This is a genomic window from Nocardia sp. NPDC049707 (assembly GCF_040674855.1).
Taxonomy (GTDB): Bacteria; Actinomycetota; Actinomycetes; order Mycobacteriales; family Mycobacteriaceae; genus Nocardia.
Genome location: NZ_JBFANN010000030.1, coordinates 56,460 through 99,345, shown reverse-complemented (window position 1 = coordinate 99,345; position 42,886 = coordinate 56,460). Strand labels below are relative to the sequence as shown.

Here is a 42,886-nt window from a genome sequence, read left to right as displayed (position 1 = left end):
ACAGCCTTGGCCTTGGTCACTTCGTCGTACTTCGATGGCATGGTCTACCCATCCTCCTCAAGAAAGAAGGTGAGCACCAAACCCGGGGTGATTCATGGTGTGGTCTGGGGTTGGGGTGTGTTGCTTTGTGCTGCGTGTGGTGTGGTCTGGGGTTGGGGTGTGTTGCTTTGTGCTGCGTGTGGTGTGGTCTGGGGTTGGGGTGTGTTGCCTTGCCCGGCTTGCGGCGTGGTCTGGGGTTGGGGTGCGTTGGCTTGTCCGGACTGCGGGCTGGCGTGGGGTGTGTTGGCCCCAGGTGGGGGAGCGGGTGTCGTCGGTGCGCCGCCGGGGCCAGGTGTCGCACCCGCATGCGCGGTTGAGCTCTTCGCCTCCGTCGGGGTGGGTGACGGCGGCGAGCCAGACCCGCTGCCGGGCCCGGGTTCGACCGATGTGGTGCCAGCAACGTGTGGCGTCGCCGTGGGGGAGTTACCGCCCGGTGTGACCGGTTCGTTGGGAACCAGCTCGTAGTCGAAGAAGTCGAGGTCGAGGAGGATGGCCTCGTCGGAGTCGGGCGGCAGTTCGCCCGGCCCGTGCCCGGACTTGGACGAACCTGGGCCCGCACCGCCTCCGGTCGGCGAATCCCCATGTGCGACAGGTGATCCCGCCATGACACCTGGCCCATTGCCGCCTCCGGTGCCGCCCAGATCTTTGGCGGAAGCGACGTGGGTGTTGGTTTCCACATGGCTGTTCGCGCTCATGGTCAGCACCGATCCAGGCGTGGCGTTGGGCTGGCCCTCGGCGGTGAGGACGGTTCCGGCCAGACCCATCTGCGGAGACTCGGGTCGGCCGCTGTGGAATTGGGCGGTGCCCGGACCTCCGGTCGACGACGAGCTTCTCGGCGTGGCCACGGACTCCGTCGGCGCGGTTCCGTAGCCTCCCTCGACGAGTAGTTCCAGGCCGCGATTCCAATCCCAGGAAGGCAAGCCGTGGCCGGATTCGGATTTGCTTCCGGGGGAGGTTGGCGACGCGGGTGGAGGCTGCTTCGTGCCCGGTGGTGGTGGGTCGGTGTCCGAGTGCGGTGAGGTACCGCCCTCGTCGAGCTTGCGGAATTGCTCCTCGTATAGCTTGCCGATCTCGTCGATGGTCTCCTTGTGGTGCCGAGTTGCGCTACCGTCAGTGGTTTCACGGACCGGCAGGCCGTCGCGGGAGCCGTCGTCCCGGGATCCGCCGATCTCGGGAATGGTCTCCTCATGTGGTGGCCGAGGTGGGTCGGCGCTGCCGTGCGGCATGGCCGAGTCGGACGTGGATCGGACCGGCGGGCCGTCGTGCCGGCCGTTGTCCTGGGATCCGACGGTCTCGGGGATGGTCTCCTCATGTGGTGGCCGAGGTGTGTCGGCGCTGCCGTGCGGCCTGGCCGAGTCGGGCGTGGATCGGACCGGCGGGCCGTCGTTGTGACTGCCTCGCGTTCCGCCGATCTCGGGGACGGTCGCCTCTGGGGGCCGGGCGGCGCTCATGCCCCGGGTGGCGCGTACCGCCGCGCCGAAACCGCTGACCGCACCACTGGTGGCGCCCATCAGCATCATCTGGGCGAGTTTCAGTTTGGTGTGGGTGAGTGCGGACATGATCACCGCACCGGCGGCCCCACCCGCGGCTCCGCCGGTGGCGCTGGCGAGCACGACGGCCACGGCGCGTCCCGTCCTGCGTCCCACCTGTGTCGCGGCGTTGGCCCCGGTGCGGGTGAATGCGCGCAGCACCGCACGGGTGGCAAGCGAGCCTGCCAGGCCACCGCCGCCGCCCGCGACCGCCGCCACCCACACCTGGCCCCGATCCATGCTGGTGCGGCGGCCGGGTTTGCCGCGGCCCTGGACGATCTGGGCGTATTGCGCACCGGCGACCACACCGCCCATGGAGACCGCGCCCATGATGGTCGCGCGGATGGCGAGCGTCATGTGGGGGTATCGCCCCGCGAAGGCGGCGATGCGTTGGAACATGAAGCTGAGGGTGTCGCGGCGGGCGGCGGTGGCGGCGACATCGGCGGCGATGCGGTCGCTGGCGGCTTTCATCGGTACGGCGGCATCGATGAGCAGGTTGGCGAGCAGGACCGCCCCGATCCCGATGACGATGTACTGCTCGAGTTCGATCGAGTTGGCCGCGTCGTAGAGCAGGGTGGCCATGCCGTCGGCGAATTCGATTTGATTGCGGGTGTTGGCGATCTGGGCCTTCAGCTGTCGCTGGATCGCATCGGCGGCCTCACCCTCGATTGCCGCGGGCACGTCGCGCGCGAGTCGTTCGAGGTGCTGCAGTGTGACTTTGAGACGTTCGGCCGAGCGTGCCCAGGCGTCGGCCGCGGCGCGGATACTATCGGGATTACCGACCGGAAAGTGGCCGATCACCCAGCGCGTCAGCCAGTCCGGGAAGTGTGCGGGGATAGTGACACTCACCGAGGCGCCGACCGACCTCTTGCCCCCTCCACCAGCAACCGATACAGCACCCGCGCCGGACCACACGCGTCCTCGCCACGCAACTCCACCTCGGCGAATGCCGCGACCAACGCCGCGCGCGGCTGGAGCCGACCGTTGACGATGCTGTTGCCGCCCAACTGGTCTCGCCACCGCCGGTAGCCGCCGATGATGCGGGCCAGGGTGTCGCCGCCGTTCCACGGGCCGCTGACGCGCCGATATTCGGTGATCAGGGACCGCTGCGCCAGCCGTCGGACGGGCGGACCCGCCTGCTCCTCCATGATCCGGCCGAGGTCGCCGATGATCGTCGAATACATCGGCCGCTCCTCGGATCCGGCTATAGAGTCCCCGGATTTTATTGCGGTGTGGACTTTTTCGCTGAACTTGGCCGGATTTGCGACGAGGGTGCGGTCGAGCAGGATCCACGATCCGGTGCTCGGCGATTCCGACTGGTCACCGCTTCGATCCCGGGCTACCCGGGAGATTCGGTCGCCGAGTTCGGTGATCTCGATCCCACCGAGGTCGACGAACGGATATTTGCCGAGAATATCGTCGATGGCCGCGGCCAGTTGGGCGACCATCTCCGGTCCGATACCCGAGGTTTCGACGCCGACGATCCGCAGTTCGTGCCGATCGGCGAGTTCCCTAGCCGCCGCCAGGGCCGCCGCATCGGTCGGTACCCGAATATGCGCCGCGGTCGATTCGCGCTTCTTCTTGCGGGGCTTGCCGTCTTGCTTCGGCTTGCTGTGCTGCGCCGGGCCCACGCCGGTCGGTGAGGGCGCGAAGACCTGCCCCGGTGGGCGAACGCCGCTACGGGCACCCGACCAGGGGGTGCCCGAAGGTATCGAAGGAAACGCCGTCCCCGGCGTTCGCGACCACGGTGTGCCCGTCGGTTTCTCGGCCACCGCGGGATCACCAGTCCGCGCCGGCGTCGCAGCGGCGGGCGATGTCGCGCCTGGCACGGCTGGGATCGAATCATCCGCGACCGGCGGTGACGCGGCGTTTTCGTTGCCCGCGGCCGAGCTTTCCGCGGTGGGCTGCTGCGCGGCGCCCGGTTCGACCGGCGGTGTGTTCGAATCCGGGTATACGGGCTGCGGACCGGCGGACATGGGTGTGCTGATCGGGTTGTAGCCGGTGGGCCTCGAGTGCGGGTAGGCGCTCGGGGGGACGTTCGGCTGGTAGGCGCTTGGCTGGTAGGCGTTCGGCTGGGCGGATGCGTTGGGAGTCGAACCGCGCGGCTGTGTCGGCGTCGCGGTCGGGTTGTCCGAGTTCGATCCGGAACCGGTTGTGGGCGAACTGGTTCGGGGTGCGTTGGTACCGGGCCACGCCGAATCCGGCGCGACGGACACCGGCTGTTTCGGGCCGGTGCTGCGGATCTGTCGGCTGCCGTCCCGGTCCTGGTCGTTGAGCGCGTCGCCGACCTCGCCGACGCCCTTGCTCAACCCACGCAGATTATCGACCAGGTTCTGGTACCCCTCGAGTCCCTTCTTCGCCTGTGGCTCATAGGTGTCGCCGACCATTCGGCCCGGCTCGTCGTCACCCCATGGCTTGCCCTCATGGGCCAGGGCGTTCTTCAGTTCGGCCAGATCTTGGTGCGCGGATTCGGCGACTGCGGCGAGTTCGGTGATGAAGGCATGGAGACGGTCCGGATCGATATGCAACGAATGGCCCATATCCGGTCACCCTTCAACCCTCACCAGCGAAACCGAGGAGCCGATTGCCTGGCGAAGAATCCTACTGCGAACCTACCTATGCCCATCGCTGGGAATAGGTAGGGCCTATTCGTCGCGCCGTTCGACTTCGCTGGGCTCACGCAGGCTCGGCGCGCCGAGCACCAGATCGGGCAGGTCGGGCATGGCGTGGATGGCCGCGGCGACCGGGGCCAGCATTTGTGTGGTCTGTTCCCGCACGCGACGGGCGGCCTCGCGCCCGGCCTCGGTGACAGATCGGCCCAGCTGTGCGGCGGTACTGTGCGCGGCGTCCGCGGTGAACCGCACGTCGATGAGGACGCCGGACCTGTCGACGGTCACCTCCACCAGACCGTCCGCCGAGGTGGCGGTGGCCCGTGCGGTGTCCACCTTTCGCTCGATCTCGGCCCGGTTGGCGTGTTGCTCGGCGAGTGCGTCGAGAATGCTTTCGACCTGATTGCGGATCCCGAAGTTGGCCGAGCGCAATCCTTCTTGCTCCCAACGATCCATGACTACCTTCCTTCGATCCGGATCAGCCGTGGCGTTCGGCGTATCGGCGTTCGAAGTCGGCGATGTAGCTCGGCGGATCGATGGACGACGAGGACTGCTCCAGCAGGCCGTCATCGCCGAGATAGAAGATCGCCCGATCGGTCGCGACCATCCCGGCGGGCACCGGCACATGCACCATCCAGCCGACACTGAATCGTTCGGCGACCAACTGGTCGAGCGGGTATCCCGTGGTGTCCAGTACGCGCCCGGTGATGTAATCGCGCACCCGGGAGGTCGCCTCCTCGGCGGGCATCGGTTCCGGCGCCGGCCGTGCCAATCCGGCCAGCGAGTATTGGTAGAGCGCGCCGTCGATGTCGAACCGGTCATCCGCACCGAATACTTCGACCAGTTCCTGCCGCGTGACCCGGCCGACCTCGGCCGCGGCCAGCAGCGCGGCAATCGCTTCGCGCGCACCCGGATTCGGCTCCGTGAGCAGATCGGCGACGATCCCCAGCACGGTTTCCCTGGTCCACACTCCGGGCACCGCGACGGCACAATCCTCCGCCGACGGTGACGCCCCGCGATACCAGCGCCCGGCTTCCCACCAGTAGCAGAACGACAGCAGACCCGACGCCGCGCGCGGGTCGAGCACCGGATCGGCCACCCAATCCGGTGCGCCGGCATAGAGATCCGGCATCGGCTCACCGCCGTTGTAGACCGCGTCCAGGGTGGGGGCATTCCACACCCCGCCCGAGAGCACCGCCCGCCCGGTCGGGAGCGCATGCAGCGTCGACCCGTCCAACGCCGCGCCTTCGAACACCCCCGTCCACGGCTCCATGCGCGGACCGTGCTCGGACCGGGCGGCGACGAACGCCGCGGCGATCGTCGCCCAGCGTGCCCACATGTGCGGGAACGGCGGAAATTCGTACTCCGCCAGCCTCGCCCACACCTGGCGGGATCGATCGCCACGCGCTCGGGCGGCAGCCTGTTGCGGAGTGCGCCGCTGCCGGTCGTCGTGGCCGATGTAGGCGCCCAACCACACCGGTATCGTGGCGCGCGGATACGCCTCGAGGTCGGCGCGGTACGCCTCCGGAGCGAACAGCTGCCCGGGTGGGAACGGCTGTTCGCCGTAGTCGTAATCGATGTCGATCGCGCCGGAGTCGGCCAGCACGACCAGCATTCGCCACCACGGTCCGCCATTGGATCGGGCGGCGAGCGCCCGTAGCTCCCGGACCAGGGCGAGGACCGACTCCGGTGGCGATAGGGGAACCACCTGGTCGCCGATGGAGTACGCGAGCTGCCCGACCTCACCCGCCACCGTGACCGCGAATACCGCGTCCGCCTGCTGCCAGCCCGTCGGTCCGAGCGCATTCAGCGCATCGGCGAGCCGCTGCTCGGCGGCTGGTTCTCGTGGTTCGTCCGCCAAACGGTCCTCCTCAGTCGAGCGCGGGGCACCTCGAGCGGGTGCCCCCCTTGTCGAGTCTTCCCAGAGCTGGGACGGCGCTCGAGTCAGTCGGCCGAAACCTCGCTGCGATCGCCGCTCCACAGCGTGTGGTACTTGCCCGGCGCATCGATGCGCTCGTAGGTGTGCGCGCCGAAGAAGTCGCGCTGGCCCTGGGTGAGTGCGGCGGGCAGGCGTTCGGCGCGCAGGGCGTCGTAATACGCGAGCGAGGATGCGAACGCGGGCACCGGAATGCCGAGCAGGGTCGCGGTGGCGACCACGCGGCGCCAGCTGTCGATGGCCGTCTCGATCGCCTCGCGGAAGTATGGCGCAAGGATCAGGCTCGGCAGTTCCGGATTCTGGTCGTAGGCTTCCTTGATCCGGTTCAGGAACCGGGCCCGGATGATGCAGCCGCCGCGCCAGATGGTGGCGAGGTCGCCGGGACGCAGGTCCCAGTTGTATTCGGCGCTGCCCGCGGCGATCTGATCGAAGCCCTGGGCGTACGCGACGATCTTCGACGCATAGAGCGCCTGGCGAATGTCCTCGGTGAATTGGGCAATGTCGGTGGGCTTTTCGCCGAGCTTGCCGGCGGCCAGACCAACCGCGGCCCGACGCTGCGCACGCGAACCCGACAGTGCCCGCGCGAAGACGGCCTCGGCGATGCCGGTGACCGGGATGCCGAGATCGAGTGCGGACTTCACGGTCCAGCGCCCGGTGCCCTTCTGCTCGGCCGCGTCGACGATGACATCCACCAACGGCTGACCCGTCTTCGCGTCGACCTGCGCGAGCACCTCGGCGGTGATCTCGACGAGGTAGCTCTCCAGTTCGCCGGAGTTCCACTGCGTGAACACGTCGGCGATCTGCTTTGCGCCGAGGCCGAGCGCGTCGCGGAACAGGTGGTAGGCCTCTCCGATCAACTGCATATCGGCGTATTCGATGCCGTTGTGCACCATCTTGACGAAGTGTCCGGAGCCGTCGGGGCCGATATGCGTGCAGCACGGTGTGCCGTCCACCTGTGCCGCAATGGATTCCAGCAGCGGTCCGAGGGATTCGTAGGATTCCTTGGGGCCGCCAGGCATGATCGCCGGACCGTTGAGCGCGCCCTCCTCACCACCGGAGATGCCCGCGCCGACGAAGTTCAACCCGCGCGCCTTCATGGCGGCCTCGCGGCGAATGGTGTCGGTGTAGAGCGCGTTGCCGCCGTCGATAATGATGTCGCCGGGCTCCATCGCGTCAGCGAGTTCCTCGATGACGGCATCCGTCGGATCGCCCGCCTTGACCATGATCAGCACCCGGCGCGGCTTCTCCAGTGCCGCGACGAACTCCTCGATCGTTTCGGTGCGCACGAAGTTGCCGTCGCCACCGTGTTCGGCAAGCAGTGCGTCGGTCTTGGCGATGCTGCGGTTGTGCAGTGCCACCGTGTAGCCGTGCTTGGCGAAGTTCCGGGCGATATTGCTACCCATGACCGCCAGGCCGGTAACCCCGATCTGTGCGGATGCTGTCGCGGACGCCATGTATCAGCTCTTTCCGTTCGGTGTCGTCACCTACCGCAAGCAGCCTACAGAGTGTCTCCCAACCCTATGAGGGCTGGTGAACACCGTCCTTCTCGGACGTCCTCGACTCACACCAGTGCGGTGTGAGTGTTGGTTTCCGCGTCACTCGGGCCGGTTTCACCCACACGTGTGTGTGGGCCAGCGCCTTCCCGTCGGCGGACGTTGATGACCGGGGCTCGTGCTTCGGGCTCCCGGACCTGGGTGTTGTGGTGTTGTTCGCCCCAGGCGGCGAGGTTGACCGCGGCGTTGTGATCGCGGTCGAGTCGATGGCCGTTCACGCAGGTGAAGATCCGGTCGGCCAGGGTCAGGGCGGTGTTGCGGTCACCGCAGCGCGAACAGATCTGACTCGACGGATACCAGCGATCGGCGACAACAATCGCGCCGCCGTGCCATGCTGGTTGATCAGGTCGAAACCCGACCACGGCACCGACACGGTCGGATCGGTTCGGCGAGCGGTCAACGCCGACTTCACCGTATGCAGGCATTGATTGAACGCAAACCGCGCCGTGCCGACATGGCGTGACAGCACCGCTTGCTGCTCGACCGTGGGGTCCAAGCAGAACCGAAACGATGTGTGCCGTGTCACCACAACAGCATCCCACCAGCCACCGACACTGATGATGGAACCCGTACTCCCGCGCCCGGTCGCGGCTCTACCACCGACTGACGCCCCTGCTGGATAGTCTTCATCGGTCTCGCCGCTGGTGAGAACGACGATGGCGACCACGATCGCGGCAGCGGTGGACACCAGGCCGTAAGCTGACGGTGCGAGCGCGTTATTGCGGATATCCCGCTGCAGCGCAGGTCGATTCGGTGATGAACATTGTGCCAGCTCTGCGCCACCACGGGCACGACGGCCGTAAGTTCCTTGGCGTCGATCGTGCGCAGTGCGCGTCCGGGGGACGGCGAGGGCAGGATGACCGAACGGCGAGTGCCGGGGCCCTGTGGGGCGAGACTACCCTCAGCGGCAGGATGCCGGTGAACCCGTCGGGTGGCCTGGAGTCGAAGGGGTCGTCGAGATCCCACCATTGCGCGGCGGCTCGCGCCGAGCGCCTTCGGGTAAGCGAGGTCGCGCTGCCGGGCCGGGCATCGAAGTCGTCGAGCACCGCGGCGGCGGGCGCGGGCTGTCGGTCAGTGGTCATCGGGGTTCATTCGACGGCGGGGGCGGTTGTCGAGCGGCGATTCGACTCGGCTCGACGGGGGTCACCATCGAATTCGGTCAGTGTCCGGTCCAGGTGCGGACGGCGAACAGTTCCGGGAAGTAGGTGTGCTCGAGTGCGCGTTGCAGGAATCCGGCACCGCTGGATCCGCCTGTCCCGCTTCGCCTTCCGATGACGCGCAGCACCGTGCGCAGGTGGCGGAAGCGCCACAGCTGGAAGTTCTCCTCCAGGTCGACCAGCTCCTCGAATGTCTCGTATACCGACCAATGTTCTTCTGGCGCTTCGTAAATCGACTGCACCAGGGCAAGCAATTCGGTGTCGAGCGTGTGCGCCTCGGTGATATCCCGTTCCAGCGTCGAGCGCGGCACAGCGAGCCCGGTGCGGGCCAGGTGCTGCCAGAATGCGTCGTAGAGGGTCGGTTCTCGATAGAGCGTGGCCAGCACTTCGTGCGCCGGAGGATCGGATTCGAACACCCGAAGTACGGCCGCGTTCTTATTGCCGAGAATGAACTCGATGGCGCGGTACTGGTAGGACTGGAACCCGGACGAGTTCCCCAGAAAATCGCGGAACTGCGCGTACTCGGTGGGCGTCAGCGTGGCGAGCACGGACCATTGCTCGGTCAGCGTCTGCTGGATATGTTTCACCCGCGCGATGCATTTGAGCGCAACGCCGAGCTCATCGGCATCGAAAGCCGCACGTGCGGCCCGTAATTCGTGCAGCACCAGCTTCAGCCACAGCTCGGTGGTCTGGTGCTGAATGATGAACAGCAGCTCATCGTGCTGCTCCGGTCGGCTGACCGGATGCTGCGCGCTGAGCAAGGTGTCGAGATCGAGGTACGCGCCGTAACTCATGCGAGAGCTGAAATCGGTGACGATATTGCGGTCGAGTTCGTCGCGTCGGCTGGTCATCACCGTTCTCCTGTGGCCCCCGATTCACCGTATTACGTGAATGTGATGCTCGCTAGGTTTGTGTCATATGCCGATCGGGCGCAACGGCATTCGTGGCGCCGAGGCTGGCCAGCAGACGCAGGTTGTCATGGGATTCGCTGCCGGGTTCGGCGGACAGGATGACAAGTTCGGTGCCGGATTCCTCCGGCAGGGTGAAGCTTTCCTGGTGTAGGTCCATGGTGCCGACCAGGGGATGGGTGAAGGCCTTGCGGCCGTGGGTTCGGGCGTGGACGTCTGCCCGCGCCCACAGTTTGCGGAAGCGGTCGCTGTGCACGGCGAGTTCGCCGATCAGGGCCGACAGTTTCGGATCGTCGGGATACTTGCCCGTCGCGAGGCGCAGGTGGCCGACAATATCGCGGGCGCAGACCTCCCAGTCGGCGTAGAGCGAACGCGCGCCGCAGTCGTCCAAGAAGATGTGGCGGGCGATATTCAGGCCCTTCATCGGGCTGTGTCCATACACCAGTTCCGCGAGCCGGTTGCCCGCCATCACATCGAGGCGGTGATCGACGATGTATGTGGGCGCGTCGGGGATGAGATCCAGTACCCGCCGCAACTCGACGCGGATGCGGACATTCGGTGCCGACTTCGCCGGGCGCTGCGGCCGGCGGGCCAGCCGGTGCAGGTGCTCGCGTTCCACCTCGGCCAGGCCGAGCACCCGGGCCAGCGCATCGAGCACCTGCACCGATGGCTGCCGGGCGCGCCCCTGCTCCAAGCGCACGTAGTAGTCGACGCTCACCCCGGACAGCTGCGCGACCTCCTCCCGGCGCAGCCCGGCCACCCGGCGGCGCGAATCGGTCGCAATGTCAACGGATCCGGGATCCACCCGGGACCGCCGCGTGCGCAGGAAGTCGCTGAGCTCGTCCATCCCTCCAGTATTGCCGCGGCTTCGCGAAGTGAGGGTGGTCCTGTCGATACCAGGAAGTCCGGTCCGATGGAAGAAGCGCCCCTGAACGGCGACGATGGAAGCCGATGGTCGACGGCGACGATTTCGGGACGGCGAGCGATCCGCTGCGGGTCGCCGTGGATCTTCTGTGATAACGATCTGTCGGGCGCTGACGCGGACCGTCCGGCGTTTCGGGAAGTGTTGGCGTTGGTGGCAGCTGGTCCGGCGAAGATGAATCCCCCCGGCATGTCCGGATTCCCCTGACTCACCGGAGGATTCACATCGATGTTTGAAGTGGTGTGCACTGGGCGTCGAGCTTGTCACGGTGGTAGGACTTTGACGTCTGCGGGGATGTGTCCCAGTTCTCGTATTTTCTCGAGTCGTGCCAGTGCTCCGTCGATGGCGTTCGGGTGTAGGCCTGCGTCTCCGAGGGCTGCGCGCAGGCGGTCGGTGTCTGCGTTGTGTACGGCGTCGAGGACTTCCGATTCGAGTTGTTGCCCTTTGTGAGCGGCGACGAAGTCGGAGTCGATCTCGATCTCGAGCGGGTCGCGGGCCAAGGGGAATGATCGGCCATGGTCGATGGCGACGATGTCGAGGTGGCCACCGCGGTCCACGGTGCGGTAGTTGCCGGGGTGTCGGTCCATTGAGCCGATGATGTAGTCGAGGACACCAACTTGCTGTTGCTGGACTCTCGGATAGGCATCGACTTGCCTGGATTTTGTGGACTCGACGAACTGTTGGATCATGCCGGGTCCGGAGGGTCGGCCGTCGGGGCCTATGACACCGCTAGTGCGCGCGGTAGGGGGGATTCGGCCGAACCCGAGGATTTCATCGACCCGGTACGCGGCGATTTCTCTGCTGGTCAGCGCACCTGGTGCATGGAAGAAGGGGAGGCCGGCGTCGTATTTCTCTCCGTGGATGGGCTTGTAGATGTTGAGTTCGCCGTCTTCCGAGCGCATTTTGCGTACTTCCGTCGAACTGCGTGCGACCGCGTCGCGCATATCACCGGTGAAGTCGACAGGGGTGGTCATCCGGCGAGCTGCCATGGCCGATTCGGTCTCGCTGGGCCGGTAGTTCCAATTCCGTGATGGCGTCGGCGCCAACATTGGGTTTGGTTGGCGCACAGGGAGGGGTTCTTTGAGAAGATGATGCCCGGCGCGGTTGTCGGTGTCTTGCAGTGTACGCGCGGCGGTTCTCGCGGCGCTGCCGGTGCGCTCATAGGTGCGCGCGACCGATTGAGTGCCCAGGTTCAATGTCCTGGTCAAGCGTTGGACGATGTCGCGAAGGACCGGGGTAACGCTGCCTCTCATGACCGTGGTTGCGGCGGCGGATTCCCTGGACCGGTTTCCCGCGTCTTCGTCCAAGGAGACGCGGTCGGCGGATCATGGGGTGGTCGAGGGCTTTCATCGACTACGCGGTAGTAGCTCATCCCCGGCGTGTCGAGCAGGGCGCGTAAGAAGCGCGCACCCTCACCCGGCCCGATCCTGCTGAGTGGGTCATAGATCTTGACGCCTCGCTCATACCATTGCTCGGCGACCAGGCAACCGTCGGGATCGATGAGAGTGAGTACCGCCGTCCCATCGGTGGCCAACCGGAACTCAGCCACCTTTCGCGGTTCCGCGAAGCCGATGTCATAGATCGCGACCACAGTTGGCGGCAGGTTCATCACAGTCACCTCTATCAAGTACTCCCAGGTTCGGGCCAGACTCAGCGGCGAAGAGAACCTCGGCTTGGAATATGACCGATTGGAATATAACCGATGGACGGCGAGTCAAGGTTGCCCCCGTGTTGCTTATGCATGGGAGGTGGGGCGAGATCGTCGTTCACGTGTGTGACACATGCCCGATTGAAGTAGTAGACCGCAGCCGCACACCATCAGTCGCCGCCGCGCCCGCCATCGTCTCTACCTCCCGCCGCAGCGAATCCGCTTGATTTCCTTTGCCTTTCGAGTGATCCATCAGCGAGACGACCGCCCCGAAAATCGTTACCACCCGCAAACAGTCGGCGATCAAAGAACTGCCGCGCCCCTGCGGGGCTTGTCACCCAACAACCACTGCCACACACGGCGACGCCACTACCGACCCAGACCAACATTTAAGGAGTGCGTAACCAAAATGTCACCCCGGACAGCTGCACGACCTCCTCCCGGCGCAGCCCGGCCACCCGGCGGCGCGAATCGGTCGCAATGCCAACGGATCCGGGATCGACCCGGGACCGCCGCGTGCGCAGGAAGTCGCTGAGCTCGTCCATTCCTCCAGTATTGCCGCGGCTTCGCGAGGTGAGGGTGGTCCTGTCGATACCAGGAAGTCCGGTCCGATGGAAGAAGCGCCCCTGAACGGCGGCCGATTCGCTGGCGAAGATCGAACACATCCCGATCCGAAGGAGCAGCACATGCGGACGCTCATAGTCCACGCCCACCCCGAACCGCGGTCACTCAACGGCGTGCTCAAGGACATCGCGGTGACCACTTTGCGCGCCGCAGGGCACGAGGTGCAGGTCAGCGACCTGTATGCGATGCGATGGAAGCCGATGGTCGATGCCGACGATTTCGGGACGGCGAGCGATCCACTGCGGGTCGCCGCGGACTCGGGTCGCGCATACGACACCGGCACACTCAGCGCCGATATCGCTGCCGAGCAGGAAAAGCTGCGCTGGGCCGATACCGTGATCTTCCAATTCCCGCTGTGGTGGTACTCGATGCCCGCAATCCTCAAGGGTTGGGTGGACCGGGTCTTCACCTACCATTTCGCCTACGGCGTAGGCGAACACAGCACCACCCGCTATGGCGACCGCTACGGCGAGGGCACCCTCGCGGGCAAGCGGGCCATGCTGTCCGTGACGATCGGCGGCCGCGAACCGAGCTACACCGATCGCGGCATCAACGGCCCCATCGACGACCTGCTCTTCCCGATCCAGCACGGCATCCTCTACTACCCCGGCATGGATGTGCTGCCGCCTTTCGTTACCTATGGCGCGCATTGCCTTTCGCCGGAAGACTTCACCGACACCGCCAAGGCATGGGAGCAGCGCCTGCTCTCGATCGAACAAACCGCCCCCATCGCCTACCGCCCCCAGAACGGCGGCGACTACGAACTTCCCGCCCTGCGCCTGCGCGAAGGCCTGGAAGCCAAGGGCCGCACCGGATTCGGACTACACATTCGGGCCTGATCGGACGATCCGAAATGGATCGCGCCGAGATCGGCCAGGGCCGTGGCGATCTCGCTCGCACGTGCGCTCGGCCTGATCGGCGTCGATACTGGTTTGGGTCGGTAACTTCCCGAGCGGCCCGCTTTCGCATCGACACCGGGTGAGTGGCGATTGCGGCTGTGTCAAGTGACTGAGAATCGCTGTGGCGATATCGATTCCGAGCGCGCAGGCCTCGACGACGGGGGCGGCGTCGCTGGCCGCGCTGGCGACCTCGATGTTGAAGGAGCCGCCGATCGCCGCCGCGACGGTCCAGCCCGCCCCTGCGTTCGGCAGGGACTCGCGGATCTGGACGGCTCGATGTTCCGCGACGGTGATCGGTGCCGCGCCGGGGCAGGCGGCAGCGGTGTCGGACTGGGGGAGCGATGGTCCTGCGCACGTTTTGTCACGCCACGCACCTATTCGCGGGCGAAAAGGTGCGTGGCGTGCGAATCGGTGCGCGGGGTCAGATGTTGACGCCGGTGAGTTCGTTGGGGGTCGTCGGGAGCGTGGTGGTTGCGGCGATCGTGCTGGTGGCCAGGTCGATGCGGTGTACCTTATTAGTGGTTGGGTCGGAGACGTAGATGTTGTTGTCGCGTGCGAAGATCGCCGGTCGCGGCTTCTGCCACTTCAGTGGCTCCTCCCAGGTGCCGGTGACCGGGATGGTGCGCGTGACGGTTCCCGTCACCGGGTCGATGACGTGCACATGGCCGTCGGTGCCGAGCACCAATGCCTCGCCCTGTGGGCCGCGGGCCAGGGAGCGGAAGGTGTAGCTGGTGCCGATGTCGACCAGCCGCAGGCTGCCGGTGCGGGTGTCGATCAGCGAAATCTGTTGTGGCCGTTCGATTTCAGCGTCTTTGTCCTGCTTGTAGTCGCCGAGCGCGATCGGCGAGGCAGCACTGCCTGCCTGGTTGCCGATGCGACCGTACGGGGTCGGGCTGGTCACCTTGGTGATGGTGCCGTTGCGGTAGATGAGCGCACCGGTCTCGCAGCCGATGACGACCGCTTCGCCCTGGGCGACGGATTCGCCGTGCACGCCGGGGCAGTCCTCGTTGCGGGCGATCTCCTTGCGGTTCTTGTCCAGCACCGCGATGCCGGTGCGCTTTTTCTCGGTGCCAAGGGTGACGACCAGTTCTCCGGTGGACGTTTGGATCGCCACTCCGTGATGCGGGGTCGGTGTCTTGTACACCTCGGACTGCGGCTTGCCGTCGGCCAGCTGCCGCGGATCGATGATGGTGACATCGCCTGTGCCGTCGGCGAATAGGACGGTTGCTCCAGCATGTGGCACCACATGGCCTGGTTTACTCGCGGGGAAGGTGATGTCGGTCAGTTCGCCGTGGACGGCGTCGAGGACCTGGAAGCCGTCCTTGGTCGACACCATGACGTGGTGGTCGTTGCCTACCGGGCTGAGGCGGTTGAAGCCGTCGAGCTTCAGCTCGGCCGCCACGGCGAGGGATTTTCCGTCCAGCAGGTAGATGCCGCCGTCATAGGTGATCGCGACGGGATCGGCGATTGCCGGGTGGCTCTCGTTTGTCCCGCAACCGGTGAGTGCGATGACCGAAGCCAATAGTCCGGATAGGGCCGCCGATTGCGCGCCGCGTGCTCGTAATCGCATGTGTTACTCCATTTCTCGTGTTCGATCAAGGCGCCGTCAGGCCGCGCACAACGGCCTCGGTATTGGCGCGCATCATGTCCAGGTAGGTGGCCGCACCGCCGCCCGGCGCGGTGAGCGATTCCGAGTACAGGGCGATGACCTGTACGTGCACGCCGACCTGTTCGGCGAGGACGCGGGCGAGGCGGTCTGGTTGGGAGGAGTCGGCGAAGATGGCGGGAACGCGTGCGGCTCGGATGGTTTCGGCCAGTTCCGCCAGATCCGAGGCACTCGGTGAGGCGAGGGTCGTGCCGCCGGGGATGACTGCGCCGATCACTTCGAACCCGAAACGCTGTGCCAGATAGCCGAATACGTGATGGTTGGTGACCAGCTTCCGCCGCGCTGGCGCAATGGTGCTGAACCGCTCGGTCATCCAGTGGTCGAGTTGGTCCAACTCGGCCAGGTAGCGCGCGGTGTTGGCGCGCACCGCATCCACGTCGATCCCGTCGATTTTCATCACCCGATTGCTGATCTCGGCCACCGCGCGGCGCACCCGCGCCGGATCGGTCCAGAAGTGCGGATCCGGGGTCTCGGTGCCCCGATAGCGGATCGGATCCACCTGTTCGCCGACCGAAATCGACACCACCCCACGCTGTTCGGCGGCGCCGACATGGCGCTGCACGCCCTCCTCGAGTCCGAGCCCGTTGTGCACCAGCAGGGCGGCGCGTTCGATTCGGGCCGCGGTCTGCGCGGAGATCGCGAACTGGTGCGGATCGGCATTTGGTGGCATCAGCACCGTCACCGCGGCCGTGTCGCCGATAATGGCGCGAGTGAGGTCACCGAGAATGTTTGTGGTGACCACGATTTCGCGGCCGTCGGTGCGCTGAACCGCGCAGGCCGGTATCAGGGCCGTCAGGAGAAGGGCCACACAGATCCGGATCGTGGTCCTCATCGGCCCGTCTCCACCATGTGCACGGGTGCGATATCGAGCGCGAATGTGCGTGCGCGCCGGAGTTTGTCGCGGTAGTCGATCTCGTGCACGACGCGGGCGGCGGCGTCATTGACGTAGGCGCGTCCGGTGTCGATCTGGATCACCGGCGGTGGCGCGCCGTCCGGCATCGGCGCGGCGAGCACTTGCACCTGTGCGGTCTGCGCACCGGTGCTGATGTCGTGGCTGTACAGCATGCCGTCGCGGGTGAGGGTGAGCAGAGCGCTGCCTTCGCCCGCCGTATTGGTCGCGACTATCGGCCCGGTCGGCACCAATCGCCAGGTCCGTGCTCGGATGTCGAGCACCCAAACGCCGTGTTCGCCAGCCTTCGCGACGAGGGGGGTACTGCCGGGTCGGTGGGCGAACTCGATGGCGCGTTCGCTGTCCGGAACCTGTTGCGGATAGCTGATTTTCGCTGCGCTGAATTGTTGATCGGCTACCGTCACCACCAAAGCGCCGTCGGCGCAGCCGAATACGACACCGCGCCTGGTCACCGCGGATCCGCGCGGCGATGGGCATGCCTCGGCGAGCGGTGCTGACACATTGCCCGCATGGTCGCGGATCTCGGCCCGCCCATCGCTGGTCACAACGGCGAGGTGTTCGGCGTAGGGAACCGCGATACTGTCGGCGAGCACGCCGAGTTCGGTGATTCGGCCCGTGTCGAGTGCGGTCCGGTCCAGCAGTACCGTACCGGTATCGGTCACGACCGCTGCCGTGGCCGGATCGCTGTGCACCGCGAAAAGTCCACCGCGCCCGACGGTTCCGACTTCGCGGATCGCCGCCCGGTAGTAGTGCATATGGTCACCGTGGTCGACCGTCCACGCGCCGCCATCGATGACTCGCACCCCATCCTCGGTGTGGAGATAGGCGAATCGGTCATCGCCTCGAATCCCCGCCACCGTGGCCGACCGTCCGGCGTCGGTGACGTGTTCATCGATGAGATCGATGACCCGGATCGCGCCCTCGGCATCGGCCACAACCACCCGCGTCTGCGGTGCGTCGGTCTCTTCAGCGCCTGCCACAAACCCGTGGGGTGTTGCCTCGGTGTAGGTGGAATCGCTTGTGTCCGAACCGCATCCGGCCAGCGGCAGCACGGTGATCAGCACTGCCAGGGTGCTCATGACCGAGCCGGATATCCGCATTCCGGATATCCGCATTCGATCACGCAGCCACGTGGCCGCGGCCGATGCGAAGAACACCGCGACCGCGACGGCGACAATGGTCGCGCCCGCCGCCGTACCCGCATGCCAGGACACCAGCAACCCGGTCACGGTCGCGAACCCACCGAACAGCGCCGCCAGCAGCATGATCACCGGAATGCGCGCGGCCCAGCACATTGCCGCCGCGGGTGGCGCGATGAGCAGCCCGAACACCAGCAGGGTGCCGACAACGTGGAAGGACGCGACGATCGCCACTGTCAGCAGGCCCAGCAACGCCGCCCGCGCCCACCGCGGCCGGAGCCCGAGCGTATGCGCGGTGCGCGGATCGAAGGCCAGTGCGACGAAGGCGCGATGCCCGAGCACCGAAACCGCCGTGGCGACCGTCAAGGCGGCGGCGAGATAGCCGAGGTCCCGGTTTCGGATCGCCAGGATGTCACCGAACAGGAATCCGGTCACGTCGACCGCGAAGGACTGTGAGCGCGACACGATGATCACTCCCGCGGCCAGCATCCCCACGAATACCAGCCCGATCCCGGTGTCCGCGGTGAAGCGCGGATTCCGTTGCAGCGCAGTAATTCCCAGTGCCATCGCCACGGCGCTACCGGCGGCGCCCACTAGCAGGTTGCCCCCGAGCAGCGACGCCACCGCAACGCCGGGGAGCATGCCGTGCGCCATTGCGTCCCCCAGGAATGCCATCCCGCGCACCACGACCCAGGTTCCGGCCAGCGCACAGATGCCGGAGACCAGTAGTCCGCCCCACATCGCGCTCTGCACGAACGAAACCTCGAATGGGGCAAATAGGACAGCCATGGTGCGCTACCTTAGATGGAAATGATTTTCAATACAAGTAAGATGAGAAGGTGTGCAGGCGAATGACCCCGGCAGTTCGAATCGACGCACTATCCGCTGGCTACCCTTCACGGACTGTGCTGCACGACATCACCACCGACATCCCGGCCGCGCGGATGACGGCGATCGTGGGTGCCAATGGATCCGGAAAGTCCACGCTGCTGAGCGTGCTCGCCGGTGTGTTGACTCCGTCGTCGGGAACGGTTCAGCGGGTGGGTGCACGGCGCCCCGCGCTGGTCGTACAACACAGCGCGGTCCCCGCTACCCTGCCGATCACCGTCCGCGAGACCGTCGCCATGGGTCGCTGGGCCCACCGCGGACCTTGGCGCCGCCTCACCCGCACCGACACCGAGATCGTGCACGACTGCATGGCCCGCCTCGGCATCACCGACCTGGCCGGACGTCGCCTCACCACCCTGTCCGGCGGTCAGCGCCAGCGCGCCCTCCTGGCCCAGGCCCTCGCCCAAGAATCCGATCTACTACTGCTCGACGAACCGACCACCGGCCTGGATACCCAAGCCCAACAACAGATTTCCCAAGTCCTGTACGAAATCCGCGCCGACGGCGTCACGGTGGTCCTGGCCACGCACGATCGCAATGAAGCCCTACGCGCCGACAACTGCCTCCTGCTACGTGACGGCCACCTGATAACCGCAGGAGACCCGATCACCGTGTTACAAGACCAGATATCCCCCACCGCAGTCTCCTGACGACCTCCGGACACCGGATCAACCGCGGCGACCTTTGCATCGTGCTTTCGGAGTGGACGTACGGCAAAACTGCGCGATCCCGTCAACGGCCAACTCGCCGGGCGCCAAGACATCGTCCACCGGTACTGGTACACCGCCTCAACGACCACCTCGGCCAGGTGCCGCGCTTCTGGCATTGTGCTTGCGCAACGCCGAGTTCGATCGACGTCGGCGACTCGATGCCCTGGTGACGCGACGCAACGTCGGACTGTCGCACCATGTACTCGACGAAGTACCGGCCTGGATACCCAAGCCCAACAACAGATCTCCCAATCCTGCACGAAATCCGCGTTGACGGCGGCACCGTCGTCCTGGCCACCCGCTCGCAACGGAGCCCCTACGTGGTGCGGACAGCTGCGTCCTACTACGCGACGGCTACCCGGCGACTCAACCGCCGTGTTACAAGGTGCTGTCCGTCGGGTATGGGTTGGTGAATGCGCCGGCGTGCGCGGCGAGCGTGGCGCTGGCGGCTGCGTGGTGGGGGAGGTGCGGGTCGGGTGGCGTGCGTAGCAGTACCAACTGGTGGTAGAGCGGTGCGGTAGCGGCGATCAGGAGGGCGCGCGCATCGGTGTGCGGTGGGAGTTCGCCGCGTTGGATCGCTCGCTGGATGATGATCTCGGACTGGATGTATCGGTCCTCCCACAAGCGGTGCAGGGCTTGGGCGGTCTCCTCGGATCGGAAGGACACCGCGATCAGTGCCACCGCGATCGAGGGCTCCTCGATCAACGAATCCTGGATCTCCTGGTTGAGCGCCGTCAGGTCGCCTCGTAGGGAACCGGTGTCGCGGGGGTGCCAGTCCAGGTCGCCCGCCGCGGTGAAGAGATCGGTGATCAGGCCGCCGAGGTCGCGCCAGCGGCGATACACCGTGGCACGGTGCACGCCCGCGCGGGCCGCGACCGTGTCCATGGTGAGTGTGTCGTAACCGTGTTCGATCAATTCGGCACGGACCGCGTCGAGAACCTGGGCGCGGATGCGGGCGGTCCGGCCGCCCGGCCGGGGCTGCGGTACCGGGCGCGGTTCATCGCCCTGTGGAGGTGGGGAGCTCATCGTCGATATTCCGGTTGCTCGATGGGACAGGCTGTGGCAGCATCCTAATGCAACAGTTGTCGCACTAGTGAGGTTTGCCGATGTTCTTCCGAGGTGTTCACCCGACCCTGCGGTCCGCGATGGCCGCGTCGTACTCGAACGCTTCGGAGTGTGCATATGCCTACCCAGATCGCCGCGCTCGCGGTCAGCAAATCCTTTTCCGGTAGAACGGTTCTCGATACGGTGACGTGTGCGCTCACCGCGGGTGAGCGCACCGGGATCGTCGGTGAGAACGGGTCCGGCAAGACCACCCTGCTGCGCCTGCTCGCCGGGCGTGAGCAGCCCGACCAGGGTGAGATCGTCGTCCACGCCGACGGGGGCGTCGGGTATCTCGCCCAGGACGAACGGCTCGCACCGCACCTGACGGTCCAGCAGGTCGTCGACCGGAGGCTGGGCGAATTGCGCGCGATCGAACGGCGGATGCGCTGCCTCGAGACCGCCATGGCCGTGGGCGACGAGTCGGCGATGGCCGAATACGGCGAGTTGGCAACGGTTTTCGAACTGCGCGGCGGTTACGACGCCGATGCCCGGGTCGAACGTGCCTTGCACGGCTTGGGTTTGGGACTGGTCGACCGTGAGCGTACGGTCGGTGGTTTATCCGGCGGCGAGCAGGTCCGGTTGCGCCTGGCTGCCGTGCTGGCGGCGGGCACCGAGGTGCTGTTGCTGGACGAGCCGACCAACCATCTGTCTCCCGGTTTGGTCGAGGAGTTGGAGACCGCCTTGGACGAATACGAGGGTGCGCTCGTGGTGGTCAGCCACGACCGTCGGCTGCGGGCGCGCTGGCGCGGCGATCACCTCGACATGCGGGCCCTGGCGCCGGCCGAGATTGCCTGACATTCGTCGAATCACCAACTCACCGAAGGAGTTTCGTATGCCTGATACGTCTGCGCTCGTACCCGTGGATCCGACCGTGGTCCACCCGATGCCCGGCCAGCCGCGGGTAGTGTTGCTGAAGCCGTCGGTCACCTCGCCGCTGATCGAGGTCGGGGAGTTCACCTATTACGACGACCCCGACGACGCGACCGCGTTCGAGACCCGCAACGTGCTCTACCACTACGGACCGGAAAAACTGATCATCGGGAAGTTCTGCGCCCTGGCCACCGGAGTCGAGTTCATCATGAACGGCGCCAACCACCGTATGGACGGCCCTTCGACCTTCCCGTTTCCCGCCATGGGCGGCTCGTGGTCGGCGCACTTCGATCTGCTCACCGGCTTGCCGAATCGCGGTGACACCATGGTCGGCAACGACGTGTGGATCGGCCGCGGCGCGACGGTGATGCCCGGCGTGCGGATAGGCAACGGAGCGATCATCGCCTCCGGTGCCGTGGTCACCCAGGACGTTCCCGATTACGGCATTGTCGGGGGCAATCCGGCCCGGCTCATCCGCACTCGCTACAACGACCGGGACACCGCCCGGCTGCTGGCGGTCGCCTGGTGGGATTGGCCTCTGGAGCACATCACCGAACACGTTCGGACGATCATGTGCGGCAGCATCGCCGATCTCGAGGCGGCCGCCCCGAACGCCATGTGACACACGCAGGGAAGTCCCCGCCGCCCAGCCGTTCCGGAAGCGCCCTGTGCCGCTTCGCCTCAGCCCAGAAACGAGTGATGCTCCGTGCCTCGTCACCGTGCCCACATCGCGATGATCGGCATCCCGATCGTCAGCCACGTCCTGCCCAGCCTCGAGATCATCCGCGAGTTGGTGACCCGTGGTCATCGTGTGACCTACGCCAACGACCCGGCCGTCGCCGACCTGATCACCGCCGCCGGCGCCGAGTTCGTTCCCTGTGCCTCGCTGCTACCGGTGGCCGACAACAACTGGCCCGACGAGCCCATCGCCGTGCAGAATCTGTTCCTGGACAACGCCGTTCAGGCATACCCGCAGTTATGCGACGTCTACGACGGCGACCGTGCGGACCTGTACCTGTACGACATCGGCGCCTACGCCGCGCGTGCCCTCGCCGAAACGCAGGAGCGCGCCCTGCTGCAACTGTCTCCGACGTTCGTGGCCTGGAAGAGCTACGCACAGGACATCGCAGGACACCTACGGGGACTGCCGGGCGCCGACGCCTACCGGGCAAGGTTCGCGCAGTGGCTCCGCGACTGCGGCGCGTCCACCACCGACGTCGACTCCTTCTCTGGCCGGCCAGACCATGCCCTGGCGCTGATTCCCCGAGCAATGCAACCGTACGCCGACCAAGTCGACACCGGCACAGTCACATTCGTCGGCCCGTGCTTCGATACCCGCAAGGAGGCGCAGAGATGGGTCAGGCCCGCGGATGCGGAAAAGGTCCTGCTGATCTCCTTGGGTTCGGCATACACGCGCCAACCGGAGTTCTACCGCCGATGCCTGGCGGCGTTCGGCGACCTGCCGGGCTGGCATGTCGTGCTCCAGATCGGGAAGCACACCGACCTAAAGGAACTCGGCGCTGTCCCGCCCAATGTCGAAGTGCATTCCTGGGTCCCGCAGCGGGCGATCCTGGAACAGGCGGACGCGTTCGTCACTCACGCCGGTATGGGCGGCTGCGGTGAAGGACTGCTGGCGGCGGTCCCGATGATCGCCGTGCCCCAGGGCGTCGAACAGTTCATGAACGCGGACCGGCTCGTCGAACTGGGTGTGGCCCGGCGCATCGACACCCAGGATGCCACCGCGGAGAACCTGCGGGCGGCCTTGGACGACCTCGTCCACGATACCGAAGTAGCTTGCCGCTCGGCGCAACTCCGTGCCGACACCCGAGCCGAGGGCGGCACCCATCGAGCCGCCGACCTCATAGAGAACATGCTGGACCGAGTCCTACCCGCCACAGACCAGGGTGAGAGGTTGGCATGATCCCGCAACCCCGAGCACGATAAGAGATTCCGCGAAGAGAGCCCCGACACGGCCCGAAGTGCCAGCATGTGCGGCGCCGGGATCGAGTCCCGCCGGATAGCGGGATACGACTCGACCGTCGACAGTCGAGGCAACGACGACACTCTTCTGCCATTCGCGGTGTGACCACCCGGGCGCAGACCCCGTTCCGCAATGTCTGTCGGTTGCGGGCGGCGATGCTGCGGCGGACGCTGTTTACCGGTACGTCGTGGTTGCGAATGCTGTTGCGCTGGTTCACGGCTCGGTGTAGGGCTCGCACCCGCTGTGGCGGGCCAGTACCCGGGTACCCGGTCCGGATGCCGCGCCAGGTCCGGGCAGTGCCGTCACATTCGCTACATGCACCGGTTCCCCGCACGCCGAGCAGCAGACCTGCGGCGTGAACGCCTGCCCGCACTCCTGGTGCACCAGCCGCACCGGCGGGCCGCCCGGCGGCGTCGCCCACTTGTCACCCCAGGCCATCAGCGCCATCAACACCGGCACGAGTTCGAGACCGGCCTCGGTGAGGTGGTACTCGTGCCGCAGCGGGCGCTCCTGATAGGCCCGGCGTTCCACGATGCCGTCGGCGGCCAGCGCCTTGAACCGGCTGGTGAGCAGATTGCGGGAGATGCCGAGGTTCTCGGCGATGTCGTCGAACCGGTGCAAGCCGAGGTATATGTCCCGCACGATCAGCGGAGTCCACCATTCCCCGACGCGTTCCAAGGACTGCCCGATCGAGCAGTGCATCTCCGCGAAGCTGGTCCGTTGCATGCCCCCAGTCTAGAGGGTTGATCCATTGAACTCACCTGGTGTACGGTCATCGCCGTAAGTTCAATGAAAGGACTAACTAATGCCGTTCGTAGAGTTGTTCGTGCCCAAGGACTCGCTCGACCAAGAGCGCCGGGAGAAGATCGGCGGCCAATTGGTATCGGAGGTGATGCTCGCGGAGGGCGCACCGGACACCGAGGCGGCCCGGGCCATCTCGTGGCTGGTGGTGAACGAGATCGACGCCTGGTTCGTGGGCGGCCGGCAACTGCCCGCTGGCGAGAAGCCGAAATATGTGGTGCGGGTGGGGGTCCCAGCCGGCTCGATGAACGATGACAAGCGTCGCGACATCGTGCAACGAGTCACCCGGGTACTCGCCGACGCCGACGAGGATCCGGCGCGTTTCACTCAGGCCGCCACCGCGTGGGTACACATCGACGAGATCCCGGAGGGCAACTGGGGAACCGGTGGGGAGATCGTGCGCATCGAGGACATCGTCGCCCTCGTGTCCGCAGGCTAGGGTCGCATCAGGCAACGTTTGCCTTGTCGACCACGGTTCGTAGCCGCGGGTCGTCGGTGTCCGGCCACCCGAGTGCCACCCCGATCCGATCGGGCACGCCATCGGCATCACCGTCGGTGTGGGCGCCGCCGCGCTGATCATCTACGACCCGGCTACGACCGGTAACGCAGCGGCCACGGTATGCGACTTTTGCACCCTCGAAACGGTGTGTGAATCGACGGCCTGCTTCAGCTGGCGGGAAGCGGAGCATGAGGCCGACCCGGATCAGCTGGCGGCCCAAAGCCTTTCCGGCGCACAAATTCCACGGCCGAGTGGATATCGGTGGTCATCGGCTTCTCGCACAGCACCGGTCTGCCGTGCTCCGGACAGGCGTGCAGCCGCTCGGGATGGATTCGTCCGGCGCGGCGAGCACCACTCAGCTGTGCTGATAGCCGCGAGCGCGTCGTCGACAACGTGGGCGCCGGGCGCCTCGGCGGGCCGGGTGGGGGAGTAGTCGATCCGGTGAATACCTGTGCGCTTCAGTGGAATCGGATGGACTGGATACCGCAGCCACCCAGGTAGCTCCGGGTGCGCTTGGCGATCGGGAGCGGAACACTGGGCGCGCATGGGTACAGGTCCTGCTCGACGATCGCGAAGATGTCCACATTCAGGTCTTGGATCCGCGCCAGCAGGGGCGGCATTTCCGGAATGCCGTGCGGCGGTTCGATCATCGCGCCGAGCTTGACGGCCTCGCCGAACGGCAGGTCCTCGGCCTCCACCTTCGCGATCACCGCCGGGTCCACCTGCTTGAGGTGCAGGTATCCGATGCGATCCGGATGTGCCTGGATGATGGCGAGATTGTCACCGCCGCAATAGGCGATATGGCCGGTATCCAGGCAGAGGTTGACGTATTCGGGGTCGGTGTCGGACAGGAACCGAAAGACCTCGTCCTGAGTGCCGACGTGGCTGTCCGCGTGCGGGTGATACTGCAGCCGCACACCGTATTCCTCGAATATGGCCTTGCCGAGCCGATCGACTTCGCTGGTCTTCTGCCGCCACGCGTCGCGGCTCAACTCGCGGTCCTCCAGCACCGCGCCGGTCGACGGATCGCGCCACATCTCCGGGATCACCACCACATGGCGGCCCCCGACGGCGGCGGTCAGCGCCGCGACATCGGCGACCTGGTCCCAGACGGCGTTCCAGGAATCGGGCTGATGCAGGTGTTCGAAAACCGTGCCCGCCGATAACGACAGCCCGCGGGCCCCCAGTGCGTCACGCAACTCGTTGGGGTCGGTCGGCAGATATCCATAGGGCCCCAGTTCGATCCACTGGTATCCGGCGGCGGCCACCTCATCGAGGAACCGGGTGGCACCGACCTGATCGGGGTCGTTCGGGAACCAGACGCCCCAGGAGTCGGGTGCGGACCCGACCCGGATGACCGATGCATGCGCACCCGTTGCCTTGCCATCGCCCGTTGTCGAATCGCCGCGCGATGCTGTGCTCATTCCAGATCCCTTTCGGTGTGGGTCGGTCGGGTGAACGGACGCCGGAGCTGTGTGGTCGATCGGGCTCACCGTCGAGTCTCTTTCGCGCTCAGGGGAAGTCGCGGATCGATCGCCATATCCGCCCAGGTGCCGCGCACCCACGTCTGCGCCGGATCGTCGCTGATCCGCCAGGCCCGCTCCGGTCCGGGGCCGGCCATGATGTTCAGGTAGTACATGTGATAGCCGGGGGCGGCAATGGACGGTCCGTGGTAACCGTGCGGCACCAGCACCACATCGCCGTCCCGGACCTCCTCGAGCACATCGATCGGCCGCTCGGGGGTCCCGTACACGCGGTGGTAGCCGAAGCCGGGCGAATCGTCCGCGCCACGGGCGAATTCGAAGTAGTAGATCTCCTCGAGCGGGGTCTCGGTATCGGAGAGCTCATCGTGTTTGTGCGCCGGATACGACGACCAGTTGCCGCCGGGCGTGATCACCTCGCACGCGATGATCGAATCGGCTTCGAATGTGTCCGCCGTCGCGAAATTGTGCACTTGGCGGCTGCAGTTGCCCGCACCGCGCAACTCGACGTCCACATCGGCGGCGGGCACATGGCGGAAGGGCAGCTGCCGCTGCGCGCGGGCGCCACCGAGCGCGAATCGTCCACCGCCGGTACTGGTTACGGTGTAGGAGCTGTCCCGCCCGATATAGGCGAAGTCGGTCGGACCGTCGAAAACACTTGTGCGCCCGGCCAATTCGCACGACTCCCCAGCACTGGCCACGGAGCACGAACCGGATAGCGGCACCACGACGATCTCGTCGGATCGACTGTGGGTGCGATGCGACTGACCCGGCTCGAGCTCGATGACGTGCAGGCTGGCGTGATCCCACCCGGCCGCCTCCTGGGTGAGCGCCACCGTATACGGCGCGCGATAGGTGCGGGCAGCGGGCACGTAATGCTTGGTGTGCATCGCGATCACCGCACCAGCGATACGGCCGTATCGACCGCGCCCGTGACATCGTCATCGGGCGGATACAGCAGCGCGCGACCCACGATCAAGCCCCGAACACCAGGCAGCGCAAGGGCTTTCGCCCAACGCGCGTAGGTTTCGTCCGGGGCGGTCTGCGGATCGCCGCCGAGCAACAGGATGGGCAGGGTGGTGGCATCCATGACACGCTCCATTTCCGCGACGACAGGTAGCTTCAACCAGGTGTAGGCCGAGGTGGAGCCCAATCCTTGAGCCAGATGCACGCTCTTGATGACCGCATCCGGTGACAGATCGTTGACCACCTTGGTTCCCGGCCCGTCGGGCCGGTGCGATATGAACGGTTCGAGCACCGCGGCCAGACCGAGCGCGGCGAGTTCATCGATGGCGGTGGCGCTCGCGGTCATCATCGACAGGGTGCCCGGATCGCTGAGATCGAACCGGTTGAGCATCTTGGCGCCGTTGAGTCCGGCCGCGGCGGTCGCCCGCGCGGTATATCCGGTCATCCGGTCGTCGAGCTCGAAATCCGCGCCCGCGATACCACCGCGGTTCATGGAGCTGAAGACGACCTTGTCTTCGAGCGCGCCGAGCAGCAGCAGATCCTCGATGATGTCCGCGGTGCCGAGTACCCCGTCCACACCGGGGCGGGCCAATGCCGTGACCAGCCGGTCCAGCAGTTCCTTGCGGCTGTTCATGGCGTAGGGGTTGCCGGACGCCGACAGCGCGCCGCGCGCCGGATGGTCGGCGGCGATGATCATCAACCGGCCGTCACCGCGCACCAGCCCGCGACGGGCCCGCGTGGCGAAGGCCCTGGCGATGGCGCCGGGATCGGCCGCACGCAATTCGGTCAGCTCGGCATAGGACCGCACGACCGCGGTCGGCGGTGCCAGTGTGGCTTCGGGTTCGCCCGTCAACGATTTGCCGCGCGAGGCTACCTTCATTTCTCGGCCTTTCCGGTCAGTGCCGGCGCGACGAGATCGTCGATTTCGGTGCTGGTCGGCATGGCAGTGGAGCATTCGAGCCGCCCGGCCACAATGGCCCCGGCGGCATTGGCGCGGCGCAGGATGGTCTCCAGATCCCAGCCGGCCAGCAGGCCGTGACACAGGCTGCCGCCGAACGCATCGCCCGCGCCGAGGCCATTGACTACTTCGACGGTGGCCGGTGGCACCACCACCGATTCGTGGCGGGTCTTGCCGAGCACACCGTCCGGGCCCTGTTTGATGATGGCCAGTTCGACACCCAGATCTAATAGCGCGTCAGCGGCGCGGTGCGGATCGGTCTCGCCGACGGCGATGCGACACTCTTCGCGATTGCCGACGGCCACCGTCACCTGGGGTAGAGCGGCGCGCACCTGTGCGCGGGCCTGGTCCTCGTCGGCCCAGAACATCGGCCGATAGTCCAGATCGAGTACGGTCAGCGGTCGCCGTTCCCGGATCGACCAGGCATCGAAATGTGCTGTGCGAGAGGGCTCTTGGGACAAGCCGGTGACAGTCGACCAATAGACGCCCGCACCGCGGATGATGTCGGGATCCAGTTGGCCGCCGGTGATCTGCAAGTCCGGTGCACTGGGTTCACGGTAGAAGTACAGCGGGAAATCGTCCGGCGGGAAGATCTCGCAGAAGGTCACCGGTGTCGGCAGCCGATCGCTGGTCTGCACGAAGGCATCCGAAACGCCGAGCCGGACCAGTTCGCGCCGCACGTACTGGCCGAACGGATCGGCGCCGACGCCGGACCACAGCGCCGTGCGCCGACCGAGTCGCGCCGCCGCAACAGCGACATTGGCGGCGCTGCCACCGAGGAACTTGCCGAAGGTATCGACATCTTCCAGCCCAACACCGGATTGGAGCGGATAGATGTCGACGCCGACCCGACCGGTCGACACGACCTCGAATTGAGCGTTCACAGGCTGACTCCAGATTGGTCCCAGGGGCGGGCAGTGCCGCATATCCAGACTGTGCGCCCGCCATACCCTCTTGTCAAGACTTTGTCAGGACATACTGACTTACTGACATATGTAAGCGGGACCGCACGCAGTGATTTACCCTGGAAGAAATGGCGCTCACCTGCGCCCGCTCGCCCCCAGGAGCCCCACGATGCCAGCGCCGTTGGATGTCGCGATCGACCGCACGAGCCCGGTTCCGCTGTATTTCCAACTGGCGCAAGGCATCGAGAAGGCGATCCTGGAAGGTCGGCTTGCCCAGGGGGATCGCCTCGAGAACGAGCTCGACCTGGCCAGACGGCTCAATCTGTCGCGGCCGACCGCGCGGCAGGCGATCCAGGCGCTGGTCGACAAGGGGCTGTTACTGCGCAGGCGTGGGGTGGGCACCCAAGTGGTACAGAATCAGGTGCATCGCCCGGTCGAATTGACCAGTCTGTACGACGATCTGCTCACCGCGGGCCAGGAACCGACCACCGAATTGCTCGACTACCAGCTCGGCGCTCCGGATCCCGATATCGCCAAGGAACTCGGTGTGTCCGAGGACGCCCGCTTCGTGACCTTCCGCAGGCTGCGCCGGGCCGGAAGTGAGCCGCTGGCCATCATGACCAATTACGTGCCCGCCGAATTCGCACCCGGACCCGACCAGCTCGAACTGCACGGATTCTATGAATGCCTGCGGGCCAAGGGAATTCACATCGCCCTCGCGCGGCAGCGGATCGGTGCGCGCAGTGCCACCCGGGCCGAGGCGCAGCTGCTCGACGAGCGCACGAACGCGCCACTGCTGACCATGCAGCGGGTCGCCTTCGATGATTCCGGGCGTCCGATCGAAATGGGCAGGCATGTATACCGCGCCTCGCGGCATTTCTTCGACACCACGGTGCTGAGTCGCTGATCCGCCGAAACAACGGATCTGTCCAGCCCCGTTAGCAGCTGATTTGTCCGAACATGTGGACATTATCTGTCAGGCCATTTCAGCTTCGACCGCACCGCTGTGAGAGCTGTATGACACCGGAGACGCGAAGGCAAACGCGGACCGGCGCGCCAGTGCGGGCCCGCATGAGGAAGGCCCCGGCATGACCTTCGGAACCATAATTCCCAACAGTGGAAAGTGGACCGGCTGGTATCGACGCATAAACTCTGCGAATATGACGATGGCAATGGATGCTTCGTGGCGGAACTGGCTACAGGAAAATCTCGCACGGGGTTGTTCTGTCGAATCGGTAGTCGAATCGATGATCAGGGGTGGTTTCGACAAGGATGCGGCCGCGACGGCGGTGCGCGCTTTTCTGGCGGGTGAGATTCCGGACTCCTCGCGCTACGAGTACGATACGTGTCCCGTTTCGCCCGATCGAGTTATTCACGCTCACGACCGCGTGATCTACTCGGTGTTGCGGGTGGAACAGCCGCAGCTGATTCAGTTCGGCAATGTGCTCTCTGCCGAGGAATGTGATCAGGTGATCGAGTTGTCCGAAGGTAAATTGCAACGGTCCACCATCATCGACCCCGATACCGGGCATCCGGAGATAATCAGGAATCGCTCCAGCGAAGGCACGTATTTTCAGTTGTCCGAAACCCCGTTGATCGACCGGCTCGATCGACGGATCTCCGCCCTGATGAACTGGCCATTGGAAAATGGTGAGGGGCTGCAAATTCTGCGGTACGGGGTCGGGGGCGAGTACCGTCCCCATTTCGATTATTTTCCGCCGGACCAACCCGGCCATGCCGCTCATATCGCTCGCGGCGGCCAGCGGACGGCGACTCTCGTGATCTACCTCAATGACGTCGAAGGCGGCGGTGACACTGTCTTTCCTGAGGCAGGTATTTCGATTTCCCCGCGCAAAGGCCATGCAGTCTATTTCCGATACTTCAATAACCTCGGACAGCTCGACCCACGGACAAAGCACGCTGGAGCACCGGTCCTCGCCGGCGAAAAATGGATCATGACCAAGTGGATGCGCCGCTACCGCCGCGCGGGTTGAGGTGTGGCTCGCGGGGACCAACTCGTGGACTTGTGCCCCAGCGCAGACACGTCAGCGTCGAGCCTCTCCAGGCCGCGCCGCCCCCGCAGCAACGGTGGCCTCGAAAATCTGATCCCCGGTCCATGTGGCGGTGATGAGCCAGTCGGTGTCACTGTCGGTTATTCCGTCGGACCGTCGCGGCGTAGGACTGCCACGGCTCAGGAAGCGGGTCGCCGGCCGCGGCGGCGGTGCGAACCCTCTATCTACGCATGGTCGAATGTCGTTGTACGACAAGTCTTCTCATCGATCGATATTGGGTGCCAGACCTGTTGGGGCACAAGGTCATTGTGACGTCGGATTGTTCTGCAATACCGCGATCATGTACGCGGCAACACCGACACCCCAAATCCAATAAAGCCCGTGTCGTGTGCACCCTCGCAGCGTAGTTCTCGCTACGTCGTCCTCGACCGCGTCCGCACCGCTCTCATCGCCCAGGGTGCTCCACTGGACAAATGATCACGTGGAAAACATGGCGGCATCGCCCGAGCCGCCGCCATCAGTTCCACCTGATCATGATCGTCCGATTTCGGCTAGTCCGGGGGCGGCGGTCCGCGCTGCCTCGGTGTCCGACGATTTCTCCAACACATGAGCCTTCAGTCGCCGCGAAGCGGTACGAGCGCTGAGGATTGGGGCGGCTTCAGCGAATGCAACGAACTGCGGATTCGCGGGGACTATGTCTCCGGCGGAACATCCTCGGCGTGGATGCGTTCGAGAGGGAGCACATCGACACTGGGCCCGGTCGCCAGATGCTCGAATTGAGCAGGTGTCATTCGTCCCGTGAACTGGCCCATCACTGGAGTCAGGGAGTCATCGTTGCGTCGCCGCGCGGCGTGCACCCAACGGTGATCCTCATCGAGCAACCACAGATGCCCGATCGCATCTCTGTAGAAGCCGGGCTCGTCCGGTAATGCCATCAGTCAACGATTCCCGCGTAGTTCGCCAGTGCGCGCAGCTTGTCGCTGGCCCGCCGCTCCTGTTCGGCGGTGGTCTTGATGGCGATCTTCACTGCCCGACTCTTCTGGAAGTACTCAGGTGCGGATTCCCGCGCGTTTTGAAGCGCTTCGACGGCACGGTCGGGATTGCCCGCCGACAGTTCTGTCCGTGCCCGGTCGAGCCAGAAGTGCGCCCTCCGCTCGCGCGGATAGCTATCGGGCAGCGTTGTAGCATCGGCGATCTCGATTGCCTTGCCGATTCGTCCGAGGTCGACAGCGGCCGACAATTCGAACAGCCGGACGTTGGTCGGGCCGACGATCGTGCCGTATGCCTGACGGTCGCCGACCCGTTCTCCGAGCGCGTGCGCTTCAGCGAAGTGGGTGTCGGTGGTGTCCGCATCGTTCGCAGTAGCGGCTAGGCCCGCGCGCCGCATGTGCAATGCACACAACACGGCCGCACCCGCCTCTTCGTCTGCGAGTGGCTCGACTTCGGCAATCGCCTGATCGGTGAGCTGCACGGCCTGCCGGGTGGCACCGACCCGCGCCAACGCCGCCGACTTGACGTACTGGGTTGTCGCCAGCAGCAGCGGGTCGTCGGTACGCGACGCGGCCCACACCATTCGCTCGGTCGCCAACATGCTCAGGTCGAGGTGGCCCATCTTGTGGCTCAATGTGTTTCCTGCGCGGAATGCGGTGACGAGGAGTTCGTAGGCCGGTGCCCCATCCCGTGTGCCCGCGACCAAGAGCTGATCGACGACGTCGGGCAGTACCTCGGCGATCTTGCCGTAGGCGGCAGCGTGCCGCCATTGCCCGATCTGTTCCACCAAGGGGCGCAGCCGGTCCAGCGGTTCAGGTTCGACATCGGGTAGGAAGTCGACGGCGGCAAGAACCTGCCGCACGGTGGGCACGATGCGATCGAGCTGGTCGTATTCGCTCTCGACTCCGTACAGGATCGAGACATCGACTCCGAGGGCGTTGGCCACGCTGCCCAGCCATACCGCAGTTGGTGACTTGCGGCCATTCTCGACATGGGCGAGGTAGTCGCGCCCGACATTAGCGAGAGTGGCGAGCTGATGTTGGGTCAGGCCGCGCTGCTTGCGGATCCGCGCGATGTTCCCACCGACGGAGTCACTGTCCTTCATGCCGATCACCGTAGCACTCGAATAGAGCACAAACAGAGCACATTCAGGTCTTCACCAGGGCTTAACGTCAGGTTTGCGTCCCAGCCTGGGTAATACCTGCCTCTCCGGCGGGGACGCACTCCAACACGGAACAACGTACCCGGGGGTATCACTCAATGTCCGCTGAACTCATCACAGCCATGGTTGTCGCCGCCGCGGTGATCTTCTTCCTGTGGCTCATCTTCTACGGCTTGCCCCGCGTACTCGGCGCCGATGCCGTCCCCGACGGCGCGATCCCGGCAACCGACATCCTCGAGCGCGTCGCCAGCGAAACCTCGCGTATCCACCCCGCACCGCCCGGCGGGTACACCGTCGAAGAGGCTGGCTACGTCCTCCAAGAACACCTCGAGTGCAGCCGCGAGATCTGCGACGCCAAGAACATCGCCTACTGGATCCGCGCCGACGCCGGGAAGCTCCAGCCCACCCGGGAAGCCGTCCGATGAGCGGTCTGATCGAATTCAGCGACGGCACATTCGGTTTCGTCGGTGATGATGGATGGGTCGAGGAATTCGACGCCATCGAGGTGCCCGTCTCCGAGCCGGAAACCACCCCCGCGCTCGGGGCGGTGTCCATCGACATCGACGCCGCCTCCGTCATCGACACCGAACTGCCGCAGCGGACTCCGCTCATCGGTCCGCGAACTCCAGTGGATCTGCCGGTCGAACTTGTCGAACGCATCGCGGACGCAGTCCGCGAGTGGGCGGATCCGGCGGTGCCCGCAGAGTCGTCCTGTTGCCGGGGCGTCGAGTCCCCCGGCAGCGGGCGCACCAACTATGAGGAGGCCTGATGCATCGAGAAAGATTGCGGACCAGTACAACCCAGGACAGCCGCAAGGTCGCGGTGTGGCAATTGGTCGGGAACTCCACGCGGATCCTGCGGGTGCAGTTCATTTCCGAATCGTTCACCGCGTATCGCCTGCCCGCGCGCACACCGCTGCTGGGAGTTCAACCGGGAACGGTTGTGTTCGAGCCATACCCCGATCTGGCCGCCGCTCGAGAGTTACTCCCCAAACACGGCGATCTGTGGGACACGCTTCGAGACGACTACTGGGCCGCGCTAGTGAACATGACCGACCGGCCGAATCCATTGGATGCGTAGGGAAAACCGTTGAACGCCTGGCAATCACCGCCGCCGTACTTTCGGGGCTGGCAATCCAAGCGACATGGAAGTTCACTGGTTCCGCATCCTGTACAACAGGATCCGGCCCCGCCGGGCATTCGCCGATCGGACACCGACAGCGGTCTACACCGGTCAGTGACCAGCACAGACTGCTCGATAAGCGACAGAATAGGGCATTCGGCTGCGAGACGGCGGGTCCGCGGGAAATTCAGATACCGACTACAAGCGGGTGCGCTTGGAGTTATGCATGGGGGACCTGCGCAGGGCACGGATTATCCTCGGAACGGAGAGCCCCGAGGCGAGGGCGATCAGTGGCACGATGGCGCGGCTCCACTGGTTGCCGATCGGGTGGTATCGGGCTGTGCCGTCGCGGATCTCGATGTAGCCCAGGGAGCGTACGTCGGCGCCTCCTCCTTCGGCTCCGTCGCTGGACCCGGTTCGGCCGAATCCGAACCGCGCCTGTGCTACGGGAATGACGGTGATACCACCGGCGGTGACGGGTTCACCGAAAGCTGCTGCTGCGCACGCTCGTTCACCCAGGCTGTCCACCCCTTGCCGAGGCAAGTCCGCGGAGATCGCTGTGGTACTGGCCTTGTCGATGATGCTGGACGAGAGATCAGGCTCCCGTGATGTCCCCATGGCCGCGAACCTCTCCAACCGTTACTGTCCCTCATCAAAGGGTAACCGGCGGCTGTGCCCGAGCCACACCGATCACGCGCTCAGCGGCACAAGAGTGCATCGACCGATCGGGGGATAGTCAGCGTTCGGTTCGGGCGATCGCCAAGAGGTGTGCGCTGGCGTTGATCAGCAGCGGGTCCTGTTCCAGCAGTCGCGCGCAGTGCAGTGCGGCTGTCACGAGCGGCTCGAAGCTGTGTTGCCCGGCGTAATCGAGTGTGGGCCAGGCCGGACCTTCGATGCCGTAGATCTCGACGTTGCCGAATCCGGTTGCCTCGAGTTCGGTGCGCAGCTCGTCGGCGGTATGGCAGTGGGTTCGCATGAAACCGGCGTGGCCGTCGTAGTCGCCCGTGGCGATCACCTTGCGCACCGACGTTATCAGCGTGTCGTCGAGGACGCCGTTGGTGCCGGTCTCGAGGACGGTCACGTAACGACTCATCGCGGCGGCGATCAGGATGCCACCGGGACGCAGCACCCGTCTCGCCTCCGCCAATGCCGTTGCCCGATCAGCGGATTCGGTGAGGTGGTAGAGGGGGCCGAGCATCACGGCGACGTCGATACTGTTGTCGGCCGCGGGCAGTCGCCGTGCATCGCCCACCTCCGCCGTCACCCGGGGCAGCGTTGCCGCCATCCGGACATGCTCGAGCACCGGATCGATGACGTGCACCACGTGGCCGTCACCGATCAGCCATTCGGCGTGCACGCTGGTCCCGCCACCGACGTCGAGCACCGTCATCGGCGCTGTCAGGACGCGTCGGATCAGTTCCTGTGTGCGAAGGAATTCCAGACGGCCATGTGGAGACCTGCTGAGACGGTCATTCTCCGAGGCGTCGGCGTAATGCTGCGCAAGATCGGAAGCCATACCGCATGCTGGCCCCGCACTGCCCGCGGCGGCAACGGAATATCCGCCATCCGGCTGGGAATCACCCCATTCGCAGCTCTTGGGCTCGTGTTGTGGTGGTGGTGCTGAGACTGATGTTCCAACCCGGACGCGCTGCTGGTGCTGCTGCTCATGGTCGCGGCCGGCGGATGCCCACGCCCACCAGCTTCGCACCCGCTGTTCGAATTGGTCGATGACAGTTTCGCCGGGCCAACGTCGGGCGTGCGCACGATGTCTGGCGTGTTCTGCTGGCCGTCCCATCGGGACGGTCCGAACCGCGCCGGTCGTGGGAGTAGCGAATGCTCTGGGCCGCTGTCGGTCTCGCCGCCAGCGGCGCAAAGCTTTTCTCGGATCGCGGCTGGCGAATTATGCGTTGCCGGTGCAGACCACTTCGCTGATCCCGGTCTGCGACATGTCCGCGGAACCGACATTGGCCAGCATCGCCAACGGGTAGTACTCGGCGAGGCTGGCGTAGGCGCCGCGCAGCGCGGTCGCCCGGTCCCGGCCCGCGCCGGTGCCCACCGCGGTGGCGGTGCCTGCCGCGTCGTCGCTGTAGACGAGCGCACCGCAGCCGTCCGACCACGTCACCATGACGACGCAGTCGGAGGCACCGTCCGAACTGCAGTTGGCCAAGGCCGCGTCTATCGCCTCATCGGGGCTCATCGCATCGACGGCGGTGCCGTAGATCCAGTCCTCGGCACTGAATGCGATCGCACCATGGAGACTGGCCGCATTCGCCGGACCGGCACCGATCGCCGCCCCGGCCGCAAGACCCACCGCGGCGACCGCGACGACGGCCTTACCTGTGAACTTCATCAAACACTTTCCTCTGTGAACACCTGCAGACACAAACTTGACGAATCATCGCCGATCACTGTCTGATTCGCTCGATCAACCTGGAGAATCACATTCCCCCGCCGCTAGCTATCGCCATGAACCGCCGACCGTCCCGTTGCCCGTCACCCTTGGCGTTGCTACCGCCTCAGTCGGGTAGGCAGTGGCGGTTGCCGGTCGAACCGTCGCTGAGCAGCGGATTCGTGCCGGTTGTCGAAAAGTGCCGAGCGGCTGTTGACACGGATCGACACATGAGCCTATACATTAGGGGAGGCTTACCTCTTTAGTTGAGGCTAACCTGGTGAATTGTCCCGCTCACGCAATGAGGCATCGTGTACGTCTGTATCTGCAACGCCGTTTCCGAATCGGACGTGCACAGTTGTGTCGCCGCAGGCGCCAGCTCGACCGCGCAGGTCAAAAAGGCGTGCGGTTGGAAGCCTGGCTGCGGTAGCTGCACCCGGCGCCTTTCCGAACTCGTCGGCCAAGCCTGCTCGGCCATCGTCCAGGACATCGAGGTGCCCGCGGCGTAGTCCGACACGATAGGACGTCCTTACCGATTTGCTGGGTGTGAGCTGTGACACGATCACAGCCATGGATGGCGATAAGGAAATCATCTCGCTGCTCAACGAGCAGTTGACAGCCGAACTCACGGCTATCAATCAGTACTTCCTGCACGCCAAGATGCAGGAGAGCTGGGGTTTCACCAAGCTGGCCAAGCACACCCGCTACGAGTCCTTCGATGAGATGAAGCATGCGGAGGTGCTCACCGATCGCATCCTCTTCCTGGAGGGGCTGCCCAACTATCAGAAGCTCAATCCACTGCGCATCGGCCAGACCGTCCCCGAACAGTTGCGGGGCGACCTACAGATCGAGATGGAGGCGGTGGACCGGCTGCGCGGCGGCATCGAGCTGATGCGCTCGCGCGGTGATGTCACCTCCGCGCGCATCTTCGAGGTCATTCTCGAGGACGAGGAAAAGCACGTCGACTACCTGGAGACCGAACTCGAACTACTCGAGAAGCTCGGCGAGCAACTGTACTTGCAGCGTTATACCGATACCCCGGAAGGCGACTGACACCGTGCTGGTTCCGGTTCGTCGATACCGGCGCCCGGAACCGGTGTCAGAGGTCGGCGGCGGTGCGCGCGCTCAGCGGATCGGCTGCGTGACGGCGTCGTGTTCGTCGTTGACCAGATGGAATGCGATCGCGAGATCATCGATTACCGCTTGCCAGGCGGCCTGACTGCCCTCGCCGCGGGGATCGCGGGCCAGCGCGAGCAAGGTGGTGGCGGCGTCGACGGCCTGAACCGCGGCGGCCAAGAGCGCGGGCACGGGCGTCGGGGCATTGCGGGCGGCCAGGGTGGCGATGTGGTGACGCAGCCACCGTGCGTCGAACTGGGCCTGTGCCGACACATCGCCTACGACGTCCTGCTCCGCCGTCGCGGCCATCGACCAGTGGCCCATGCCCAGTGGGGCCTGGACCACCAAGTCCCGCAGCTCACTGCTGATCAAACCGTGTAGCCGACCCGCTAGCTCGGCGCGTTCGACGGGCGGCTCGGCCGACCAGCCGGAAGCGGTGTTCTGCGCGTCGGCCTGTAATACCGCCAGCACTGCTCGCAATTGCGCAGCTGTTGCCACCTACGCCCCTCTCCGTCGTTCATTCCGAGCTACCCGTTGCGCGACAACACTTCGTGAAACCGAAACGATCGATCCGAACCCGCCCTGCACCCTCCGCTGCACGGAACGTCCGCCACCCGACGTCAGTGCAGACAAGACGATACAGAAGCAGACAATATCGAGCTACCGAAAGCGGCGGCCAGGAATCGCCGTAAACCCCGCGGCAGGCATGTCCCCGAGGTGGAGCGATCGGCAACCGGGCGAAATCGATTGTGCGAACACATCACTGGTGTCTTCTGTCGTGCGGCCGGCCTGTCACGTTAATATTGGGTCGGTTGCTTTCATATCAATGCGGCGTGTCCGCCCGACCGAAGGTTGGTGAGTCCGCCGATGTCGGTATCGATGTTCGATGAGGCGCTTCCGCGCGGCGAGCGCGATGGTGTCGGTCTCCGAGTCGGTGCGATCATCGACCGAGGCGGGGAAGTGTTGCTCTTGGAAGCCCACAGCACCGGGCCGCTCCCGCTGACCCGCAAGCTTCCGGGCGCCACCGTGGAGCCGGGCGAATCGGTCTCCGTCGCGCTGATCCGCGGCGTCCGCGAAGAAACCGGGCTGACCGTCACCAGAATCGGCCACCACATCGGCGACTTCGACTACCTGTCGCCGGCCGGAAAGCCGGTGCGGCGCTTACATTTCGCCGTGGAAGTCGAAGCCACCAGCCCCGTCGTCCTGTCCGCCCACGCCGCTTATCTGTGGGCACCGCTGGACGGAGAACTGCTCGTGACGCCGTCCATCCGCGGCATCCTCGACGCCTACCGGGACCTCCTCGCCCACTGAGCGACCCCGCCAACGGCACAGCCCGTGTATATCGTGCGCTCTTGCCGTGGCCGGCACCGCCCACCCCGGGGGTAGATGCTCCATTGCGGCGAGGGCTGAGTCCCGCACGTAAACCCGGTGGCGCAGGTCGGCGATGTCCCTCCGGTATTCCCGACGATGGGGACATTGCGAATATTGCTGGCGCGCAGGCGATTCGACTAGCGAAGAGCAGCTGGTACGTGAATGCGTGTGCGCCCCTGGCGATTTCCTCCGACCTGGATGTACTCATGATGATAGGGCTCGCCGCGAGCCGAACCCGGAATCGCCGATCGGCGTGCGAGATTCGCGCGACTTGATCGAGCGTTCGGTCGACATGCTCGGACTTTCGAGCCGACAATCGTTGCCACACAAGCCAGTTGGGTGCGCAGTGCTCGGTCGAGCAGGGGCGGGTATCGGCCGTGCCGGGACCGACCACTGCACAGATGTTGACCACACGTCGACGACTGGACTGCCGCGGCGAGGATTCGGTCGCGCTGCCGCGACGGGTGACCGTTCAGCGTATGTTGCCGACGTGCTCGTCATCCCGCCGCGGTGGCCTAGGGGACTCGAGCGGTTAGTTGTGCGCCACGTCGATCAGTCGTTGGTGCAGCCAGGTCAGGGGGGTGGCGCCGCCGGGGCCGATCGCGTAGTGCGGGTAGCTCTGGTGGATCCCGGACTTCAGGAAATCGTCGATCTGCTGTTTGCGTTGTTCGTAGGCCGAGCTATTGAGCTGGTCGTTGAGCAGGCCGAGACCGCCCGCGGCGAGGGCGTCGGCGATGAGATTGCCCGCCTGCTGCTGATACATACCGAACTGGGCGGGGTCGGGATTGGAGATCTGGGCGAAGAAGCCGGCGATGCGAGCGGCGAAGTCACCGTCGGGGGTTGCGCAGTACAGATCTCCGACCGCGCAGAAGGTGTAGGTCTTCGGGGTGAGCCAGCCGAAACCGCCCAGGCGTGGACCACCGGCACCAGCGCCCGCGACGGGCGGGCCGATCAGGTTGTCGGTGGGGGATCGCCGGGGGTCCGAGATCAGCCCGACCAATTCCACCCGGTCCGGCAGTACGACACCGATCCCGGTGCCGATCTCGGCGGCGAGATCACCGGCGGCGTCCGCGCCCTGGCTGTAGCCCACCAGCGCGAAGCGGGTTGCGCCACAGCGCTGGGCCATCGCGCTGACCATGCCACGGGCATTATCGAGCGCTTCTCGCTTGGAGCGGCCGTACACGTCGCCTTCCCAAGGGAACGCGGTCGCCGAGTAGGCGACATAGTCGGTCTGGACGTCGCCAGGCAAGCCGTTGGCGACGGCGGCGAGCATCCCCTCGCCCGGTTCGGACTTCGACGTTTCCCAGGTGCCGGGAACCGCCACGACATACATATCGGGGCAGTGCTGTGGGGCTGCTTGGGCGGTCGACGCCGCGCCGACTGGAAGCGCGGCGCTCACCAGCGCGGCCGCGCAGGCGGCGGTGTTCTTCCATCGAGAAAACATCGTCTACTCCCAGGTTGTCACGGCTGAGCGCGTTGTCCGATAGGCGAAGGTTACTTCGGCAGTGTAAACGGCACGTCAGGATAACGCTGGGGTAGCTATTGAATGAGTCCAGAATCCGTTGTGACGACGTGGAAGTCGCTGAACAGTTGCTCCTCGTTCATGCGGTCATATCGGGGTTCATGCGGTCATATCTGGTGGCCCATATCTGGTGGCCGAGCATCCCGAGAATGCGGAACTGGACCTCAATCCCGTCATCGCCTCGGGTACCGGCACAATTCCGGTGGATGTCCGGATCGTTATCGCACCCGAGGAGTAGATCGTGAGTGAGCCCGTCCTCATCGAGCGCACCGGCGACGTCGTCGTCTGGACCCTCAACAACCCCGAGGCCCGCAATCCGATATCCGATGCCGAGACGGTGGACGCGCTCGAGCGGGCGGTGTCCGCTGTCAATGCCGATCCCTCGGTGCGGGTCGCGATCCTGACCGGTGCCGGTACCGCCTTCTCCTCAGGCGGCAACATCAAGCACATGCGCGACCGGACCGGCATGTTCGGCGGCGCACCCGCCGAGTTGCGGCAGGGTTACCGGCACGGGATCCAGCGCATTCCAAAAGCCCTCTATCACTGCGAAATTCCGACCATCGCCGCGGTCAACGGCCCGGCCATCGGCGCGGGCTGCGATCTGGCCCTCATGTGCGATATGCGTATCGCTGCCGACACTGCGACATTCGCCGAAAGCTTCGCCAAGGTCGGCATCATCCCCGGTGACGGCGGCGCCTGGCTGCTGCCGCGCGCCGTCGGCATGGCTCGCGCCAGCGAGATGGCGTTCACCGGTGAGCCGATCGACGCGGCCACGGCGCTGGATTGGGGGCTGGTCTCGGCGGTCGTCGAACCCGACGCACTGCTCGACGCGGCCAACGCGCTGGCCGCCCGGGTTGCGGCCAATCCGCCCCACGTGCTGCGCATGACCAAAAAGCTGCTCCGCGAGGGCCAATGGCAGAGCCTGGAAAGTCTGCTCGAACTATCCGCCGCCCTGCAAGCCATCGCCCACCAGACCGACGACCACAACGAAGCGGTCTCCGCCATGCTCGAACGTCGGGCACCGAAGTTCACGGGAAGGTAGCAGCGGGGTTAGGTGGTGCGCTACCGATGCGACCTCGGATTCCTCGACAGCGGAGACGTTCGGTCGCTTCGACGAGGCCCGGTTGACCGGTATGGGCCGGTATGTGCAGCTGTCGACGAGATGATGCCCCGCCCTGTTTGTCACGCCGACGTTGTTCGTCCAGCGTGACCGGTCGTTCCAGGGGAACTCGTCGGACCGTGTGGACTGGCAGGCCCAAGCGTGGGATTCAACGCAAACCGTTGTGTCGGTGCAGGCTGATCATTTCACGATCCTGGAGGACGGCTCAGTGGATGTTGCAGAAGCGATCGAGGGTTGGCCGACGATGGGTGCGAGCTGAGCGCAACGTCAGGGTGAGCACGTACTCACCCGGCCGTTCTCGCCTGGCTCACGGGCGCTTGTGCGCAGTGATCCCGGATCAGCTGCCCAGTGCGCAGGCGACTGCGCTCAATTCCGCGGGAACCGCAGAGCCTGCACCGATTTCGGCCCGAACCCCGTGATCAGCGCTTGTATCGATCGAGACAGAGTGCCGGTGGGTGAGGCAGAATAGGCAGCGAACACCTGGAGAGCGCGTCAGCTAGATCTGCTTGACCGGCTCTCTTGCTGAGCCACGTTGTCAGTGCCGATCGGGAGCACAAGGGGCCTGATCTCACCGCGTGGACCGAACCTGACCGGCGCTCCAGGCAGCCGAAACCGCGCCGCCGTTCGCGAGCGACCGCAGGCTCAGGAGGTGACGATAAGTATCGAAGAACACAGCGCGCCCCGATGAGAAGGCTGTACGCGGGTATCCCGTCACCACCTGTCAGTGCGGTGACGATGCCGGGCAAACCCACGTTCGAAGGACATCCCCGCCGAAGCAAAGGAGCAAACATGCCTACCATCCACTTCACGGAGACGATGAACTCGACACCCGAGCAGTTTGTCGCGGCGCTGACCGACTTCGGGCCTGGCCGCTCACAGCTGTTCGGCAACAGCACCGACGAATATCTCGAGGTGCACGACCGTGGCGTCGGTGCGGCCGATGTAACGGAGGGCTCGCGCGGCATCTGGGAGCGCCTGCACTACGACTGGTCAGACCCCAACCGCGTCGTCATGGCGACCACCGACTCCAACGTATGGGGCGGACATTCCGGCCACACGTACACCTTCACGCCCCATTCCGACGGGACGACCGATGTGGATGTTGTCATCGTGCGCGAGGGCAAGAACCTGAAGGGCCGGGTGCTCGGCGCGGTGGTCGGGACAGTCGGCAGGCCCGTCTTGAAACACGCGTTCGAAAGGACCGTCGAGGCCGTCGAAGCTCGCAACCGCGGCGCGGGAACCGCGGAACGCTCATGACCGGACCTCGCGCCGTGTGTGGCAGACCGTTGTTCCAGCATCCAGCGCACCCGCACCATCTGGTCTAGCCAATGCCGTGGTGGCCGAAGCACCTGGTGTCAGAACTCTGCGCTTTTGCGTAGC

At 65.5% G+C, this 42,886-nt stretch carries 43 protein-coding genes; 16 read left to right on the top strand and 27 right to left on the bottom strand.

What is annotated here, in order from left to right; all coding sequences use genetic code 11:
• Nucleotides 1-92: 92 nt before the first annotated feature.
• The 12 genes from AB0J29_RS24825 to AB0J29_RS24770 form a co-directional block, all read right to left on the bottom strand.
• Nucleotides 93-2,417 (bottom strand): hypothetical protein, encoded by a 2,325-nt coding sequence (locus AB0J29_RS24825; protein WP_364790725.1) that lies wholly within the window; start codon nt 2,415-2,417, stop codon nt 93-95.
• Nucleotides 2,414-4,108 (bottom strand): hypothetical protein, encoded by a 1,695-nt coding sequence (locus AB0J29_RS24820; protein WP_364790722.1) that lies wholly within the window; start codon nt 4,106-4,108, stop codon nt 2,414-2,416. The genes AB0J29_RS24825 and AB0J29_RS24820 overlap by 4 nt, the downstream gene beginning before the upstream one ends.
• Nucleotides 4,109-4,213: 105 nt before the next feature.
• Nucleotides 4,214-4,633, bottom strand: a complete 420-nt coding sequence (locus tag AB0J29_RS24815) for a YbaB/EbfC family nucleoid-associated protein (protein WP_364790719.1) — start codon at nt 4,631-4,633, stop codon at nt 4,214-4,216.
• Between the two features lie 22 nt (nt 4,634-4,655).
• Nucleotides 4,656-6,038: a hypothetical protein gene (locus tag AB0J29_RS24810; RefSeq protein WP_364790716.1), complete on the bottom strand. Its 1,383-nt coding sequence runs from the start codon at nt 6,036-6,038 to the stop codon at nt 4,656-4,658.
• A gap of 83 nt (nt 6,039-6,121) precedes the next feature.
• Nucleotides 6,122-7,567 carry an NADP-dependent phosphogluconate dehydrogenase gene (gene gndA / locus AB0J29_RS24805; RefSeq protein WP_364790713.1) on the bottom strand — a complete coding sequence of 482 codons (1,446 nt, stop codon included), beginning with the start codon at nt 7,565-7,567 and terminating at the stop codon, nt 6,122-6,124.
• A 107-nt stretch (nt 7,568-7,674) separates the two neighbouring features.
• A complete protein-coding gene (locus tag AB0J29_RS24800; protein WP_364790710.1) occupies nt 7,675-8,028 on the bottom strand; it encodes a transposase in 354 nt (117 codons plus the stop codon).
• Entirely contained in the window at nt 7,911-8,192 is a 282-nt protein-coding gene (locus AB0J29_RS24795) for a helix-turn-helix domain-containing protein (protein ID WP_364790707.1), read from the bottom strand. The genes AB0J29_RS24800 and AB0J29_RS24795 overlap by 118 nt, the downstream gene beginning before the upstream one ends.
• A 633-nt stretch (nt 8,193-8,825) precedes the next feature.
• The gene (locus tag AB0J29_RS24790; protein WP_364790704.1) at nt 8,826-9,674 is read right to left on the bottom strand and encodes a tryptophan 2,3-dioxygenase family protein; all 849 of its coding nucleotides are present in this window, start codon (nt 9,672-9,674) and stop codon (nt 8,826-8,828) included.
• 52 nt (nt 9,675-9,726) lie between these two features.
• Nucleotides 9,727-10,578, bottom strand: coding sequence for a helix-turn-helix transcriptional regulator (locus tag AB0J29_RS24785; protein WP_364790701.1), 852 nt, complete (start codon nt 10,576-10,578; stop codon nt 9,727-9,729).
• 338 nt (nt 10,579-10,916) lie between these two features.
• Nucleotides 10,917-11,627: a hypothetical protein gene (locus tag AB0J29_RS24780; protein ID WP_364790698.1), complete on the bottom strand. Its 711-nt coding sequence runs from the start codon at nt 11,625-11,627 to the stop codon at nt 10,917-10,919.
• A gap of 275 nt (nt 11,628-11,902) precedes the next feature.
• Nucleotides 11,903-12,262 carry a hypothetical protein gene (locus AB0J29_RS24775; protein ID WP_364790695.1) on the bottom strand — a complete coding sequence of 120 codons (360 nt, stop codon included), beginning with the start codon at nt 12,260-12,262 and terminating at the stop codon, nt 11,903-11,905.
• 428 nt (nt 12,263-12,690) lie between these two features.
• Entirely contained in the window at nt 12,691-12,846 is a 156-nt protein-coding gene (locus tag AB0J29_RS24770) for a hypothetical protein (RefSeq protein WP_364790693.1), read from the bottom strand.
• Between the two features lie 141 nt (nt 12,847-12,987).
• On the opposite strand from AB0J29_RS24770, the gene AB0J29_RS24765 reads away from it, so the two are divergent.
• Nucleotides 12,988-13,764: an NAD(P)H-dependent oxidoreductase gene (locus AB0J29_RS24765; RefSeq protein WP_364790690.1), complete on the top strand. Its 777-nt coding sequence runs from the start codon at nt 12,988-12,990 to the stop codon at nt 13,762-13,764.
• 481 nt (nt 13,765-14,245) lie between these two features.
• On the opposite strand, the gene aztD is transcribed toward AB0J29_RS24765, so the two are convergent.
• Genes aztD through aztB form a run of 3 tightly spaced genes read right to left on the bottom strand, consistent with a single transcriptional unit; the run spans nt 14,246 to nt 18,328 of the window.
• On the bottom strand, nt 14,246-15,394 hold the full coding sequence (gene aztD / locus AB0J29_RS24760; RefSeq protein WP_364790687.1) for a zinc metallochaperone AztD: 1,149 nt from the start codon (nt 15,392-15,394) through the stop codon (nt 14,246-14,248).
• 25 nt (nt 15,395-15,419) lie between these two features.
• Nucleotides 15,420-16,322, bottom strand: coding sequence for a zinc ABC transporter substrate-binding protein AztC (gene aztC / locus AB0J29_RS24755; RefSeq protein WP_364790684.1), 903 nt, complete (start codon nt 16,320-16,322; stop codon nt 15,420-15,422).
• Nucleotides 16,319-18,328 (bottom strand): zinc ABC transporter permease AztB, encoded by a 2,010-nt coding sequence (gene aztB, locus AB0J29_RS24750; RefSeq protein WP_364790681.1) that lies wholly within the window; start codon nt 18,326-18,328, stop codon nt 16,319-16,321. The genes aztC and aztB overlap by 4 nt, the downstream gene beginning before the upstream one ends.
• A 62-nt stretch (nt 18,329-18,390) precedes the next feature.
• Between aztB and aztA the strand changes: the two genes are divergently transcribed.
• Nucleotides 18,391-19,077: a zinc ABC transporter ATP-binding protein AztA gene (gene aztA, locus AB0J29_RS24745; protein ID WP_364790678.1), complete on the top strand. Its 687-nt coding sequence runs from the start codon at nt 18,391-18,393 to the stop codon at nt 19,075-19,077.
• Between the two features lie 438 nt (nt 19,078-19,515).
• Here the strand turns inward: aztA and AB0J29_RS24740 are convergent, their stop codons facing one another.
• On the bottom strand, nt 19,516-20,163 hold the full coding sequence (locus tag AB0J29_RS24740; protein ID WP_364790675.1) for a TetR/AcrR family transcriptional regulator: 648 nt from the start codon (nt 20,161-20,163) through the stop codon (nt 19,516-19,518).
• 156 nt (nt 20,164-20,319) lie between these two features.
• Between AB0J29_RS24740 and AB0J29_RS24735 the strand changes: the two genes are divergently transcribed.
• From AB0J29_RS24735 to AB0J29_RS24725, 3 genes are all read left to right on the top strand, one after another.
• Nucleotides 20,320-21,036: an ATP-binding cassette domain-containing protein gene (locus AB0J29_RS24735; protein WP_364790672.1), complete on the top strand. Its 717-nt coding sequence runs from the start codon at nt 20,320-20,322 to the stop codon at nt 21,034-21,036.
• A gap of 37 nt (nt 21,037-21,073) precedes the next feature.
• Nucleotides 21,074-21,733, top strand: coding sequence for a CatB-related O-acetyltransferase (locus AB0J29_RS24730; protein ID WP_364790669.1), 660 nt, complete (start codon nt 21,074-21,076; stop codon nt 21,731-21,733).
• 84 nt (nt 21,734-21,817) lie between these two features.
• A complete protein-coding gene (locus AB0J29_RS24725) occupies nt 21,818-23,032 on the top strand; it encodes a macrolide family glycosyltransferase (RefSeq protein ID WP_364790665.1) in 1,215 nt (404 codons plus the stop codon).
• 273 nt (nt 23,033-23,305) lie between these two features.
• Here AB0J29_RS24725 and AB0J29_RS24720 read toward each other — a convergent pair whose 3' ends face one another.
• Nucleotides 23,306-23,818, bottom strand: a complete 513-nt coding sequence (locus AB0J29_RS24720; protein ID WP_364790662.1) for a helix-turn-helix domain-containing protein — start codon at nt 23,816-23,818, stop codon at nt 23,306-23,308.
• A gap of 79 nt (nt 23,819-23,897) precedes the next feature.
• Between AB0J29_RS24720 and AB0J29_RS24715 the strand changes: the two genes are divergently transcribed.
• Nucleotides 23,898-24,332 (top strand): tautomerase family protein, encoded by a 435-nt coding sequence (locus AB0J29_RS24715; RefSeq protein ID WP_364790659.1) that lies wholly within the window; start codon nt 23,898-23,900, stop codon nt 24,330-24,332.
• A 518-nt stretch (nt 24,333-24,850) separates the two neighbouring features.
• Here AB0J29_RS24715 and AB0J29_RS24710 read toward each other — a convergent pair.
• The 4 genes from AB0J29_RS24710 to iolC all read right to left on the bottom strand — a co-directional run bounded on the left by AB0J29_RS24710 (nt 24,851) and on the right by iolC (nt 28,681).
• Nucleotides 24,851-25,816: a sugar phosphate isomerase/epimerase gene (locus AB0J29_RS24710; protein WP_364790656.1), complete on the bottom strand. Its 966-nt coding sequence runs from the start codon at nt 25,814-25,816 to the stop codon at nt 24,851-24,853.
• Between the two features lie 65 nt (nt 25,817-25,881).
• Nucleotides 25,882-26,763 (bottom strand): 5-deoxy-glucuronate isomerase, encoded by an 882-nt coding sequence (gene iolB / locus AB0J29_RS24705; protein ID WP_364790653.1) that lies wholly within the window; start codon nt 26,761-26,763, stop codon nt 25,882-25,884.
• Nucleotides 26,764-26,768: 5 nt separating this feature from the next.
• Nucleotides 26,769-27,719, bottom strand: a complete 951-nt coding sequence (locus AB0J29_RS24700) for an aldolase (protein ID WP_364790650.1) — start codon at nt 27,717-27,719, stop codon at nt 26,769-26,771.
• Entirely contained in the window at nt 27,716-28,681 is a 966-nt protein-coding gene (iolC, locus tag AB0J29_RS24695) for a 5-dehydro-2-deoxygluconokinase (protein ID WP_364790647.1), read from the bottom strand. The genes AB0J29_RS24700 and iolC overlap by 4 nt, the downstream gene beginning before the upstream one ends.
• Nucleotides 28,682-28,871: 190 nt before the next feature.
• Here iolC and AB0J29_RS24690 point away from each other — a divergent pair, with 190 nt between their 5' ends.
• Both AB0J29_RS24690 and AB0J29_RS24685 read left to right on the top strand, forming a co-directional pair.
• Nucleotides 28,872-29,609: a GntR family transcriptional regulator gene (locus tag AB0J29_RS24690; RefSeq protein ID WP_364790644.1), complete on the top strand. Its 738-nt coding sequence runs from the start codon at nt 28,872-28,874 to the stop codon at nt 29,607-29,609.
• Between the two features lie 253 nt (nt 29,610-29,862).
• Complete coding sequence (locus tag AB0J29_RS24685) at nt 29,863-30,696, top strand: 2OG-Fe(II) oxygenase (RefSeq protein ID WP_364790641.1); 834 nt, start codon at nt 29,863-29,865, stop codon at nt 30,694-30,696.
• 710 nt (nt 30,697-31,406) lie between these two features.
• Here AB0J29_RS24685 and AB0J29_RS24680 read toward each other — a convergent pair.
• Both AB0J29_RS24680 and AB0J29_RS24675 read right to left on the bottom strand, forming a co-directional pair.
• Nucleotides 31,407-31,649: a hypothetical protein gene (locus tag AB0J29_RS24680; protein WP_364790638.1), complete on the bottom strand. Its 243-nt coding sequence runs from the start codon at nt 31,647-31,649 to the stop codon at nt 31,407-31,409.
• On the bottom strand, nt 31,649-32,809 hold the full coding sequence (locus tag AB0J29_RS24675) for a helix-turn-helix transcriptional regulator (RefSeq protein ID WP_364790635.1): 1,161 nt from the start codon (nt 32,807-32,809) through the stop codon (nt 31,649-31,651). Before AB0J29_RS24675 ends, AB0J29_RS24680 begins: the two co-directional genes overlap by 1 nt.
• 155 nt (nt 32,810-32,964) lie before the next feature.
• On the opposite strand from AB0J29_RS24675, the gene AB0J29_RS24670 reads away from it, so the two are divergent.
• Genes AB0J29_RS24670 through AB0J29_RS24660 form a run of 3 tightly spaced genes read left to right on the top strand, consistent with a single transcriptional unit; the run spans nt 32,965 to nt 33,946 of the window.
• On the top strand, nt 32,965-33,291 hold the full coding sequence (locus AB0J29_RS24670) for a hypothetical protein (protein WP_364790632.1): 327 nt from the start codon (nt 32,965-32,967) through the stop codon (nt 33,289-33,291).
• Nucleotides 33,288-33,635: a hypothetical protein gene (locus AB0J29_RS24665; RefSeq protein WP_364790629.1), complete on the top strand. Its 348-nt coding sequence runs from the start codon at nt 33,288-33,290 to the stop codon at nt 33,633-33,635. The genes AB0J29_RS24670 and AB0J29_RS24665 overlap by 4 nt, the downstream gene beginning before the upstream one ends.
• Nucleotides 33,635-33,946 carry a hypothetical protein gene (locus AB0J29_RS24660; RefSeq protein ID WP_364790626.1) on the top strand — a complete coding sequence of 104 codons (312 nt, stop codon included), beginning with the start codon at nt 33,635-33,637 and terminating at the stop codon, nt 33,944-33,946. Before AB0J29_RS24665 ends, AB0J29_RS24660 begins: the two co-directional genes overlap by 1 nt.
• Before the next feature lie 778 nt (nt 33,947-34,724).
• Here AB0J29_RS24660 and AB0J29_RS24655 read toward each other — a convergent pair.
• Both AB0J29_RS24655 and AB0J29_RS24650 read right to left on the bottom strand, forming a co-directional pair.
• Nucleotides 34,725-35,504: a class I SAM-dependent methyltransferase gene (locus AB0J29_RS24655; protein WP_364790622.1), complete on the bottom strand. Its 780-nt coding sequence runs from the start codon at nt 35,502-35,504 to the stop codon at nt 34,725-34,727.
• A 384-nt stretch (nt 35,505-35,888) separates the two neighbouring features.
• Complete coding sequence (locus tag AB0J29_RS24650) at nt 35,889-36,338, bottom strand: DUF4189 domain-containing protein (protein WP_364790619.1); 450 nt, start codon at nt 36,336-36,338, stop codon at nt 35,889-35,891.
• A 350-nt stretch (nt 36,339-36,688) separates the two neighbouring features.
• On the opposite strand from AB0J29_RS24650, the gene AB0J29_RS24645 reads away from it, so the two are divergent.
• Both AB0J29_RS24645 and bfr read left to right on the top strand, forming a co-directional pair.
• A complete protein-coding gene (locus tag AB0J29_RS24645; protein WP_364790616.1) occupies nt 36,689-36,886 on the top strand; it encodes a (2Fe-2S)-binding protein in 198 nt (65 codons plus the stop codon).
• Between the two features lie 61 nt (nt 36,887-36,947).
• A complete protein-coding gene (bfr, locus tag AB0J29_RS24640) occupies nt 36,948-37,430 on the top strand; it encodes a bacterioferritin (protein WP_364790613.1) in 483 nt (160 codons plus the stop codon).
• A gap of 72 nt (nt 37,431-37,502) precedes the next feature.
• Here the strand turns inward: bfr and AB0J29_RS24635 are convergent, their stop codons facing one another.
• On the bottom strand, nt 37,503-37,991 hold the full coding sequence (locus AB0J29_RS24635; RefSeq protein WP_364790610.1) for a hypothetical protein: 489 nt from the start codon (nt 37,989-37,991) through the stop codon (nt 37,503-37,505).
• Between the two features lie 369 nt (nt 37,992-38,360).
• On the opposite strand from AB0J29_RS24635, the gene AB0J29_RS24630 reads away from it, so the two are divergent.
• Nucleotides 38,361-38,804, top strand: coding sequence for an NUDIX domain-containing protein (locus AB0J29_RS24630; protein ID WP_364790607.1), 444 nt, complete (start codon nt 38,361-38,363; stop codon nt 38,802-38,804).
• Nucleotides 38,805-39,396: 592 nt separating this feature from the next.
• Here AB0J29_RS24630 and AB0J29_RS24625 read toward each other — a convergent pair.
• On the bottom strand, nt 39,397-40,308 hold the full coding sequence (locus tag AB0J29_RS24625) for a cutinase family protein (RefSeq protein ID WP_364790604.1): 912 nt from the start codon (nt 40,306-40,308) through the stop codon (nt 39,397-39,399).
• A 319-nt stretch (nt 40,309-40,627) separates the two neighbouring features.
• Between AB0J29_RS24625 and AB0J29_RS24620 the strand changes: the two genes are divergently transcribed.
• Complete coding sequence (locus AB0J29_RS24620; RefSeq protein ID WP_364790601.1) at nt 40,628-41,428, top strand: crotonase/enoyl-CoA hydratase family protein; 801 nt, start codon at nt 40,628-40,630, stop codon at nt 41,426-41,428.
• A gap of 867 nt (nt 41,429-42,295) precedes the next feature.
• On the top strand, nt 42,296-42,763 hold the full coding sequence (locus tag AB0J29_RS24615; RefSeq protein ID WP_364790598.1) for a hypothetical protein: 468 nt from the start codon (nt 42,296-42,298) through the stop codon (nt 42,761-42,763).
• Nucleotides 42,764-42,886 lie beyond the last annotated feature (123 nt).

What these genes read in the sequence shown, in the direction of transcription:
- AB0J29_RS24720 (WP_364790662.1), bottom strand. Translation starts at nt 23,818, where the DNA reads ATGCAACGGACCAGCTTCGCGGAGATGCACTGCTCGATCGGGCAGTCC.
- AB0J29_RS24820 (WP_364790722.1), bottom strand. Translation starts at nt 4,108, where the DNA reads ATGGGCCATTCGTTGCATATCGATCCGGACCGTCTCCATGCCTTCATC.
- AB0J29_RS24650 (WP_364790619.1), bottom strand. Translation starts at nt 36,338, where the DNA reads ATGAAGTTCACAGGTAAGGCCGTCGTCGCGGTCGCCGCGGTGGGTCTT.
- AB0J29_RS24655 (WP_364790622.1), bottom strand. Translation starts at nt 35,504, where the DNA reads ATGGCTTCCGATCTTGCGCAGCATTACGCCGACGCCTCGGAGAATGAC.
- AB0J29_RS24630 (WP_364790607.1), top strand. Translation starts at nt 38,361, where the DNA reads ATGTCGGTATCGATGTTCGATGAGGCGCTTCCGCGCGGCGAGCGCGAT.
- aztD (WP_364790687.1), bottom strand. Translation starts at nt 15,394, where the DNA reads ATGCGATTACGAGCACGCGGCGCGCAATCGGCGGCCCTATCCGGACTA.
- AB0J29_RS24740 (WP_364790675.1), bottom strand. Translation starts at nt 20,163, where the DNA reads ATGAGCTCCCCACCTCCACAGGGCGATGAACCGCGCCCGGTACCGCAG.
- AB0J29_RS24710 (WP_364790656.1), bottom strand. Translation starts at nt 25,816, where the DNA reads ATGAGCACAGCATCGCGCGGCGATTCGACAACGGGCGATGGCAAGGCA.
- aztB (WP_364790681.1), bottom strand. Translation starts at nt 18,328, where the DNA reads ATGGCTGTCCTATTTGCCCCATTCGAGGTTTCGTTCGTGCAGAGCGCG.
- AB0J29_RS24785 (WP_364790701.1), bottom strand. Translation starts at nt 10,578, where the DNA reads ATGGACGAGCTCAGCGACTTCCTGCGCACGCGGCGGTCCCGGGTGGAT.
- AB0J29_RS24780 (WP_364790698.1), bottom strand. Translation starts at nt 11,627, where the DNA reads ATGACCACCCCTGTCGACTTCACCGGTGATATGCGCGACGCGGTCGCA.
- AB0J29_RS24675 (WP_364790635.1), bottom strand. Translation starts at nt 32,809, where the DNA reads ATGAAGGACAGTGACTCCGTCGGTGGGAACATCGCGCGGATCCGCAAG.
- aztA (WP_364790678.1), top strand. Translation starts at nt 18,391, where the DNA reads ATGACCCCGGCAGTTCGAATCGACGCACTATCCGCTGGCTACCCTTCA.
- AB0J29_RS24775 (WP_364790695.1), bottom strand. Translation starts at nt 12,262, where the DNA reads ATGAACCTGCCGCCAACTGTGGTCGCGATCTATGACATCGGCTTCGCG.
- AB0J29_RS24625 (WP_364790604.1), bottom strand. Translation starts at nt 40,308, where the DNA reads ATGTTTTCTCGATGGAAGAACACCGCCGCCTGCGCGGCCGCGCTGGTG.
- AB0J29_RS24615 (WP_364790598.1), top strand. Translation starts at nt 42,296, where the DNA reads ATGCCTACCATCCACTTCACGGAGACGATGAACTCGACACCCGAGCAG.
- AB0J29_RS24660 (WP_364790626.1), top strand. Translation starts at nt 33,635, where the DNA reads ATGCATCGAGAAAGATTGCGGACCAGTACAACCCAGGACAGCCGCAAG.
- bfr (WP_364790613.1), top strand. Translation starts at nt 36,948, where the DNA reads ATGGATGGCGATAAGGAAATCATCTCGCTGCTCAACGAGCAGTTGACA.
- AB0J29_RS24730 (WP_364790669.1), top strand. Translation starts at nt 21,074, where the DNA reads ATGCCTGATACGTCTGCGCTCGTACCCGTGGATCCGACCGTGGTCCAC.
- AB0J29_RS24735 (WP_364790672.1), top strand. Translation starts at nt 20,320, where the DNA reads ATGCCTACCCAGATCGCCGCGCTCGCGGTCAGCAAATCCTTTTCCGGT.
- AB0J29_RS24690 (WP_364790644.1), top strand. Translation starts at nt 28,872, where the DNA reads ATGCCAGCGCCGTTGGATGTCGCGATCGACCGCACGAGCCCGGTTCCG.
- AB0J29_RS24815 (WP_364790719.1), bottom strand. Translation starts at nt 4,633, where the DNA reads ATGGATCGTTGGGAGCAAGAAGGATTGCGCTCGGCCAACTTCGGGATC.
- AB0J29_RS24685 (WP_364790641.1), top strand. Translation starts at nt 29,863, where the DNA reads ATGACGATGGCAATGGATGCTTCGTGGCGGAACTGGCTACAGGAAAAT.
- AB0J29_RS24680 (WP_364790638.1), bottom strand. Translation starts at nt 31,649, where the DNA reads ATGGCATTACCGGACGAGCCCGGCTTCTACAGAGATGCGATCGGGCAT.
- AB0J29_RS24670 (WP_364790632.1), top strand. Translation starts at nt 32,965, where the DNA reads ATGTCCGCTGAACTCATCACAGCCATGGTTGTCGCCGCCGCGGTGATC.
- gndA (WP_364790713.1), bottom strand. Translation starts at nt 7,567, where the DNA reads ATGGCGTCCGCGACAGCATCCGCACAGATCGGGGTTACCGGCCTGGCG.
- AB0J29_RS24700 (WP_364790650.1), bottom strand. Translation starts at nt 27,719, where the DNA reads ATGAAGGTAGCCTCGCGCGGCAAATCGTTGACGGGCGAACCCGAAGCC.
- AB0J29_RS24715 (WP_364790659.1), top strand. Translation starts at nt 23,898, where the DNA reads ATGCCGTTCGTAGAGTTGTTCGTGCCCAAGGACTCGCTCGACCAAGAG.
- iolB (WP_364790653.1), bottom strand. Translation starts at nt 26,763, where the DNA reads ATGCACACCAAGCATTACGTGCCCGCTGCCCGCACCTATCGCGCGCCG.
- AB0J29_RS24665 (WP_364790629.1), top strand. Translation starts at nt 33,288, where the DNA reads ATGAGCGGTCTGATCGAATTCAGCGACGGCACATTCGGTTTCGTCGGT.
- AB0J29_RS24770 (WP_364790693.1), bottom strand. Translation starts at nt 12,846, where the DNA reads ATGGACGAGCTCAGCGACTTCCTGCGCACGCGGCGGTCCCGGGTCGAT.
- AB0J29_RS24765 (WP_364790690.1), top strand. Translation starts at nt 12,988, where the DNA reads ATGCGGACGCTCATAGTCCACGCCCACCCCGAACCGCGGTCACTCAAC.
- aztC (WP_364790684.1), bottom strand. Translation starts at nt 16,322, where the DNA reads ATGAGGACCACGATCCGGATCTGTGTGGCCCTTCTCCTGACGGCCCTG.
- AB0J29_RS24790 (WP_364790704.1), bottom strand. Translation starts at nt 9,674, where the DNA reads ATGACCAGCCGACGCGACGAACTCGACCGCAATATCGTCACCGATTTC.